The sequence below is a fragment of the Stenotrophomonas sp. TWI169 genome, assembly GCF_039674705.1.
Classification (GTDB): domain Bacteria; phylum Pseudomonadota; class Gammaproteobacteria; order Xanthomonadales; family Xanthomonadaceae; genus Stenotrophomonas; species Stenotrophomonas maltophilia_P.
In genome coordinates this window covers 57,126-113,978 of record NZ_JBDJOB010000004.1, presented here as the reverse complement: position 1 = coordinate 113,978, position 56,853 = coordinate 57,126, and the positions used below count along the sequence as shown (strand labels likewise).

Annotated in this window: 52 protein-coding genes and 1 tRNA gene (2 of these 53 running past the window's edge); 15 read left to right on the top strand and 38 right to left on the bottom strand. The window is 68.2% G+C overall.

Going from position 1 to position 56,853, the window contains the following annotated elements; all coding sequences use genetic code 11:
* Together hrpB and ABE543_RS04690 are read left to right on the top strand one after the other, a co-directional pair.
* Nucleotides 1-2,147 carry the 3' portion of an ATP-dependent helicase HrpB gene (hrpB, locus tag ABE543_RS04695; protein WP_346475364.1) on the top strand. 358 nt of this gene lie to the left of the window's left edge, so only the last 2,147 of its 2,505 coding nucleotides appear in the window; its start codon lies off the left edge, out of view; the stop codon is at nt 2,145-2,147.
* 118 nt (nt 2,148-2,265) lie between these two features.
* Nucleotides 2,266-2,655, top strand: coding sequence for a hypothetical protein (locus ABE543_RS04690; protein WP_053519564.1), 390 nt, complete (start codon nt 2,266-2,268; stop codon nt 2,653-2,655).
* A 59-nt stretch (nt 2,656-2,714) separates the two neighbouring features.
* On the opposite strand, the gene ABE543_RS04685 is transcribed toward ABE543_RS04690, so the two are convergent.
* The 3 genes from ABE543_RS04685 to ABE543_RS04675 form a co-directional block, all read right to left on the bottom strand.
* Nucleotides 2,715-3,254 carry a pseudouridine synthase gene (locus ABE543_RS04685; protein WP_346475363.1) on the bottom strand — a complete coding sequence of 180 codons (540 nt, stop codon included), beginning with the start codon at nt 3,252-3,254 and terminating at the stop codon, nt 2,715-2,717.
* Nucleotides 3,255-3,322: 68 nt separating this feature from the next.
* On the bottom strand, nt 3,323-3,583 hold the full coding sequence (locus ABE543_RS04680; RefSeq protein WP_053518127.1) for a hypothetical protein: 261 nt from the start codon (nt 3,581-3,583) through the stop codon (nt 3,323-3,325).
* An 85-nt stretch (nt 3,584-3,668) separates the two neighbouring features.
* On the bottom strand, nt 3,669-4,526 hold the full coding sequence (locus tag ABE543_RS04675) for a class I SAM-dependent methyltransferase (protein WP_197600232.1): 858 nt from the start codon (nt 4,524-4,526) through the stop codon (nt 3,669-3,671).
* A 170-nt stretch (nt 4,527-4,696) separates the two neighbouring features.
* Here ABE543_RS04675 and ABE543_RS04670 point away from each other — a divergent pair, with 170 nt between their 5' ends.
* The 4 genes from ABE543_RS04670 to ABE543_RS04655 all read left to right on the top strand — a co-directional run bounded on the left by ABE543_RS04670 (nt 4,697) and on the right by ABE543_RS04655 (nt 9,121).
* Nucleotides 4,697-5,653 carry an aldo/keto reductase gene (locus ABE543_RS04670; RefSeq protein ID WP_262219022.1) on the top strand — a complete coding sequence of 319 codons (957 nt, stop codon included), beginning with the start codon at nt 4,697-4,699 and terminating at the stop codon, nt 5,651-5,653.
* Between the two features lie 637 nt (nt 5,654-6,290).
* Nucleotides 6,291-6,364, top strand: a tRNA-Gln gene (locus tag ABE543_RS04665).
* Nucleotides 6,365-6,719: 355 nt separating this feature from the next.
* Nucleotides 6,720-7,844 carry a slipin family protein gene (locus ABE543_RS04660; protein WP_346475362.1) on the top strand — a complete coding sequence of 375 codons (1,125 nt, stop codon included), beginning with the start codon at nt 6,720-6,722 and terminating at the stop codon, nt 7,842-7,844.
* A gap of 56 nt (nt 7,845-7,900) precedes the next feature.
* Nucleotides 7,901-9,121: an RtcB family protein gene (locus ABE543_RS04655; protein ID WP_065181439.1), complete on the top strand. Its 1,221-nt coding sequence runs from the start codon at nt 7,901-7,903 to the stop codon at nt 9,119-9,121.
* A gap of 48 nt (nt 9,122-9,169) precedes the next feature.
* Here the strand turns inward: ABE543_RS04655 and ABE543_RS04650 are convergent, their stop codons facing one another.
* Both ABE543_RS04650 and ABE543_RS04645 read right to left on the bottom strand, forming a co-directional pair.
* A complete protein-coding gene (locus ABE543_RS04650) occupies nt 9,170-10,072 on the bottom strand; it encodes an NAD(P)/FAD-dependent oxidoreductase (protein WP_065174286.1) in 903 nt (300 codons plus the stop codon).
* Entirely contained in the window at nt 10,062-10,517 is a 456-nt protein-coding gene (locus tag ABE543_RS04645) for an Rrf2 family transcriptional regulator (protein WP_053518119.1), read from the bottom strand. The genes ABE543_RS04650 and ABE543_RS04645 overlap by 11 nt, the downstream gene beginning before the upstream one ends.
* Nucleotides 10,518-10,701: 184 nt before the next feature.
* Here ABE543_RS04645 and ABE543_RS04640 point away from each other — a divergent pair, with 184 nt between their 5' ends.
* Nucleotides 10,702-12,822 carry a methyl-accepting chemotaxis protein gene (locus tag ABE543_RS04640; protein ID WP_277381196.1) on the top strand — a complete coding sequence of 707 codons (2,121 nt, stop codon included), beginning with the start codon at nt 10,702-10,704 and terminating at the stop codon, nt 12,820-12,822.
* Nucleotides 12,823-12,913: 91 nt separating this feature from the next.
* On the opposite strand, the gene ABE543_RS04635 is transcribed toward ABE543_RS04640, so the two are convergent.
* Nucleotides 12,914-13,816: a LysR family transcriptional regulator gene (locus tag ABE543_RS04635; RefSeq protein WP_065181435.1), complete on the bottom strand. Its 903-nt coding sequence runs from the start codon at nt 13,814-13,816 to the stop codon at nt 12,914-12,916.
* Nucleotides 13,817-13,920: 104 nt separating this feature from the next.
* Between ABE543_RS04635 and ABE543_RS04630 the strand changes: the two genes are divergently transcribed.
* Both ABE543_RS04630 and dkgB read left to right on the top strand, forming a co-directional pair.
* Nucleotides 13,921-15,135 (top strand): MFS transporter, encoded by a 1,215-nt coding sequence (locus ABE543_RS04630; protein ID WP_053518114.1) that lies wholly within the window; start codon nt 13,921-13,923, stop codon nt 15,133-15,135.
* 128 nt (nt 15,136-15,263) lie between these two features.
* Nucleotides 15,264-16,073: a 2,5-didehydrogluconate reductase DkgB gene (gene dkgB / locus ABE543_RS04625; RefSeq protein WP_164150462.1), complete on the top strand. Its 810-nt coding sequence runs from the start codon at nt 15,264-15,266 to the stop codon at nt 16,071-16,073.
* A 115-nt stretch (nt 16,074-16,188) separates the two neighbouring features.
* Here the strand turns inward: dkgB and ABE543_RS04620 are convergent, their stop codons facing one another.
* The 3 genes from ABE543_RS04620 to mgtE all read right to left on the bottom strand — a co-directional run bounded on the left by ABE543_RS04620 (nt 16,189) and on the right by mgtE (nt 21,162).
* A complete protein-coding gene (locus ABE543_RS04620) occupies nt 16,189-16,890 on the bottom strand; it encodes an alpha/beta hydrolase (protein WP_053518111.1) in 702 nt (233 codons plus the stop codon).
* 76 nt (nt 16,891-16,966) lie between these two features.
* On the bottom strand, nt 16,967-19,693 hold the full coding sequence (locus ABE543_RS04615; protein WP_111187192.1) for a bifunctional acetate--CoA ligase family protein/GNAT family N-acetyltransferase: 2,727 nt from the start codon (nt 19,691-19,693) through the stop codon (nt 16,967-16,969).
* Between the two features lie 98 nt (nt 19,694-19,791).
* Nucleotides 19,792-21,162: a magnesium transporter gene (gene mgtE / locus ABE543_RS04610; protein WP_053518107.1), complete on the bottom strand. Its 1,371-nt coding sequence runs from the start codon at nt 21,160-21,162 to the stop codon at nt 19,792-19,794.
* A 317-nt stretch (nt 21,163-21,479) separates the two neighbouring features.
* Between mgtE and ABE543_RS04605 the strand changes: the two genes are divergently transcribed.
* A complete protein-coding gene (locus tag ABE543_RS04605; RefSeq protein ID WP_065181433.1) occupies nt 21,480-23,267 on the top strand; it encodes a monovalent cation:proton antiporter-2 (CPA2) family protein in 1,788 nt (595 codons plus the stop codon).
* A gap of 87 nt (nt 23,268-23,354) precedes the next feature.
* On the opposite strand, the gene ABE543_RS04600 is transcribed toward ABE543_RS04605, so the two are convergent.
* The 26 genes from ABE543_RS04600 to ABE543_RS04475 form a co-directional block, all read right to left on the bottom strand.
* A complete protein-coding gene (locus ABE543_RS04600; RefSeq protein WP_346475361.1) occupies nt 23,355-26,699 on the bottom strand; it encodes an ankyrin repeat domain-containing protein in 3,345 nt (1,114 codons plus the stop codon).
* Entirely contained in the window at nt 26,692-26,952 is a 261-nt protein-coding gene (locus ABE543_RS04595; RefSeq protein WP_053518100.1) for a YcgL domain-containing protein, read from the bottom strand. Before ABE543_RS04595 ends, ABE543_RS04600 begins: the two co-directional genes overlap by 8 nt.
* A gap of 160 nt (nt 26,953-27,112) precedes the next feature.
* On the bottom strand, nt 27,113-27,553 hold the full coding sequence (locus ABE543_RS04590; RefSeq protein ID WP_053518098.1) for a hypothetical protein: 441 nt from the start codon (nt 27,551-27,553) through the stop codon (nt 27,113-27,115).
* A 55-nt stretch (nt 27,554-27,608) separates the two neighbouring features.
* Nucleotides 27,609-28,847, bottom strand: a complete 1,239-nt coding sequence (locus ABE543_RS04585; protein ID WP_065174278.1) for a beta-ketoacyl-ACP synthase — start codon at nt 28,845-28,847, stop codon at nt 27,609-27,611.
* Complete coding sequence (locus ABE543_RS04580) at nt 28,847-29,578, bottom strand: 3-ketoacyl-ACP reductase FabG2 (RefSeq protein ID WP_346475360.1); 732 nt, start codon at nt 29,576-29,578, stop codon at nt 28,847-28,849. Before ABE543_RS04580 ends, ABE543_RS04585 begins: the two co-directional genes overlap by 1 nt.
* Nucleotides 29,575-30,030, bottom strand: coding sequence for a hotdog family protein (locus tag ABE543_RS04575; protein ID WP_065174277.1), 456 nt, complete (start codon nt 30,028-30,030; stop codon nt 29,575-29,577). The genes ABE543_RS04580 and ABE543_RS04575 overlap by 4 nt, the downstream gene beginning before the upstream one ends.
* Nucleotides 30,027-31,211 (bottom strand): beta-ketoacyl-[acyl-carrier-protein] synthase family protein, encoded by a 1,185-nt coding sequence (locus ABE543_RS04570; RefSeq protein WP_346475359.1) that lies wholly within the window; start codon nt 31,209-31,211, stop codon nt 30,027-30,029. Before ABE543_RS04570 ends, ABE543_RS04575 begins: the two co-directional genes overlap by 4 nt.
* Nucleotides 31,208-31,765, bottom strand: a complete 558-nt coding sequence (locus tag ABE543_RS04565) for a DUF3261 domain-containing protein (protein WP_164150454.1) — start codon at nt 31,763-31,765, stop codon at nt 31,208-31,210. The genes ABE543_RS04570 and ABE543_RS04565 overlap by 4 nt, the downstream gene beginning before the upstream one ends.
* Nucleotides 31,753-33,003 carry an NAD(P)/FAD-dependent oxidoreductase gene (locus tag ABE543_RS04560; protein ID WP_197572489.1) on the bottom strand — a complete coding sequence of 417 codons (1,251 nt, stop codon included), beginning with the start codon at nt 33,001-33,003 and terminating at the stop codon, nt 31,753-31,755. The genes ABE543_RS04565 and ABE543_RS04560 overlap by 13 nt, the downstream gene beginning before the upstream one ends.
* 52 nt (nt 33,004-33,055) lie before the next feature.
* Nucleotides 33,056-35,410, bottom strand: a complete 2,355-nt coding sequence (locus ABE543_RS04555) for an MMPL family transporter (protein ID WP_346475358.1) — start codon at nt 35,408-35,410, stop codon at nt 33,056-33,058.
* The gene (locus ABE543_RS04550; RefSeq protein WP_346475357.1) at nt 35,403-36,032 is read right to left on the bottom strand and encodes an outer membrane lipoprotein carrier protein LolA; all 630 of its coding nucleotides are present in this window, start codon (nt 36,030-36,032) and stop codon (nt 35,403-35,405) included. Before ABE543_RS04550 ends, ABE543_RS04555 begins: the two co-directional genes overlap by 8 nt.
* Nucleotides 36,029-36,451: an acyl-CoA thioesterase gene (locus tag ABE543_RS04545; RefSeq protein WP_053518130.1), complete on the bottom strand. Its 423-nt coding sequence runs from the start codon at nt 36,449-36,451 to the stop codon at nt 36,029-36,031. Before ABE543_RS04545 ends, ABE543_RS04550 begins: the two co-directional genes overlap by 4 nt.
* Nucleotides 36,438-37,988: an aromatic amino acid ammonia-lyase gene (locus ABE543_RS04540; protein WP_065181425.1), complete on the bottom strand. Its 1,551-nt coding sequence runs from the start codon at nt 37,986-37,988 to the stop codon at nt 36,438-36,440. The genes ABE543_RS04545 and ABE543_RS04540 overlap by 14 nt, the downstream gene beginning before the upstream one ends.
* The gene (locus tag ABE543_RS04535; protein WP_180876472.1) at nt 37,978-38,919 is read right to left on the bottom strand and encodes an acyltransferase; all 942 of its coding nucleotides are present in this window, start codon (nt 38,917-38,919) and stop codon (nt 37,978-37,980) included. Before ABE543_RS04535 ends, ABE543_RS04540 begins: the two co-directional genes overlap by 11 nt.
* Nucleotide 38,920: 1 nt before the next feature.
* Nucleotides 38,921-39,691, bottom strand: a complete 771-nt coding sequence (locus ABE543_RS04530; protein WP_053518077.1) for a glycosyltransferase family 2 protein — start codon at nt 39,689-39,691, stop codon at nt 38,921-38,923.
* A complete protein-coding gene (locus tag ABE543_RS04525; RefSeq protein WP_193396718.1) occupies nt 39,681-41,366 on the bottom strand; it encodes an AMP-binding protein in 1,686 nt (561 codons plus the stop codon). The genes ABE543_RS04530 and ABE543_RS04525 overlap by 11 nt, the downstream gene beginning before the upstream one ends.
* Nucleotides 41,359-41,910, bottom strand: coding sequence for a hypothetical protein (locus ABE543_RS04520; RefSeq protein ID WP_053518075.1), 552 nt, complete (start codon nt 41,908-41,910; stop codon nt 41,359-41,361). Before ABE543_RS04520 ends, ABE543_RS04525 begins: the two co-directional genes overlap by 8 nt.
* A gap of 22 nt (nt 41,911-41,932) precedes the next feature.
* Complete coding sequence (locus ABE543_RS04515) at nt 41,933-42,190, bottom strand: acyl carrier protein (RefSeq protein ID WP_053518073.1); 258 nt, start codon at nt 42,188-42,190, stop codon at nt 41,933-41,935.
* Nucleotides 42,191-42,207: 17 nt separating this feature from the next.
* On the bottom strand, nt 42,208-42,465 hold the full coding sequence (locus ABE543_RS04510; RefSeq protein ID WP_053518072.1) for a phosphopantetheine-binding protein: 258 nt from the start codon (nt 42,463-42,465) through the stop codon (nt 42,208-42,210).
* Complete coding sequence (locus ABE543_RS04505) at nt 42,452-43,249, bottom strand: lysophospholipid acyltransferase family protein (RefSeq protein ID WP_346475356.1); 798 nt, start codon at nt 43,247-43,249, stop codon at nt 42,452-42,454. Before ABE543_RS04505 ends, ABE543_RS04510 begins: the two co-directional genes overlap by 14 nt.
* A complete protein-coding gene (locus ABE543_RS04500) occupies nt 43,242-43,985 on the bottom strand; it encodes a beta-ketoacyl synthase chain length factor (protein ID WP_053518071.1) in 744 nt (247 codons plus the stop codon). Before ABE543_RS04500 ends, ABE543_RS04505 begins: the two co-directional genes overlap by 8 nt.
* Before the next feature lie 214 nt (nt 43,986-44,199).
* Entirely contained in the window at nt 44,200-45,213 is a 1,014-nt protein-coding gene (gene cydB / locus ABE543_RS04495) for a cytochrome d ubiquinol oxidase subunit II (RefSeq protein ID WP_065174269.1), read from the bottom strand.
* Between the two features lies 1 nt (nt 45,214).
* The gene (locus tag ABE543_RS04490; protein WP_253119109.1) at nt 45,215-46,612 is read right to left on the bottom strand and encodes a cytochrome ubiquinol oxidase subunit I; all 1,398 of its coding nucleotides are present in this window, start codon (nt 46,610-46,612) and stop codon (nt 45,215-45,217) included.
* A gap of 296 nt (nt 46,613-46,908) precedes the next feature.
* Nucleotides 46,909-47,124: a hypothetical protein gene (locus ABE543_RS04485; protein ID WP_053519921.1), complete on the bottom strand. Its 216-nt coding sequence runs from the start codon at nt 47,122-47,124 to the stop codon at nt 46,909-46,911.
* Nucleotides 47,121-47,762: a sigma-70 family RNA polymerase sigma factor gene (locus tag ABE543_RS04480; protein ID WP_053519922.1), complete on the bottom strand. Its 642-nt coding sequence runs from the start codon at nt 47,760-47,762 to the stop codon at nt 47,121-47,123. Before ABE543_RS04480 ends, ABE543_RS04485 begins: the two co-directional genes overlap by 4 nt.
* A 37-nt stretch (nt 47,763-47,799) precedes the next feature.
* Entirely contained in the window at nt 47,800-48,129 is a 330-nt protein-coding gene (locus ABE543_RS04475) for a hypothetical protein (protein ID WP_053519923.1), read from the bottom strand.
* A 167-nt stretch (nt 48,130-48,296) separates the two neighbouring features.
* On the opposite strand from ABE543_RS04475, the gene ABE543_RS04470 reads away from it, so the two are divergent.
* From ABE543_RS04470 to hemF, 4 genes are read left to right on the top strand one after another with little or no spacing between them, the layout of a single operon-like run.
* The gene (locus ABE543_RS04470) at nt 48,297-50,663 is read left to right on the top strand and encodes a S9 family peptidase (RefSeq protein ID WP_065181421.1); all 2,367 of its coding nucleotides are present in this window, start codon (nt 48,297-48,299) and stop codon (nt 50,661-50,663) included.
* Nucleotides 50,660-51,079 carry an NUDIX domain-containing protein gene (locus ABE543_RS04465; RefSeq protein WP_111187186.1) on the top strand — a complete coding sequence of 140 codons (420 nt, stop codon included), beginning with the start codon at nt 50,660-50,662 and terminating at the stop codon, nt 51,077-51,079. The genes ABE543_RS04470 and ABE543_RS04465 overlap by 4 nt, the downstream gene beginning before the upstream one ends.
* 27 nt (nt 51,080-51,106) lie before the next feature.
* The gene (locus ABE543_RS04460; RefSeq protein ID WP_346475355.1) at nt 51,107-51,667 is read left to right on the top strand and encodes a hypothetical protein; all 561 of its coding nucleotides are present in this window, start codon (nt 51,107-51,109) and stop codon (nt 51,665-51,667) included.
* 49 nt (nt 51,668-51,716) lie between these two features.
* Nucleotides 51,717-52,613 (top strand): oxygen-dependent coproporphyrinogen oxidase, encoded by an 897-nt coding sequence (gene hemF / locus ABE543_RS04455; protein WP_053519927.1) that lies wholly within the window; start codon nt 51,717-51,719, stop codon nt 52,611-52,613.
* Between the two features lie 48 nt (nt 52,614-52,661).
* Here hemF and ABE543_RS04450 read toward each other — a convergent pair whose 3' ends face one another.
* A complete protein-coding gene (locus ABE543_RS04450; RefSeq protein ID WP_053519928.1) occupies nt 52,662-53,144 on the bottom strand; it encodes a YetF domain-containing protein in 483 nt (160 codons plus the stop codon).
* A 326-nt stretch (nt 53,145-53,470) separates the two neighbouring features.
* Nucleotides 53,471-56,245 (bottom strand): DNA polymerase I, encoded by a 2,775-nt coding sequence (polA, locus tag ABE543_RS04445; protein WP_346475354.1) that lies wholly within the window; start codon nt 56,243-56,245, stop codon nt 53,471-53,473.
* A 99-nt stretch (nt 56,246-56,344) separates the two neighbouring features.
* Between polA and ABE543_RS04440 the strand changes: the two genes are divergently transcribed.
* Nucleotides 56,345-56,629: a DUF2782 domain-containing protein gene (locus tag ABE543_RS04440; protein ID WP_053519930.1), complete on the top strand. Its 285-nt coding sequence runs from the start codon at nt 56,345-56,347 to the stop codon at nt 56,627-56,629.
* Nucleotides 56,630-56,750: 121 nt separating this feature from the next.
* Here ABE543_RS04440 and ABE543_RS04435 read toward each other — a convergent pair whose 3' ends face one another.
* Nucleotides 56,751-56,853, bottom strand: the 3' end of a protein-coding gene (locus tag ABE543_RS04435; protein WP_053519931.1) for a universal stress protein. Its footprint extends 344 nt past the window's final position; 103 of the gene's 447 nt are visible here — the last part of the coding sequence; its start codon lies off the right edge, out of view; it ends in the stop codon at nt 56,751-56,753.

Genomic DNA, 56,853 nt, shown 5'->3' with positions numbered 1-56,853 from the left:
TGGGCGCGATCCTGTTCGACGAGTTCCATGAGCGCCACCTCAGCGGCGACCTGGGATTGGCACTGGCGCTGGACGTACAGGCACAGCTGCGCCACGACCTGCGGCTGGTGGTCATGTCGGCGACCCTGGATGGCGAGCGGCTGGCACGCTTCCTCGACGCACCCCGCTTGAGCAGCGAGGGCCGCAGCTACCCCGTGACCGTCAGCCACTTCCCGGCGCGTCGCGAAGAATCGCTGGAACTGCAGGTCCGCCGCGCAGTGCAGCAGGCGCTGGTCGAGCACCCGGGCGACGTGCTGGTGTTCCTGCCTGGCCAGCGGGAGATCGCCCGCGTGCAGGCCGGTCTGCAGGAATCGATCGGCGGCAACACCGAGGTCCTGGCACTGCATGGCGAACTGCCGGTGGAACAGCAGGCGCGCGTGCTGCAACCCGCAGATGAGGGCCGCCGCCGCGTGGTGCTGGCCACCAACGTGGCCGAATCCTCGGTGACCCTGCCCGGCGTGCGCGTGGTGATCGACAGCGGCCTGGCACGCGAGCCCCGCTATGACCCGAACAGCGGCTTCACCCGCCTGGACGTGCTGGCCATTGCGCAGGCCTCGGCCGACCAGCGTGCCGGTCGTGCCGGCCGCGTGGCCGAGGGCGTGGCCTGGCGCCTGTGGCCGCAGTCGCAGCGGCTGGAGCCTCAGCGGCGTGCCGAGATCGACCAGGTCGAACTGGCAGGACTGGCGCTGGAACTGGCGGCGTGGGGCAGCAGCGACCTGCGCTTTCTCGATCCGCCCCCAAGCGGACCGATGGGTGCGGCGCGCGAGCTGCTGCACCGCCTGGGCGCGTTGTCGGAGTCGGGCGCGATCACCGCCTTGGGCCGACGCGTGCTGGCGCTGGGTACCCATCCACGCATGGCCGCGATGCTGCTCGCCGCCCCTGACCCGCACGCACAGGCGCTGGCGGCCGATCTGGCGGCGCTGCTGGAAGCACGCGACCCCCTGCGCCAGGGCGGCGATGCACTGGCGGCACGCTGGCGCGCGCTGGCCGCGTTCCGTGCTGGCCGCGCGCCGGCCGATGCCAGTCGTGGTGGACTGGCTGCCATTGATGCCGCCGCGCGCCAGTGGCGGCGTCGGCTGCGCTGCGATGCCGCGCCCCCTGCCAGCATCGAAGCGCACGCGCTGGGCGATCTGCTGGCGCACGCTTTTCCCGATCGCATCGGCTTCCAGCATCCGGGCGATCCGCTGCGCTACCTGCTCGCCAACGGGCGCAGCGCGCGCCTGCATGAACTGAGCGATCTGCGTGGCGAACCGTGGCTGGTCGCCAGCGAACTGCGTTTCGAGGCCCGCGATGCGCTTCTGCTGCGCGCCGCGCCGGTCGATGAGGACCATCTGCGCAGGATCTACCCGCAGCGCTTCGTCACCACCGACACGGTGCGCTGGGACGGCGAACGGCGTGCGCTGGTCGCACTGCGCGAAACCCGCTTCGATCGCATCGTGCTGGACAGTCGCTCGGCGGGCCGGGTCGACCCGGAACACGCGGCCGGCGCCTTGACCGAGGCTGTTGCCGAGCTCGGCCTGCAGGCACTGCCGTGGACCGAGGCCCTGCGCCAATGGCAGGCACGGATGGAGTCGCTGCGTCGCTGGATGCCCGAGCTGGAGCTGCCCGACTGCAGCGATGCCACGCTGCTCGCCACCCGCGCGCAGTGGCTGCAGCCTGCGTTTGCCGGCAAGAGCCGCCTCGATGCGCTGGACGAAGCCAGCTTCGCAGAAGCGCTGAAGTCGCCCCTGGCATGGTCACAGCGGCAGCTCGTGGAGCGGCATGCGCCAACCCGCATCACTGTGCCCTCCGGGCTGGAGCGGCCCATCACCTATGCACTGGACAGCGAGTCCGGCGAACCGCTGCCACCGGTGCTGGCCGTGAAGCTGCAGGAGTTGTTCGGACTGGCAGACACTCCCCGCATCGCCGATGGGCGCGTGCCACTGACCCTGCACCTGCTGTCACCCGGCGGTCGTCCGCTGCAGGTCACCCAGGACCTGCGCAACTTCTGGGAAAACACCTATGCCGAGGTGAAGAAAGAGATGAAGGGCCGCTATCCCCGCCATCCCTGGCCGGACGACCCGTGGACGGCCACCGCCACCCACCGGGCCAAACCACGGGGAACATAGCAATCCTGCCTGATCCTGAATGGAGCGCGTAGAGTCACGCCGTGTGACTGCCCGACTGACATACCGTTTACGGGCAACGCGCCACACTGGACTTCGACCCGAGGCAAAGGACCCCCGCATGAGCAGACTGACCGTGATTACCGACCGCGCCCTGGAGCGCGCCCTGGACCTGGCCCACACCGCGGGCGACGGCCTGAAGAGTGCCGGCGGCAGCCTGCGCCATCTGGGTCCGCAGGCCAGCGACTGGATCAAGACGGGAGCCGCACTGGGCGCAGTGAAGACCGGTGGCAAGGTTGCCACCAAGTTCGCCCGCCGCAATCCGGCAGTGACCATCGCCGCCGCGGCAGTGGGTGTGGGTCTGCTCGGCTATGCCCTGTATCGCAAGCAGCAGAAGAAGAAGGCGGCCAATGGTCACGTCGTCGATGGCCAGGCGCAGCGCATCAGTGCCCGCGACCGCCGCAACGACACCGTGGTCGACGAGCACAGCGATATCGGCAGCGACGCCTGAGGCAGGCGGCTGCATCCGGGCCGGAGATCTCCTGTGGGTGATCTCCGGCCCGTTTCGTTTCAGCCGATCTGCCGCCACTGTCCGGGGCGCAGATCATCCAGCCGGTAAGGACCCATTGCCACCCGCACCAGGCGCAGGGTGGGCAGGTTCACGGCGGCGGTCATCCGCCGTACCTGGCGGTTGCGCCCTTCGCGGATCGTAATCGCCAGCCAGGTATCGGCAACGGTCTTGCGGAAGCGCACGGGCGGATCGCGCGTCCACAGCTCCGGCGCGGGATCGAGCCGTTCGACCTTCGCCGGCAGGGTCGGCCCGTCATTGAGGATCACGCCGCTGCGCAGGCGCTGCAGCTGGTCCTCGCCAGGCGTGCCTTCCACCTGCACCCAGTAGGTCTTGTCGGCCTTGTGCTTCGGGTCGGTCAACCTGTGCGCCAAGGGGCCGTTGTCGGTCAGCAGCAGCAGGCCTTCGCTGTCATGATCCAGCCGGCCGGCTGCATAGACACGCGGCGGCAGGCCGAACCCCGCCAGGGTCGGGCGCGGCGGGACGCTGCGATCGGTGAACTGGCACAGCACATTGAACGGCTTGTTGAAGACAATCAGCATCGCAGGCACGGCAGGCGGTGGATGCGGCATTGTCCCATCCCGGCGCTGCCATCGCGATCACGGGCGCCTCAGCCGAAGACCTTCCACTTCAGCAGGAACGAAACAAGCACCAGCGCAATGCCACAGGCCGATGCGGTCGCCGCCCGCCGCCGCTGGGACGCCAATGGCGGGCTCGCACGGCGCGCGCGTTCATCCTGCAGGATGCCGATCAACAGCACCGCGAACCCCACCGCGCCCAGCAGGTCATAGGTATTGCCGCCATGGAAGGCGAAGTCGAACAGGCGTACCAGCACCAGTACTGCGATCACGATGTACAGGATCTTCTTCAACCGCTCACTCCTTTGACTGTCGCGCCGGGCCAGGCCCGGCGGATACACGTGTGTCCATTGCCGCTTGCGGCTGCGAGGCTTCGACTCAGGGCTTGATGAAGCGCAGGGTCATGCGATCGCTTTCGCCGATGGCCTGGTACTTCGCGGCGTCGGCCTTGTCATGCTGGTTGGTCGGCGGCAGGGTCCACACGCCGTTGGGATGATCCTTGGTGTCGCGCGGGTTGGCATTGATCTCGCTGCGCGCATCCAACCTGAAGCCGGCGGCCTCGGCCAAGGCGATCACCTGCTGCTGGCCGACATAACCAGTGTCATCATCGTCGGCCACATCGGCCTTGGCGCGGTGCTCCACCACGCCCAGCACGCCGCCCGGCTTGAGCACGTTGAAGAAGCCCTGGAACATGCCCTGCGCCTGGCCGGCCTTGCGCCAGTTGTGCACGTTGCGGAAGGTCAGCACCACATCGGCCGAGTTGGCCGGTCCGAACACCGGCTTGGCCGGATCGTAGGCGACCACGACTGCTTTGCCGAACTGTGCCGGCGCACCGGCGAACTTCTTTTCCAGGCCATCGCGGCTGCGCTGCTGGTAGTCGCGGCCACGACCTTCTGCCACCGCCATCGGGTCGACCACGGCTGCCACGTACCGGCCCTTGTCATGCAGCAGCGGCGCGAGGATTTCCGAATACCAACCGTTGCCCGGAGTGATTTCGATGACGGTCTTCTCCGGTGCCACCGAGAAGAAGGCCAGCGACTGTGCCGGATGACGGTAGCCATCACGCTTGACGTTGGCCGGATCACGGGTCGACGCCTTCACCGCAGCGTCGATGGCGGGCGATACCTGGATCTGCGCCGGCGCCACCAAGGTCGGCGCAGCGTACGCGGGCACGGCAGCAAGCAGGGCGGAAGCAAGCAACAGGCGGCAACCACGCAGGGACGAAGCAGGCATCATCGGGGCGACTCCAGCGGAATGATGCGGCGAGACTAGCAGTCACCGCGTGCCAGGTGTTCACAAATCGTTAGCCGCGCGCCCGTCGCGGAACACTGTTTTGTGGTCAGCGCCGCAGCGCGGTAACACAACGCGTTCTATTCTGGAGCACTTCCCCCAAGGAGACCGTGCCCATGACGGCAACCCGTGAACTGGGCCGTTCCGGCCTGCATGTACGTCCGCTCGCCTTCGGAGGCAACGTGTTCGGCTGGAGCGCCGACGAGAAGGCCAGCTTCGCCCTGCTCGATGCCTTCGTCGACGCCGGCTTCAACCTGGTCGACACCGCCGACGTGTACTCGGCCTGGGTGCCCGGCAATGCAGGCGGCGAATCGGAGACGCTGATCGGCAGGTGGTTCGCCCGCAGCGGCAAGCGCGAGAAGGTGGTGCTGGCGACCAAGGTCGGCAAATGGGCCGAACGCCCAGGGCTGACCCCGGACAACATCAATGCGGCGGTGGAAGACTCGCTGCGTCGCCTGCAGACCGATGTGATCGATCTGTACCAGGCCCACGAGGATGATGAGTCGACACCGCTGGAAGCCACGCTGGCCGCGTTCGGTCGCCTGATCGAAGCCGGCAAGGTGCGCGCCATCGGTGCCTCCAACTACAGCGCCACCCGCCTGGCCGATGCGCTGAAGGTATCCACCGATTACAAGCTGCCGCGTTACGAAACCCTGCAGCCGGAGTACAACCTCTACGACCGCGCCGGCTACGAGACCGCGCTGGAACCGCTGGTGCAGCGCGAGCAGATCGGCGTGATCGGCTATTACGCACTGGCCAGCGGCTTCCTGAGCGGCAAGTACCGCACGGCAGCCGATGCGGGCAAAAGCCCGGCGCGGGGCGAGAACGTGGTGAAGCGTTATCTCAACCCGCGCGGCCTGCGCATCCTGGAAGCGCTGGATGACGTGGCCAGCAAGCACACTGCCAGCCCGGCACAGATCGCACTGGCATGGCAGATCGCACGGCCGTCGATCACCGCGCCGATCGTCAGCGCCACCAGCGCCGAACAGCTGCACGACCTGCTGGCCGCGGCGAATGTATCGCTGAGCGTGCAGGATGTCGCGCAGCTGGACGCGGCAAGCGCGGAAGGCTGAGATTGGCCGGGGGCGGTCGCCGGCATCGGGCGGAAGAAAATAATTCAACAAAATGGTTGCGCACGACTAAATCGTGGTTTATCGTGCGCACCTCGTTTCAACACCCGCCTGGATGTTTCCCTTGAACGCGCATTTCTCCGCCATCGCCACACTGCTGCCATGCCTGCGCATGGATGTGCTGGCGCGCGCGTCCGGCAAGGAAGCACTGCCCACAACGGCCTGATACCCGCCCTGCGGAGATCGGCCACCCCGATCTCCGAGGCTTGACGACGCCCTCGGAACGCATGTCCCGGGGGCGTTTTCGTTTGCGTCGGCACAAGGACCCGCGATGCCAGAACTGCACCCCGCGCGGCATTCCGCCGCACACTGATCGGCCATTACCTGCACGCCGGAGTTTATCTTCGCGCGGGCGGCCGTGCCCGGACATTATCTGCATCGCCTCACAACATTATCGCCCGCCGATAATGTCGATGGCCTGCACCCTCGATTTTCCAACGGTCCCGCTTCAATGGCGGGCTGGTGCGCGCGGCGCTGCCGTAGCGTATGCCGGAGGTCGCGGACATGCCCTCGCCTGGATCGCCTGCTGGTCGCAGGCGCCGGTTCGCCGGCACGCGGTTCGATTCCGCGCGGTTCCCAACTGGATAGCTCAGCCTGGTCAGAGCAACGGATCCTGAGTCCGTCTGTCGTGGGTTCAATTCCCACTCCAAACCACATGACCTGTCACGTCATGACTTGAAGCAACACCCGGGACGCACGTCCCAGCGGCCATCGTCGCCATCCACGGACATCGCCTTCGGGCGGAGAAGTGGAAGCAACGGACCGCACGCCGGGCCCCGGTCCGCCGTCACTGCCCGCCCTGGTCCACCCCGGTGCTGCCTGCCGGCGGCGCCCATGGCGGTACTGCCGGCGCACCGAAGGCTCCGCGCGCGGACCGTCCACCGGTGGCCGCCCTCTTCCGCGGCCTGCACGGGTGTGCAGGCCGCCTCGCCACGACCTGATCGGCCCGGGTCACGGCGACGGATTTCCATCGGGTCGAACCACCAGAGCCATACAAGGAGAGACTCCCATGTTCTGGACCATCAAGGTCGTGATCGGCGACGGCGAGCGCGGCCTGGTGTATCGCAACCGTCGTTTCCAGCAGGTGCTGCTGCCGGGCGTGCACCGCCTGTCGCGGTTCGGCGGCTCGCCGCAGGTGACCGTGCACAACGCATCGAAGGGCAGCGCCTACAACGGCAGCGACCAGGACAGCCTGATCGACGCGCTGGGAGCACAGCTGCACGAACACTTCGTGCTGGCCGATATCGGCGCTGCACAGGTGGGTCTGCTGCTGCGCAATGGCCGTATCGACGATGTCCTGCCGCCTGGCAGCCGCCATCTTTACTGGCGGGGTTCGGTCGACACCGAGGTGCGCGTGATGGCCCTGGGTGACGAACCGCGCGTGCCGGCCGACGTGCAGCAGCACCTGGGCCAGCTGGGCGTACTGCCGCGCGTGGCGGTGATCAGCACCGTGCCGAGCGAATCGGTCGGCCTGCTGTTCGTCGACGGTACGCTGCGACAGACCCTGGATGCCGGACTGCACGCGTTCTGGAATTTCAACGGCAACGTGTCGGTGGAGCGCGTCGAACTGCGCGCGCGTTCGCTCGACGTGTCCGGCCAGGAGCTGCTCAGCCGCGACAAGGTGACCCTGCGGGTGAACCTGGCCGCGACCGTGCAGGTGGTCGACCCGGTGCGTGCACACCGCACGCTCAGCAACGCCGACGAGTTCATCTACCGGCAGCTGCAGTTCGGCCTGCGCCAGGCGATCGCCACGCGCAGCCTGGATGAGCTGCTGGGCGAGAAGGTGGCGCTGGACGGTGAGATCGCCGCGCACGTGCGGGCCGCGATCGAGGGCCACGGTGTGCAGCTGCTGGGTGTCGGCATCAAGGACGTGATCCTGCCGGGCGAGATGAAGGAGATCCTCAACGGCGTGGTGCTGGCCGAGAAGCAGGCACAGGCCAGCGTGATCCGCCGCCGCGAGGAGGCCAACGCCACCCGCTCGCAGCTCAATACCGCCAGGCTGATCGAGGACAACCCGGTGCTGATGCGGTTGAAGGAGCTGGAGGCGCTGGAGAAGGTCACCGAGAAGATCGACAAGCTCACCGTGTTCGGCGGCCTGGATGGCGTGCTGAAGCAGCTGGTGACGATGAAGTAGGGGGCTGGGGCGGCGCAGGGACGCGCCGCCGGCCCATCATGGAGATGGATTGCAACATGGATACACAACACACCTATCAATGGCTGCATGCCGAGGGCACCACGCCGATCAAGGGCTGGGTGAACGGCGTGCCGCTGGAAGCGCAGGCCCATGAGCAGCTGCGCAACATCGCCGCCATTCCATTCGTCGGGCCCTGGGTGGCCGTGATGCCGGACGTGCACCTGGGAAAGGGCGCGACCGTCGGCTCGGTGATCCCGACCCGCGGGGCGATCATTCCGGCGGCGGTGGGCGTGGACATCGGCTGCGGCATGGCCGCGGTGCGCACGACGCTGCAGGCCAACGACCTGCCCGATGACCTGCGGCAGCTGCGCAACAGCATCGAGCGCAGCATCCCGGTCGGCAACGGTCGCGGTGGCGAGCATCAGCGCATGCCCGACAGCATCCACACGCGGCTGGTGCAGTCCGGCCTGGCCGCTGGCCTGGAGAAGATCAAGGACAGGCATCGCCGGATCCGCACCGACAAGCTCGATCGCCAGCTGGGCACGCTGGGAGGTGGCAACCACTTCATCGAGCTGTGCCTGGATGAAACGGATGCCGTGTGGGTAATGCTGCACAGCGGCTCGCGTGGCACCGGGAACCTGATCGGCACGTACTTCATCGAGCAGGCGCGTCGCGAGCTGGAGCGCCGCGTGCTCGGTTTCCATCTGCCTGACAAGGACCTGGCCTTCTTCATGGAAGGCGAGCCGCTGTTCGACGACTACGTGGAAGCGGTGTCCTGGGCGCAGGACTACGCGCGGCACAATCGCGAGGCGATGATGGCGCGCGTGCTGGCCGAGATGCGGCATCGGCTGCCGCCGTTCCGGCTGGCGGCGATGGCCGTCAACTGCCACCACAACTACGTGCAGAAGGAAACGCACGCCGGGCAGGAACTGCTGGTCACCCGCAAGGGTGCGGTCAGTGCACGCCAGGGCGAGCTGGGCATCATCCCCGGCAGCATGGGCACGCGCAGCTACATCGTGCGTGGCAAGGGCAATGCAGACAGTTTCCACAGCTGCAGCCACGGCGCAGGCCGGGTGATGAGCCGCGGCACGGCACGCGAGCGGATCACCCTGGCCCAGCACCGCGAGGCGACCGCGCATGTGGAATGCCGCAAGGACAGCGGCGTGCTGGATGAATCGCCGGCGGCGTACAAGTCGATCGACGATGTGATGGCCGCCCAGCTCGACCTGGTGGACGTGGTCCACACACTGCGCCAGGTGCTGTGCGTCAAAGGCTGATGGGGCGGGCCGGATGTCGTTCAAGAGAGCGGAATCCGGCCCTTTCCGTCACCCGATGCTGTCTTCGCTGACCAGCGCGTGATGCACGCCGATCCCGGCACGCACCCCTTCGGCGGCGGCCAGGGTGATATTGCCGACCGTGGTCGCGTCGCCTGCGGCGTACACGTTCGGCACCGAGGTCTGCTTCATCGCGTCCACCTCGATCAGCACGCCCAGCGGGCTTTCGACCAGCGCGCAGCCCAGCTGCTGCACCAGCGGCGTGGCCATCGCCTGGGTGGCTGGAACGAACAGCGCGCGCTGGGCGATGCGACGGCCATCGGCCAGTTCCACTTCCAGCCAGGTCGGCTGGTCGCCCTGCACGGCAATCACCGGCGAGATCTCGATCTGCACGCCACGCTGCTGCATGGCCACGCGTTCCTCCTCACTGATCTCCCCCGCCTGGCTGAAGAAGGTGACATTGCCCCAGTCGGCGAACAGCGGTGCCTTGCCGGCCGACATCGGATGGCCGCCGAGCACGCCGATCGCTCCGCCGCCGACTTCGTAGCCATGGCAGTAGGGACAATGCAGCACGGTGCTGCCCCAGCGCTCGGCCAGGCCGGGCAGGTCCGGCAGCTGGTCACTGATGCCACTGGCCAGCAGCAGCTTGCGTGCGGCCAGCACCTGGCCATCCGCGGTGCGGACCTCGACACCGTCGGGGCTGGCGGTGGCGTGCGCGGCCTCGGCATGGATCCAGCGCACGCTGGGATAGTCCAGCAGCTGCTGGCGCGCCGTCTTCAACAGCTCGGCACCACTGATGCCGTCCAGGCCGAGGACGCCATGCGAATGGCTGGCCGCACGGTTGCGGGGCAGGCCGGCGTCGATGACGGTAACCGCGCGGCGTGCGCGGGCCAGGATCAGGCCCGCGGCGATGCCGGCGTAACTGCCGCCGACGATGATCACTTCAGGATTCATGGTGTCCTTCCAGGGAGCGGTGATGGGCGAGGTGGCGCGCGAACTCCGCGCCGAGCTGGTCGAGCGTGGTGGACTGCAGGCGGTGTTCCAGCAATCGCTGCGCTTCGCGGGCACCATCGAGCAGCGCCGAATCGACCAGTTGCTGGATCGGGCAGCCACGACCTGCGCCGCGTGTGCCGATCTGCACCAGCGGCGGTGCGCCGACCGCCAGGTAGATGTCGTGCAGGGTGATGCGGGTGGCATCGCGCGCCAGCTGGCTGCCACCGCCGTGCCCGCGTGTGCTGCGCACCAGCCCGGCCTTGTGCATCTGCGCCAGCAGCCGGCGGATCACCACCGGATGGGTCGGCAGGCACATGGCCAGCTGTTCGGAGGTGCGCGGCCCCTGCTGGCCCACCAGATGGGCCATCACGTGCAGCGCGTCGGAAAGCGGGTTCGAGGATTTCATGTAACAAAAATAGTTACATTTATATCCCCTGTCGAGCGTCCTGTTTCGTTCCATATGGACACATCTGTCCTGTGAAACATTTCCTTCACCTCGTTGAACGAAACGATAATGTGATCCTTATCGCACTTCAGAGCACGCGAGATCAGGTCGATACCGCATCGCCCCCCTTCCGAGATCTCGCCCCATGAATGCCTCTCCCCATGCGCCGCGACTGCAGACGAAGCTGCTCGGCGCCGTATCCCTTGGCCTCGCCGTCATCCTGCTGTGTGCCTTGGCCGGCCTGGCGTCGGCCTGGCTGAAGCTGTCTGCCGAGGTGCCTGCCGAAGTCGCCCATGGCCGCGATGCCGAACGCCTGCAGCGCGAGTTCCGTGGCCAGGTGCAGGAATGGAAGAACGTGCTGCTGCGGGGCCACGATCCGGTCCTGCGCCAGCGTCATCTGGATGCATTCGACAGCGAAGGCAGAATCGTCGATGGACTGGCACGCGGGCTGGCCAGCAGCCCCGATTCGCGTACGCGCGAGCTCGCCCTCGCCTTCGCTGGCCTGCACGCGCAGCTGCAGAAGGACTATCACGCTGCCCTGCAGGCGTTTGCTGCTGCCGGCTACGATGCCACTGCCGGCGATACCCTGGTGCGGGGCAAGGACCGCGCGGTGGCCGCATCGCTGGACGCGCTGAGCACGCAGGCCACCCGGGTGGCCGAGGCCGCGGTGGCCACGCGCGCGCAGCAGGCAAGGCAGATGCTGCTGCTGTGCGCGGTGCTGACCGTGGTCGCCGCTGCGCTGCTGCTGATGGGCCTGGCCTGGTGGCTGCGCCGCGCGGTGGTGCAACCGGTGCTGGCGGTGGAGGCGGCTGCGCGCGCCGTGGCCGCTGGCGACCTGCAGCACGTCGTGCAGGTTCGCAGCCGCGATGAAGTGGGCCGGCTGGCGCAGGCCATGCAGGCCGTGCAGGCCACGGTGGGCGGCGTGCTCGAGGCGCAGGCGGCAATGGCGAAGGCGCATGACGCCGGCTCGATCAGCTATCGCATGGATGCCAGCGCCTTCCCTGGCGCATTCGGAACCATGGTGGCCGACAGCAACGCGCTGGTCGACGCGCACATCCGGGTGAAGATGCGCGCGATCACGATCATGGGCCGCTATGCGGTGGGCGATCTCAGCGAGGACATGGAGCGCCTGCCAGGCGAGAAGGCCGTCATCACCGAAGCGCTGGATACTGCCAAGGCCAACCTTGGCACCATCAACGGCGAGATCCGCCGCCTTGCCGCCGCCGCTGCGGCCGGCGATTTCAGCCAGCGCGGTGACAGCGCGCGCTTCGAGCATGACTTCCGCGCGATGGTGGAGGGCCTGAACCAGCTCATGCAGACCACCGAGCAGAATCTCGGCGAGGTCTCAACGATGCTGCGCGCGATTGCCGATGGCCGGCTTGGCGCGCGCATGCACGGCAGCTTCCAGGGCGTGTTCGCCCGCATCGCTGGCGATGCCAACACGACTGCGGCGCAGCTGGCCACCATCGTCACCGACATCAAGCACACTTCGGGCAGCATCCATGCCGCGGCCGCCGAGATCGCCGCCGGCAACAACGACCTGTCGCGCCGCACCGAGCAGCAGGCTGCCAACCTGGAGGAGACGGCAGCATCGATGGAGGAACTGACCTCCACCGTGCGCCAGAACGCCGAGCACGCACGCCAGGCCAACCAGCTTGCGATCGGCGCGCACGAGGTTGCCTCGCAGGGGGGCGAGGTGGTCACGCAGGTGGTGGCGACGATGGGGGCGATCGAAGCTTCTTCGCGGCAGATCGCCGACATCATCAGCGTGATCGATGGCATCGCCTTCCAGACCAATATCCTGGCGTTGAACGCAGCGGTGGAGGCTGCGCGTGCCGGTGAGCAGGGCCGGGGCTTCGCCGTGGTGGCCAGTGAGGTGCGTACGCTGGCGCAGCGTTCAGCCAATGCGGCCAAGGAGATCAAGACGCTGATCGATACCTCGGTGGACCAGGTGGCCGATGGCGCACAACGCGTGCGCCAGGCGGGCATGACCATGGCCGAGATCGTCGCCTCGGTGCAGCGCGTGACCGACATCATGGCCGAGATCTCCGCCGCGTCGCAGGAACAGAGTGCAGGCATCGAACAGGTCAACCAGACCGTGGTGCAGATGGACGGCGCGACCCAGCAGAATGCCGCGCTGGTGGAAGAGGCCAGCGCCGCCGCGCGCAGCCTGGAGCAGCAGGCGGACCGGTTGATGGACGCGGTGGATGTGTTCGATCTGTCGCCCCCCGCGGCGAGCGGCGATGCGCTGGCGCGCGCGGCCTGAAGGACTGCATGGACCCTGTGCAGCCGAGCATGGGTCCGGCTCTGCGGAACGCGCAGGTAACGCCGGGCCATGCCCGGCGAGCGTGGCATGCCTAGCGCAGGTAATCCGACTGCACCATCGCGTCACCGAGATGGTCCAGGAACGAGCTGATTCGCGCCGAGACCGCCGTGTTGCGGTAGTACACGGCGTGGATCGGCTGGTAGACATCCAGCGTCTGTGCAGCCAGTACCGGCACCAGCGTGCCGGCAGCACGGTCGCGTTCGGTGACGAAGTCCGACAGGCAGGTGATGCCCACCCCTTCCACCGCCAACCGGCGCAGGGTCTCGCCGCTGGATACGGCGATGTCCGGCCGTACCAGCAGCTGGCCGTCGGCGTCGCCCGGCACGGGCCAGCGGTTCAGCGATTCGGGTTCATTGAATCCCAGCAGCGTGTGCTGACCCAGCGCCGCCACGCTGGCCGGTTCACCGTGCTCGGCCAGGTAGCCCGGGCTGGCCAGCAGCTGCAGCCGGCAGCGGCCCAGCGAGCGCGCGTGCAGCGTTGAGTCGGCCAGTGGGCCGATGCGGATGGCCACGTCGGTGCGTCGTTCCAGCAGGTCGATGTAGCGTTCGGAACTGTTCAACTCCAGCTGCACCTCCGGGTATCGCGCGCGGTAGTCCGCCACCAGGGGGACGATCACGTGCAGCACGAACGGCATGGCCGCATCCACCCGCAGGCGTCCAGCCGGGCGCTCGCGGCGCGCCGCCATCTGCTCTTCTGCCGACTCCACCGCGTCGATGATCGCCCGTGCATGGCGCAGGTAGGCCTCGCCTTCGGCGGTCAGGTGCAGCCGGCGCGTGGTACGGGTCAGCAGGGTGGTGCCCAGCTTGTCCTCCAGCCGCCCCAGCGCCCGGCTCACCCCGGAAGGGGTCTGACCCAGCTGCTCGGCGGCGGCACTGATCGAACCGCTGTCGATCACGGCCAGAAAGGCCTGCATTTCATCGAGGGTGGTCTTCATGGCGCCATTATTGACCACCAGGCAAGAGTGATTGGCGTGAAGACCGGTTTTTCGGCAAAGGTGGGCCGCGCACACTGCGCGCCTTCCTTCCTCCGGAGCCCGCCATGATCCGCGGCATTCCTCTCGCCCTGCTGGCGCTGACCCTGGGCGCCTTCGCCATCGGCACCACCGAATTCGTCATCGTCGGCCTGATTCCGACCATCGCCGCCGACCTGCAGGTCAGCCTGCCTTCGGCCGGCCTGCTGGTCTCGCTGTACGCCCTGGGCGTAGCCATCGGCGCGCCGGTGCTGACCGCGCTGACCGGCCGCGTGCCGCGCAAGACCCTGCTGGTGGCACTGATGGCGCTGTTCACGCTGGGCAACGTCATCGCCTGGATGGCACCGGGCTACGCCTCGCTGATTGTCGCCCGCATCCTGACCGGCCTCGCCCATGGCGTGTTCTTCTCGATCGGCTCGATCATCGCCACGGCGGTGGTGCCGAAAGAAAAGGCCGCCAGCGCGATCGCGATCATGTTCACCGGGCTGACCGTCGCACTGGTGACCGGCGTGCCGCTGGGCACCTTCATCGGCCAGCACCTGGGCTGGCGCGCGACCTTCCTGGCCGTGGCCGGCCTGGGTGTGATCGCCCTGGTCGGCGCGGCGCTGTTCGTGCCGCGCACTGTGCCGCAGAGCGCGCCCGCCCGCTTCCGCCAGCAGCTGGCCGTGCTGGCCCAGCCGCGCCTGCTGCTGGTCTACGCGATGACGGCACTGGGCTACGGCGGCACGTTCCTGGCCTTCACCTACCTGGCGCCCATCCTGCAGGACGTCACCGGCTTCTCGGCCAACGCGGTCAGCCTGGTACTGCTGGTGTATGGCGTGTCGGTGGCGATCGGCAATCTGTGGGGCGGCCGCATGGCCGACCGCATGGGTCCGGTTCCGGCGCTCAGGCGCATCTTCGCCCTGCTGGCCATGGTCCTGTTGGCGCTCACCTTCACCGCCTACAACACGGTGTTGATGTTGCTGACGGTGCTGGCCCTGGGTGCGGTGGCCTTCGGCAACGTGCCCGGACTGCAGGTCTATGTGGTCAAGCAGGCGCAGCGCTATGCGCCGCAGGCCACCGACGTGGCATCCGGACTGAACATCGCTGCATTCAACATCGGCATCGCCCTGGGCGCATCGCTGGGCGGCCTGGTGGTGGAGAACGTCGGCCTGATGCATACGCCGTGGCTGGGCGCGCTGGTGGTGGTGGGTGCCTATGCATTGACCGTGCTCAGCGGCCGCCTGGACCGTCGGGACGGCATCGACGACCGCGCCGAGGGCACCGCGATCACCGCACACTGATACGACGCCGCTCACTACCGACGCATCTCCACGCCTGCGCAATGCACCGTTGCCGGCATGCATGCAGGCCCTGCCCTACCCTTGTGCGGATCTACCGCGCCCTTCCCCCCATTAGCTGGAGTTCCCCCATGACTGTCCCCGCTTTCGGTCTCGGCACCTTCCGCCTGAAAGGCCAGACTGTGATCGACTCGGTACGCAACGCACTGGACGTCGGTTACCGCGCCATCGATACCGCGCAGATCTACGACAACGAGGCCGAGGTCGGCGAGGCCATCGCCGAATCCGGCGTGCCGCGTGACGAGATCTACCTGACCACCAAGGTCTGGATCACCGAGTTCAAGCGCGATGCGCTGCTGGCCAGCCTGCACGACAGCCTGAAGAAGCTGCGCACCGACCATGTCGACCTGGCGCTGATCCACTGGCCCTCACCGAACGACAAGGTCGACGTGCCGATGGAGGAGTACCTGCCGGCGCTGGCCGAAGCCAGGGCGCAGGGCCTCACCAGGGAGATCGGCATCTCCAACTTCACCATCGCGCAGACGCGCAAGGCAATCGGCATCCTCGGCGCCGACGCCATCGCCACCAATCAGGTCGAGATCCATCCCTACCTGCAGAATCGCCTGCTGGTGAAGTTCCTGCAGGAAAACGGCATCCCTGTCACCGCCTACATGAGCCTGGCCTATGGCGAAGTCATCAAGGACCCGGTGATCCAGGCCATCGCCGGCCGCCACCAGGCCACGCCGGCACAGATCGCACTGGCATGGGCACTGCAGCAGGGCTTTGCGGTGATTCCGTCCTCGACCCGGCGCGAGAACCTGGCCTCCAATCTGGAAGCGGCGGCCATCCGTTTGACCGAGGAGGACATGGCACAGATTGCCAGGCTCGACCGCGGGCATCGGCTGGCCAATCCGGAAGGCATCGCGCCGGCCTGGGACTGAGCCGAAGCCGCCGGGCACGGCCCGGCGCTACCGGACGATGGCGATGGGGCCGCCGGGCGCGCTCCGGCGCTACCGGATCGCCACAGGTAGCGCCGGGCCATGCCCGGCGGGCCCTTCAGTCCTGCAGCAGCCACCCGCGCATCGCCGCACTGACCTCATCCGGCTTCTCCATCGGCGCCAGGTGCCCGCAGTCGGGCACCACCACCAGCTGCGAGTGCGGTACCAGCGCGTGCATCTCCTCGCTCACCGCCAATGGCGTGATGCGGTCGTTGGCACCGCACACGATCAGCAGCGGATCGCGATATCCGGCCAGCACATCGTGGCCGTCACGACGTTCCAGCGCGCTCTGTCGCAGGAACACCTCCGCGCCAAGACGCGCCGTCATGTCGCGCACGCGCTGCACCAGTACATAGTCGTCCAGCCGCGAGGCATCGATGTAGCTGCGCATCAGGGCGTCACCGAATCCATGAAACTTCCCGGGCAGGCGCACGCTGGCGCGCTGGCTGCGACGCTGCTCGGCGCGCTCCGGCGAATCGGCGTGGATCGAGGTGTCGATCAGCGCCAGCCGCAGCACCCGCTCCGGTGCGACGCGCAGGATCTGCTGGGCAACGAAGCCTCCCAGCGAGAACCCGGCCAGCGCGAAGCGCGCAGGTGCCTGCGCCAGCACATCCTCGGCCACCGCCTGCAGGGTCGCGCCGCGGGTCTGGTCGCCCACGCTGCACTCGGCGATATCGGCCAGGTCGGCCAGCTGCGCGCGCCACAGCTCGGCATCGTTGAGCAGGCCGGGGAGCAGCAGCAAGGGGATGCGGTCAGTCATGGCCCGTATTGTCGCAACCGCACGGACGGTATGCCACGATCACTTCGGCGTTACGACGCCGCCGATGAGGTGATGCTCACGCCACCGGCGGCACCTCGGGAACGTCCACCTGCTGCACCGGCAGGGTCACCATCATCACCGTCGGGTCGTCCGGGTCCAGCCGGGTCTTGAAGCCCAGGCTCTGGCACATCGCCAGCATGGTGCTGTTCTCGCGCAGCACCTGTCCCTCGACCACGTGCAGCCCCAGCCACTTCGCATACTCGATCATGATCGCCATCAGGCGCCAGCCGATGCCATGGCCCTTCAGGTCGGAGCGGATCAGGATGCCGTACTCGCCGCGGTGATAATCCGCATCCGCGTGCAGGCGCACGGCGCCGAGCATCTCGCCGCTGCGCGGTTCGATGGCCACCAGCGCGATCGAGCGCGCATAGTCGAGCTGGGTCAGACGGGCGATGAACTCGTGGCTGAAGTGCTTCACCGACTGGAAGAAGCGCAGGCGCAGATCCTCGTCGCTGACCCGGGCAAAGAACGCGCGGAACAGCGCGTCGTCCTCGGGGCGCACCGGGCGCACGAAGGCGTGACCGCCATCGGACAGCTCGATGGTGCGCTCCCACTCCTTCGGATACGGGAACACCGAGAAGCGCGGATGGCCGCGACCCTTGTGCAGGATGCGCGAAGGCGCGATGGCGACGCGTGCATCGAGAGCGAGAATGCCCTTGCCATCGACCAGCAGCGGATTGATATCCAGCGTGCGCACTTCCGGAATGTCGGCGGCCAGCTGCGCCAGTTTCACCAGCGCCAGGGCCAGTGCGCGCTCATCGGCAGCGGGAACATCGCCATAGGCCTTGAGGATCCGCGACGCACGGGTACGCCCGATCAGCTCGTGGGCCAGGCGCAGATCCAGCGGCGGCAAGGCCAGTGCCTTGTCGTTGATCACCTCCACCGCCGTGCCGCCGCGACCGACCACGATCACCGGGCCGAAGGTCGCGTCATCGGCGATGCCCACGATCAGTTCACGCGCTTTCGGGCGGACGATGGTCGGCTGCACCAGCAGACCGTCGATGCGTGCATCCGGGCGCAGCTGGCGTGCACGCGACAGGATCGCCTTGGCCGCAGCCTGCACCGCCGGCAGCGTCGACAGGTTCAGGCGCACGCCGTCCACTTCGGACTTGTGCGGGATGTCCGGTGACAGGATCTTCAAGGCGACGGTCGCACCCCGCTCCAGCAGCGGCTGCGCCAGATCCATGGCCTCGTGCGCGTCGCGCGCATGCATCACCGGCGCGGAGGGAATGCCATAGGCCTTCAGCAGCTCGTGCGTGGCCAACGGGTCCAGCCACTGCTGGCCGTTGGCCAGCGCGGCCTCGACCAGCGTGCGCGCCGCGGCCGCATCCACGCTGAAGTCCTGCGGCAGGCTCGGCGGGGTTTCCATCAGTGCGTTCTGCGCTTCCCGATAGCGCACCAGGTGCTGGAAGCCACGTACCGCTTCGGCTTCGGTGGGATAGGTCGGCACGCGCGCCGCATTGAGCGTGGCGGTGGCCTGGTCGTCGTTGCCCAGCCACACGGCGAACACCGGCTTGTCGCGATGGTGGCGCGGGCGCAGGCCGAGCGTGCGGGTCAGCGCCTGCGCGGCGTCGGCCGAGGAGGTGAACGCCGTCGGTACGTTGACCACCATCACCGCATCGTTCTCGTTGTCGGCCAGCAGGGCCTCGATGGCCGCGGCATAGCGATCACCATCGGCATCCACCACGATATCCACTGGATTGCTGCGCGACCAGCCCTGCGGCAGCACCGCATCGAGCTTTTCGACCGTGCTGTCGGACAGGTTCGCCAGGGTTCCGCGCAGCGCGGCCAGCTGGTCCACGGCCAGCCGGCCGACGCCGCCCCCATTGCTGAGGATGGCCAGCCGACGGCCCGGGAAGGTACCCAGCCGGCCCAGGGTCTCTGCGGCGGTGAACAGCTCGTCCAGGGCACCCACGCGCAGCAGGCCGGCGCGGTTGAACGCGGCGCCGTAGACATCGTCGGCTCGTGCAAGCGCCTGCACATGGGTATCGCGGCTGCCAGGCTGCACGCGCTCGCTGCGGCCGGACTTCACCACCACCACGGGCTTGGCGCGCGCGGCCGCACGCGCCGCCGACATGAATTTGCGCGCGTCCTTGATCTGTTCGACGTAGAGCAGGATGGCGCGCGTGCGGTAATCGGTGGCGAAATAGTCCAGCAGATCGCCGAAGTCGACGTCCAGCGTATCGCCCAGGGAGACCACGGCGGAGAAACCCACCGAACGCGCCACGCCCCATTCCACCAGCGCCGCGGCAATCGCCGAGGATTCGGATATCAACGCAAGATCGCCAGCCTGCGGGAAGTGTGCGGCGATGCTGGCGTTGAGCCGTGCGTGCGGCGCGATCACACCCAGGCAATGCGGGCCCAGGATGCGCAGACCGTGCCGGCGGGCCACGGCCTCCACCTGCGCCGACAGTGAACCCGGGCCATCCCCCAGATGCGCGGTGAGGATGATCGCCGCCTGCACGCCCCGCTCGGCCGCGGTACGCACCACCTGCGGCACGATGGCGGCTGGCGCGGTGATCACCACGAGATCCGGCACCCAGTCCAGATCCTTCAGCCGCTTCACCGTGCGGATGCCATCGATTTCGGCATGGCGCGGGTTGATCCACGCCACCTTGCCGGGGAAGCCCGTACCGCGCAGGTTGCGCATCACCGCGCGGCCGGCCGAGCGCTCGCGCGGACTGCCGCCGATCACTGCGACCGACTGCGGGCGGAACACTGACTGCAGGTGGTAGGTGCTCATGCGCCTACGGTACACGCACCCGCGCAACAGGCGCATGATCCAGCGCAACAAAGCAGGCGGGGGATGCGGCGCCCCGCCGCATGCGGGGCGACAGGGCCCTACAGCAGCGTGCCGCGCAGGATCATCGCGGCGATGCTGAAATAGATCACCAGCCCGGTCACGTCGACCAGCGTGGCCACGAACGGGGCGGATGCGCTGGCCGGGTCGAATCCCAGCCGCTTGAGCACGAACGGCAGCATCGAACCCGACAATGACCCGAAGGTGACGATGCCCACCAGCGCCGCACCGATCGTGATCGCCAGCAGCACCCAGTGCTCGCCGTAGTCGTGCAGGCCACCCAGCTGCCAGATGACGATGCGGACGATCGCCAGGGCACCGAGAATGGCACCCAGCACCATGCCGGTCGGAATCTCGCGCAGGGCCACCTTCCACCAGTCGCGCAGGCGCAGCTCGCGCAGCGCCAGGCTGCGGATCAGCAGCGAGGTGGCCTGCGAGCCGGAATTGCCGCCGGAACTCATGATCAACGGGATGAACAACGTCAGCACCACCGCGCGTGCCAGTTCGTCCTCGTAGTGCTGCATGGCGCTGGCCGTCAGCATCTCGCCCAGGAACAGCACGCTCAGCCAGCCGGCGCGCTTGCGCAGCATCTCCAGGAAGCCGATCTGCATGTACGGCTTGTCCAGCGCTTCCATGCCGCCGAACTTGTGCGCGTCTTCGGTGGATTCCTCGATCAGCGCATCAAGCACGTCGTCCACGGTGACGATGCCCAGCATCCGCTGGCTGGCATCGACCACCGGAATGGCCAGCAGGTCGTGGCGACGGATCAGCCGCGCCACCTCTTCCTGGTCCATCAACGCGTCCACGGTTACTGGCGGATTGACCTGGGCCACCTCGAGGATCGACTCCTCGGGCAGGCCGGTGATCAGGCGGCGCATGGTCACCACCTGCTGCAGACGCTGGCTGGCCGGGTCCAGGACGTAGATCGCGTACACCGTCTCGCGCGTGCGCTCGACCTGGCGGATGTGCTGCAGCGTCTGCGCCACCGTCCAGCTGGCCGGCACGGCGACGTACTCGGTGGTCATCAGCGCACCGGCCGTGTTTGGCGGGTAGCCGAGCAGCGTCTGGATGGCCTGGCGGGCATCGGCGCCAAGCAACGGGATCAGCCGCGCGCGCTCGTCCTCATCCAGTTCGTGAACGATGTCGGTGGCGCGGTCGTCGGCCATCAGCCCGAGCAGCGCAGCGGCCCGCGCCGGCGGCAGCGCGGCCACCAGCTCGCCGCTGCGATGCAGTTCGGGGGCTTCCAGCATCTTCACTGCACGCGGCAGCGGCAGCGCCGCCAGCGTGTCGGCAGCGCGCTGCAGCTCCAGCGTGTTGAGGAACTCCACCGCGTCGGCGGTGTTGTAGTCCGCCAGCGGTGCCGCCAGTGCAGCGGCATCGGCCACTGGACGCAGCAATTGCTTCTGGTTCATCGGTTTGCCTTGTGGGGTGCGACCTCGCGCAACGCCAACGCAGGCGAACCGTCCCGATGTCAGGCGGTGGCCATCGCTGGCGTCGAACGAGGTCGACTTCTACTGTCGCTGGACATGGGTTGGGAACTCCGGGATGCGTGTGCCGGCGGCAGGCCGCCAGCGGCGGGCAGTCTGGACCTGCCGGCCGCGCAGGTCAACCCGCAGCGGCCATTGCCGCGCGTGCACGATGCGGCGCGCATAATGTCGCAGCGGCGTCCGCCGCCCCTCTCCTCCCCGCACCCACGTACGGCAGGCCTCTGCGATGACCAGGTATTCCCATGCATAGCGGCGGTCTGGAACTGGCCCTGGTCCTGCTGCTGGCGGCCGTCATCGCGGTGCCGGTGTTCAAGCGCTTCGGCTTCGGAGCGGTACTGGGCTACCTGGCCGCGGGGGTGGTGCTGGGGCCGGATGGGCTGGGCTTCGTGCAGGACGCCGACCGCATCCTCGGTGCGGCCGAGATCGGCGTGGTGATGCTGCTGTTCGTGATCGGGCTGGAACTGTCGCCGGCCCGCCTGAAGGTGATGCGGCGCTCGGTGTTCGGCGCCGGTGCCGCGCAGGTGGCGCTGTCCGGCCTGGTACTGGGCGGCCTGCTGCTGCTCGATCACTTCCAGTGGAAGAGCGCGCTGGTGGTGGGCGTGGCGCTGGCGCTGTCCTCCACTGCCGTGGGCCTGCAGCTGCTGTCCGAGCACAAGGCGATCAACAGCGACCACGGCCGGCTCGGCTTTGCCATCCTGCTGTTCCAGGACCTGATCGCGATCCCGCTGCTGGCGGCCATCCCGCTGCTGGGCGGCGTCAAGAACCAGACGCTGCGTTGGGAGGATGCCGCAGTGGCGCTGGGCGCGCTGGCCGTGGTGATCCTGTGCGGGCGGCCGGTCCTGCGCCGGCTGTTCGGTGTCATCGCCCGTACCCGCAGCCCGGAGGTATTCACCGCCACCGCCCTGCTGGTCGTGCTGGGCACGGCGTGGTTCATGCAGGAGGCCGGCCTGAGCCCCAGCCTGGGTGCGTTCCTGGCCGGCGTGCTGCTGTCCGATTCCGAGTTCCGGCACGAGCTGGAAGCGCAGATCGAGCCGTTCAAGGGCCTGCTGCTGGGCCTGTTCTTCATCGCCGTCGGCATGGGCATCGATCTCGACCGCATCGCCGCCGAGCCGTGGCTGATCGCCGCCGGTGTGGCCATCCTGCTGGTGGTCAAGTTCAGTCTGCTGTATGCCATCGGCCGCATCGCCCGGCTGGGTTCGCGGCAATCGCTGCTGCTGGGCAGCGTGCTGTGGCTGGGCGGCGAGTTCGCCTTCGTGGTCTTCAACGAGGCGCAGCGCGCGCATCTGCTGGGCAACGCCAACCACGACCGGCTGGTGGCCATTGTCGGCCTGTCGATGGCGATCACGCCGCTGCTGATGATCGCCCTGATGCGGCTGCTCGGGCAGGAGAAGGTAGCCCCGCGCGCCGCGGCCGACGCCGACAAGGTCGCGCCGGACAACCGGCCGAAAGTCCTGATTGCCGGCATGGGCCGCGTCGGCCAGGTGATCGCGCGCCTGCTGACCGCACAGAAGGTGCCGTTCGTCGCACTGGAAGCGAACCCGGACACGGTGGCCGACCTGCGTCGCTTCGGCAACCAGCTCTACTATGGCGATCCGACGCGCCCGGAGATGCTGCGCGCCGCCGGTGGTGAACATATCGATGTGTTCGTGATCACCGTGGACGACCCGGAGACCAATCTGCGTGCGGTACGGATGGTGCGGCGCCTGTATCCGGAGGCGAAGGTGCTGGCACGTGCGCGCAACCGCCAGCACGCATGGCGACTGATGGACATGTCGGCCGAGCCGTTCCGCGAAGTGTTCGCTACCAGCCTGGAAATGAGCGGTCGCGTGCTGACCGCGCTGGGGGTGGCACCCGATGTTGCCCAACGCCATGTGCAGCGCTTCCGCGAACACGACGAACAGCTGCTGCGCGACCAGTACCTGGTGTACGACGACGAGGCGGCCGTGATCCAGACCTCGCGCGATGCCCGCAACGACCTGATGCATCTGTTCGAGGCCGACGCGGAAAGCGACGGCGACACGCAGCGGTGACGGCGAAAGGGCTGCCGAGCATCGTCGGCATTCCGCATGATCGGGGTCAGAGCCCTTTCCAACGGAAAGGGTTCTGACCCCCGATTCTCAGCCGTTGTCGCGCAGGAACCGGGCCATCGAGGACACGCCCGGTACGCGCGGCTCGAACTCGCCGGCAACGTCGATGAAGCCACGCATCACGGCGATCTCGCGCGGACTGCGGTTCAGGCTGTCCCGCACGTCTGGGTCGGCGCCGGCACGCAGCAGGCGCTGTACCAGCAGCGGCAGGCCGTGCAGCGCCGCCAGGTGCAGCGGGCCGAAACCACGCGGATCGCGCACGTCCAGGCTGACATCCTCTTCCAGCAGACGCTCCACCGCGGCCATCACCACCTGCTCGTCGCAGGCCGTACCCGGCTCGGCGCGCGCTCCCAGCAGCAGCAGCAGCGGTGTGACCGAACCGGCGGCGGCCTGGTCCGGTTCGGCACCGGCCAGCAGCAGCGTGTCCAGCAACGCCAGCAACCGCGGGCGGTCACGTGCGCTGAAGCCGTACAGGGCCGCGCAGTGCAGCGGGCCCAGTTGCTGCGCGTCTCCGGCGTGTACATCGGCACCTGCGGTCAGCAGGCGCGCAGCGATGTCCGGCAGGCCCAGCGCGGAGGCCAGCATCAGCACGGTCACTCCCCCCGGCAGCCGGTGTTCGAGCTTGGCACCGGCATCGAGCAGGGCCGACACGATCTCGACCTGGCGCATACTGACCGCGGCCGACAACGGCGTTGCGCCGCTGGCCGCTGCGTGCTGCGGATCGGCGCCCCGTGCCAGCAGCAGGTCGGTCACCGCCAGATGGCCGCCGCCGGCGGCACGCAGCAGCGCCGTGCAGCCCTGCGCATCCACGGCATCAACGGCGAACCCCAGATCGATCAGGCGACGCACCGCATCGACATCGCCGGCCATCGCCGCAGAGGGCAGGTCGGCATCGCGCAGGGTACGGCGTGGCAGTGGCCACACCCGCCAGTCCAGCCAGTCGGCCAGATCACGACGACCACTCGACAGCGCCACACCCAGGGGGGTCTGGCCATCGGCGGCGCGTGCCTCCGGCGAGGCGCCGTGCTGTACCAGCAGCTTCAGCGCACCTTCCCGGGCCAGCGCGGTCGCCAGGTGCAGGGCGGTCATGCCATGGCTGTCGCGCGCCTCACGGTCGACACCAGTCTTTAGCAGGGCCTGCTGCAGGCGCAGCCAGCCCAGGCGCACCGCCAACGACAGCGGCGGATCGCCTGCCGGCGATGCGGCGAACGGATCAGCACCCCGCTCCAGCAGTTCCAGCGCCAGCTGTTCCAGTCCGCGGGCCGCCTGATCGTGCTGCGCGCAGGCGGCCAGGAAACGGGCCAGGCCGCCGCGGCCGGCCGGCGACAGGCCATGCTGCAGCATGACCTGCAGCGCCGGCACCGCATCGACGCCGCGCGACAGCAGCGCGAACATCGGCGTGTCGGCGCAGGCATCTCGCACATAGGGATCGGCACCATGGGCCAGCAGCCAATCCACGGCACGCGGCTCCAGCGCCAGCTCCGGATCCAGCAGCAGGCTGCCCAGCTCCTGCGGCTGGCACAGCCTGGCCAGGGCGGCCATGCCGTCGGTGTTGCCGCAGCCCAGTGCTTCACGCAGCAGGGTCAGCGGCGGCCGATCAGGCAGCAGGCCACTGGCGCTGGCGGCCTCACCGCGCTCGGCCAGGCCATCGCTGACCGCCGCAGGCAGCGGATAGGACGGATCAAGCAGCGCGACGATGGCCCAGCGACCGGCTTCGGCCGCGTAGTCGACCGCACGCCGACCGACCGGATCGGCCGCATCGGCGGTGATGCCCAGTTCGACCAGGCGCTTGACCAGCAGGGGCGAAACCGTATCGGCCATGGCCGCCAGCTGCACCGCGTTGCGGCCCTCGCCATCGACAGCCACCAGGTCGGGCTTGTGCGGCAGGAGGTGTTCGATGACGGCGGCGCGACCGGCACGCGCGGCCTCCAGCCACGGCGTGCGACCGAGCGCGTCGCGTGCTTCCAGGTTTGCACCGGCAGCGAGCAGCACGCCGATGATTTCAACGTGGCCGGCCAGGGCCGCTTCGTGCAGTGCGCTGCGACGCTGGCGGTCGCGCGCATCCGCACGCGCCTTGTGCTTGAGCAGCAGCTGCACGCCGGCCGGATCATCGTCTTCGGTGGCGGCTGCGGCGAGCAGGACCGGCGTGCCGTCCGCCGGCTCGGTGCGGGCACCGCGTTCGAGCAGGAAGCGGGCCAGGCGCCAGTTGCCTACCTGGCAGGCCACGGCCAGCGGGGACCAGCCCTCGTGGTTGAGTGCATCCACTTCGGCCGCGGCATCGCGCAGCAGCGCGGCAACGCCGGGGTCGGAGCTTCGAGCCGCGTGGTGCAGCGGCGTGTTGCCCTCGCTGTCGGTAGCGCGAGAATCGGCGCCATTGGCCAGCAGGGTCATCACGGCTTCGGGGCGACCATGCCAGCTGTCGCGGGTGGCCGCCAGCAGCGGCGTCATGCCCCGGTGCGGCGCGTTCACATCGACCCCGCGGGCAATCAGTTCACGCAGCAGGCGCAGGTCCGGCAACACCGCCGCCAGTACCGCCAGGCTGCGCTGATCACGCCAGTTCGGGTCCGGCAACGCGTGCGGGTCCGCGCCGGCCTGCAGCAGCTGCAGCGCCCGGTCGATGCGACCGTGGCGCGCCGCTTCATGCAGCGCAGGCGTCAGTTCCTGCGGGGCCATCGCCTCCAGCGGCGTGGTCTCGCTGGCAGCGGGGAACAGCGGCGCGTGTGCCGCACTGGCATCGGCCAGCGGGCTCGGGTTCACGCGCAGCGACACCAGTGGCGCCGGTGCGACCCGCTGCAGCAGCAGATGCAGCAACGGCGACCCCAGCAGCACGGTCAACGTGGCGGGCCAGCGCGCGCTTTCCGGCAGCAGCCCTGGCCATGCCGGCAACACCACCAGTGCGGCCAGCGCGATCACCAGCGCGGCCACGACAAGGCCACGCCAGGCGGTGAGGTCACGGCCGGCCAACGCCTGCCAGTGCTGCGCCAGGCTGCCATCCAGCCGCTCGACATCATTCCACAGCGGCCACGTACGCCAGGCCGCCAGCAAACCGGCACTGACCAGCACGCTCAGCCCGAGCACCGCCGCGAGGCTGCCGCTGTCGCGCAGTGCCGCCAGCGGCCAGGCCAGCAGCAGGGCCAGCAGTACCGGCGCGGCGGTCCACAGCGCCAGCAGGGCCGGCAGGTCCTGCTGCGCGATCAACTTCGGCGGCAGTACCGCACGGCTGCGCCGCCACCACGAAATGCCCAGGGCATACGCCGGCTGCGCCAGCGCAGCAAGCACCGCCCCCGGCAGGCCGCCGACGGCGGCACCCAGCGCCAGCAGGGCACCCAGGACGAAGGCGATCGACAGGGCGCGCGGACGGGAAAGCTCAGTCATTGTGGCGCGGCATCATGCTGGTCACCGACGGCGGCACCTGCAGGTAGAACCCGCGTTCGCTCATTTCGCTGCGCACCTTGGCCGGATCGGCCTGGGCGAGGCGGCGCTGCGGCTCCAGGGCCACGTCCAGGACGAAGGTGAGCGTGCCCAGCGACGCCACCAGCGGCGCAGGCAGCGCGCTGAAGTCATCGCGTCGGGGAACGTAGACGAAGGTGTCCGGCTTGAGTTGGCTTTTATAGACGTAGGCGTGCATGTCCACGGGACGATAACCCGGGAAGAGCCCTGATTGTGTCGGAAAGCCGACACCGGGGAAAGCCGTCGGCCGACGATGCCGGCAGGATCGACGGCGTTTCCCCCGCGGGGTTCAGCAATGTGGCGGCGGCGTTCAGCCTCGGCCGCCGCCACACGGATGCTTACTTGACCTTGGCGTAGGTGCCCTTCAGGGCGACGCCGGCCACGAACGTGCCCGCCCAGCACTCGTAGTTGCTCGCGCTCCTGAACTCGTTCTTCTTGTAGTAGCTGACGATGTCGACCACCGCATTGGCGCCACGCGAGCGGGCGCCGTCCTGCAGTGCGCGCAGCGCCGACAGCGCCACCCAGCGGCAGGCTTCGGCATCGCTCTTGTTGGCGGCGTTGGTCTTCCGGTTGGTGACGTCTTCACCCAGACGCTGCTGCACGCTGACCGGCTGCCCGGCCAGATAGAAGCGCACGCTGCCATCGATGCCGGCATCGCGGGCGGCCTGCGAGCTGACAAGTTCCTGCAGGGACTGCTCGACTCGGGTGTCACGGGCGGAAGCCGTGGCAGTCACAGCCAGCAGAAGGGTGGCACTGGCGATCATCAGGGTGCGGCGCATCGAAACATCTCCTTGTCCGGGGTGCGTTGGGGGTGGTGCGGATGGGGTGCGGGGGTCATTCGCTCCAACGGCGGAATACCAGCGAGGTATTGATGCCGCCGAAGGCAAAGTTGTTGCTCATCACGTACTCGGCCTGCAGATCGCGGCCGTGCCCGGTGATGAAGTCCAGCTGGCCGCAGCGCGGATCGACCTCGGCCAGGTTGAGGGTCGGCGCGAACCAGCCGGCACGCATCATCTCGATGCTCAGCCAGGCTTCGAACGCTCCGCACGCGCCGAGCATGTGCCCGACGTAGCTCTTCAGCGAGCTGATCGGCACGCGGCTGCCGAACACCTGCGCGGTGGCCTGTGTCTCGGCGATGTCGCCGTGATCGGTGGCGGTGCCGTGGGCGTTGACGTAGTCGATCCGCGCCGCGTCGAGCCCGGCGTCCTCCAGGGCCAGGCGCATGGCCTGGGCCATGGTGTCGGCGCTGGGCTGGGTGACGTGCTGGCCGTCGCTGTTGGTTCCGTAGCCGACCACCTCGGCAAGGATGGACGCACCGCGTGCGAGGGCGTGCTCCATGTCCTCCAGGATCAGCGTGCAGGCGCCCTCGCCCAGTACCAGGCCGTCGCGGCCTGCATCGAAGGGCCGCGGCGTCGACTGCGGCGCATCGTTGCGCACGCTGGTGGCGAACAGGGTGTCGAACACCGCTGCAGCGGTGGCGTCGAGCTGCTCGGCACCGCCGGCCACCATCACCGTCTGCTTGCCGCTGCGGATGGCTTCATACGCCGCTCCGACGCCCTGGCTGCCTGACGTGCAGGCGCTGGAGGTGGTGTAGACACGCCCGGACAGGCCGAAGAACACGCCGATGTTGACCGGCGCGGTATGGCTCATCATTTTCAGGTACGTGGTGGCACTGATGCCATCGGTGGTGAACTCGTTGAGCATGCGGCCGAACTCGCCGGTCGCTTCGTGGCTGCCGGAGGACGAACCGTAGGCCACGCCGGTGCGGCCGCTGCGCAGCACCGGATGCTCATGCAGGCCGGCCTCGCGCAGGGCCATCTCGGTGGCGCGCACCGACATGATCGCGACCTTGCCCATCGAGCGGGTGGTCTTGCGGTTGTAGTTCGGCGGCAGCGTGAAGTCCTGCGCGGGCGCGGCCAGCTTGGTGTTCAGGCCCGCGTAGACATCCCATTCCGGCATGGTGCGCACTGCGTTGCGGCAGCTGCGCAGGTGCGCGTGGATGGTGGGCCAGTCGTGGCCAAGCGGACTGATGGCAGCGGCACCGGTCACCACCACGCGACGATCAGCGGCCATCAGAGCATGCCCCCGTTGACCGAGATCACCTGCCGGGTGATGTAGCCGGCCGGCTCGGACAGCAGGAACGCGACCGTTGCGGCCACCTCATCGGGATGCCCGATGCGGCCGGCCGGAATCAGCTTCAGGGCGTGTTCGACCACTTCATCGTTGAGCATTTCGGTCTCGATCAGGCCCGGGGCCACGCAGTTGACGGTGATCTGCCGGCTCGCCAGCTCCAGCGCCAGCGCCTTGGTGGCACCGATGATGCCGGCCTTGGCCGCGCTGTAGTTGACCTGGCCGCGGTTGCCGGCCAGCCCGGACACCGACGACAGGGTGACGATGCGACCGGGCCGGCGCCGCCGCACCATCGGCATGATGAGCGGATGCAGCACGTTGTAGAAGCCGTCCAGGTTGGTGTGGATGACCTGGTCCCAGTCTTCGGACGACAACGCAGGAAATGCGCCGTCGCGGGCGATGCCGGCATTGCACACCACGCCGTAGTACGCGCCGTGCGCCTCGACATCGGCCTCCAATGCGCCGCGTGCTGCATCCCGGTCGGCCACATCGAACGCCAGCACGCGGGCCTGCCGGCCCAGTGCCTGGATTTCGTCCACCACTGCCTGCGCCTCGTCCACGCGGCTGCGGCAGTGCACGGCTACATCGAACCCATCGCGCGCGACGCGCAGCGCGATGGCCCGGCCGATGCCCCGGCTGGCGCCGGTGACCAGCACGCTCCGATTCCCTGTCATGCCTGTCCACTCTCCAGATAGGCCATCGCGTCGGCAGGTTCGTACACCGACACGTTGGCGGTCGCCCATTCTTCGTCGCCTGCCAGGATCCGGCAGGCGAACATCCCCAGTCCATTGTCGCCCAACAGCTCGCAGCGCGCCTGTACGCGAAGGCGGCTGCCCACCGGAAAACCGCTGCGCTGGCTGCCATAACGGCGACTGCCCAGCAGGAATCCGAGCTGCGGCCGGTTGCCGGCAGCGCGTGCACGGCAGCCGGCCCAGGCCGCGATGGCCTGCGCCATGTATTCGATGCCGATCCAGGCCGGCACCTGCCCATCCTCGACGAACAGCCCGCTCGCCGGCACGACCAGCTCGGCCTCGATGCCGTCCTCGTCCCAGTGCACGATGCGCTCCAGCAGGCACATGTCCTGCCGGTGGGGCACCACGTCTTCAATGGCATACACCGTATTCATCCACGCTCCAGTGCCAGCACGGCGTTGCTGCCGCCGAAGGCGAACGAGTTGCTCAGCACGCGCCGGGGCGGCTGCGCCAGGAAGGTGGCCGGCGCCACCAGCGGCAGCGGCGGCAGAGCGGGATCAGCGATGCCATCCCACCAGTGCGGTGGCAGCTGCTGCCGGCAGTTCTCGGCAAGCACGATCCAGCACAGCGCCGCCTCGATCGCCCCCGACGCACCCAGGGTGTGGCCGGTGAGTGGCTTGGTGGAACTGCAGGGAACGTCATTGCCCAGTACCTGCGCCACCGCCAGGCTTTCCATCGCATCGTTGTGGCCGGTGGCAGTGCCGTGCAGGTTCACGTAGTCGACATCGGCGGGCGACCAGCCGGCACGATGCAGCGCCTGCTGCAGGGCGTCGATGGCGCCAAGGGCCTGCGGATCCGGCGCCGACATGTGATGTGCATCGGCGGACTCGCCCCATCCGGCCAGGCATACCGGGCCAGGTTCGCGGGTCAGCAGGAAGAGCGCAGCGCCCTCGCCGATGTTGATGCCGGCACGATGCTGCGAGAAGGGATTGCAGCGCACTGCCGAGACCGATTCGAGCGCATTGAAGCCTGCCACGGTGAAGCGGCACAGCGAGTCGGCACCCCCGGCGATGACCGCATCGACGGTGCCGGCACGCAGCATTCGCGCGGCCGACATCAGCGCCTTGGCACTGGACGAACAGGCAGTGGACAGGGTCCACGCCGGGCCCTGCGCGCCGCTGCGCTGACGCACGAACTGCGCGGTGGTGCCCATTTCCTGCTGTGCGTAATCGAAACCTTCAGGCCAGCAGCCCTGCTCCGCATGGGTCCGCAGTGCCTGCTCCGATTCGCCGATGCCGGAGGTGCTGGTGCCCAGCACCACCGCCACCCGATCAGCGCCATGGCGTGCAATGGCCGCGCTCACCGCAGGCGCGATCTGCGCCAGCGCGACCTCCAGCAATGCATTGTTGCGCCCGCGCAGGGATACCGGCAGGTCTTCCAGCGTCGGCAGTGGCGTGCGCACTTCACCCAGCGCCAGGGTACGCCCCGGCAGCAGGCGGTCGTTGTCGCTCAGGCCGCCCGGAGCATCGGCGAACATCGCCGATGCCACGGCGCCGCGGCCTTCGCCCAGCGCGCAGACCAGGCCGAGGTCGTTCAGGTAGATCGGTGTATTCATCGCGCCTGCCCGGCCATGTCGATCGATTCGATGCGCAGGGCGTAACCCTCGGCACGGTTCTCCAGCTGGACGCTGCCATCGTCCAGGCGCCGCAGCTGCAGCCAGACCGTACCGCTGCGGGACAGGCTGCGCTGGCGGCCGTCATCGCTGACCTCCCAGCCCGCCGGCAATGCCGCAGCGATCGCCGCGGTCGGCCACAACGCGAACTGCAGGTCATCCAGTACGCGTTCGGCACGCACCTGCGGCGGCAACCACGGCGCACGCTGCTGGGTCAGTTGCCGGCCATCCCACTGCAGGCGCACGCCGGTCTGGCCCATGGCCTGCACCGCCAGCCGCACCTGCTGTGCGTCGGCTTCGAGCAGCGCATCGAGATCGCGCTCATGGCTGCCGAACCGGAAATGCAGCTGCTGCTGCAGTGCCAGCGGCGCTGGCAGGCTGGCCGGCGACAGCCGCAGCGGTGGCAGCTGCACCTGCGGGCGTGGCATGCGCCCGGTACAGGCAACCAGCAGCAGGCACAGCAGCACTGCAGCGGAAAGGGCCATCAGGCGCCGCACAGTTCCTCCAGCACGCGCATGCGACGGCCGCTGGGGTCGGCCACGTAGGGGTTGTTGGTGTCCCAGGCGTATCCGGCCAGGATGGAACTGATCATGTCGCGCACGTCCGGCTGCGGGTCGGGGTGGTAGATGATCTTCTGGAAGCCGCCCTGGTACCAGCTTTCGACGAAACGACGGAAGGTTCTCACGCCGGCACGCAGCGGAACGGAGAACTCGGCCTCCCAGTCCACGGCCTGCCCGGCATAACGGCGCGCCAGGCACTCACTGGCCAGCTGCGCCGATTTGAAGGCAATGGTCACGCCCGAGGAGAACACCGGGTCGAGGAACTCGCCAGCGTTGCCAAGCAGCGCATAGCCCGGGCCCCACAGCGAACGGACATTGGCCGAATAGCCCGTGATGCGGCGTACCGGCAGCACCGCCCATTCGGCATTGGCCAGCAGGCGGGTCAGGTTCGGATCCTCGCCGACGATGGCCTGCAGCTTCTGCAGGTCGTCGCCTTCGTAGCGATCAAAGAACGAGGGCTCGGCCACCACGCCCAGCGAGCAGCAGCCGTTGGAGAACGGGATCGTCCAGTACCAGACGTCGATGTGCTCGGGGTGGGTCGTGATGAGGATCTTGTTGCGGTCGAAGTCCGCTTCGGCCGGAATGTTGTCACGCACGTGGCAGAAGATCGCGCCACGCACCGGGAAGTTGGAGGGTGACTCCAGATCCAGCAGGCGCGGCAGCAACCGCGCGAAGCCGGAGGCGTCGAGGATGAAATCGGCCTCGATGCGGTACTCACTGCCATCGGGACGGCGCACGTTGACGGCAGGCTGCTCGCCCGGCTCGACCGACAGCACCTCGTCGCCGAAACGCAGCGTGGTACCCATCCGCTCGGCGCCCCGCGCCAGCACGTTGTCGAAGTCGGCGCGCTGCACCTGGTAGGTGGTGCCCCAGCCGGGCGAGAACTTCTTCCTGAAGTCGAATGCGGTACGCGCCTGGCCATGCACGAAGGCCGCGCCATTCTTGTGCTGGAAGCCGGCTTCGACCACATCCTGCAACAGGCCTGCCGCTTCGATGTACTCCATGCTCTGCGGCAGCAGGCTTTCACCGATCGAGAAACGCGGGAACTGCTGGCGTTCGATCATCAACACCTGGCGACCCTGCCGGCGCAGCATCGCAGCAGCAACGGAACCGGCCGGTCCGGCGCCGATGATCAGGATCTCGGTGCGTTCCACAGCATCCACAGCAGTACTCATCGGGGCGTCCTTGTTGCTCGATAGAGGGAGAGAAGAAGAGCCGAAGGCGGACTCAGGCCGCCGGCAGATCATGCGGCGGCGGCCGGAACAGCGGCGAGATCAGCCAGACCAGCCCGATACCGAACAGCAGGGTCAGGCCGAACGCGCGCAGTGCCGGAGTCTGCGACAGGCCCAGCAGGCCGAACGACAGCCAGGTACTGGCCGCACCCACGCACACCGCCAGCCATGCACTGGCGTCGCCACGATGCTCGATCAGGAAGATGCCATAGTCGATGCCCATGCCCAGCAGCAGCATCAGCGCCAGCACGTTGAACAGCTGCAGCGGCTGGCCGAACAGGCCCAGCAGGCCCAGGGTCAGCGCACCGGCGATCAGGGTCGGGGCGAACACGCGCCAGGCCTGGCGGCGATAGCGCAGCCACAGCGCGCCGAACACCAGTGCGATGCCGACCAGCAGCAGCCCGCCCATCAGCTTGCGGTAGTGGCCCAGCAGCGTGGAGAAATCGGAGGTGCGGTCGACCCAGCGTACGCCGGGCAGGCCTTGGGCGGCACGTTCCAGCGTGGCCAGAGCATCGTCACGCGACAGGTCATCGACCATCACCACGCTGATCATCTGCCCACCGACCTTACCCACCCACAGGTGGCGGAACGGCTGCGAGGCCGGCGAGGCCAGGAAGGCGTCGGCGGTGAGCGGCGCTGCGGCAAACTGCGGTCGCTGCAGCGGCTCGCCCACGGCTTCGGACACAGCCGACAACACGCCGGGCTCCACCTTCGCGGTCAGCGCAGCATCGGCCTGCTGCCGGGCCGGTGATGGCAGCCAGTCACTGATTGCGCGGTAGCCACCAATGCGCTTGTCATCGGCCAGTACGCGCAAGCGTTCGGTCAACGCCTCTTCGCGCTGCAACAGCTGGGCGGCATCGCTGCCCTGCACCAGGTAGAACTGTGCCGGGCTGGGCATGCCCAGCAGCTGGCTCAGGCGGATCTGCTGGGCCATCAGCGCCGGTGGAGACGACTGCAGGCTGCGCAGGTCGTCGTTGCTCTGCAGGCGCGCGATGCCCACCGCGGACAACGCCAGCGCGGCCACCACGAAGATCGCCACCGGGCGCCGGCCGTGCAGGCGCGGGAAACGTTCCAGCGTATTGCCCAGCCAGTGCGAGAAGCGGGTCTGGCGGATCTCGCCACCGTCGAGCCACGGGAACCAGAAGATCACCGTGAGGAACGCTGCTCCCAGGCCCACCACCGAGAACAGCGCCATCTGGCGAAGGCCCGGGAATGGGGCCAGGCCCAACGCGAGGTAGGCCAGCGCACTGGTCAACAGCGCCAGCCACAGGCCGGGCAGCAGATGCCGCAGCAGCTTCCAGCGACGGTCGGCCGGTTCGGCCTGGCGCGACGCAAACCAGTGGATGCCGTAGTCCTCCGCTACACCCACCAGCGATGCACCGAACACCAGGGTCAGCACATGCACTTTGCCGAACACCAGCACGGTCACCGCCAGCGCCACGCCGCAACCGATCAGCAGCGACGCGGCCACCAGCAGGATCGGCCGCAGCGAACGGAACGCCAGCCACACCAGCAGCAGTACCGCGGCCAGCGAGCCCCAACCGATGGTGTTGATCTCGCGATTGGCCTGCACCGCAGCGGCTTCGGCGTGCAGCGGCACGCCGGCATGCAGGATTTCCAGCTCGGGCGCTGCGGCCCTGGCCGCCTTCCCGGCCCGCTCCAGCAGGCCATCAAGATGGCGCTCGCCATCGAGCTGGAACGCCGAACCCGGCGTATCGAACTGCAGCGCCGCCCAATGCTTGCCCTCGGCTTCAAGCAGGCCATCATCACCCAGCCGCAAGCCCGAACCCTGCGCCTGCTGCTGCCACCACTGCGGCCACAATGACAGTGGATCCTGCCGCCATTCGGTGAGCCGCGGCGTACCCATCGGGCCGTACAGCGCGGCGAGTGCCTGTTCGGCCAGCGCACCGGTTTCCGTGCTCTGCAGCTGGTCACGCTGTGCCGGGGTCAGCAGGCGGTCGCGATACGGCGCGTAGAACGCACGCGCCTCGTCGAACCAGCCTTCAATGGACCCACTGGGCACCAGCAAAGCGCTCTCGGCATCTCCAGCCATGGCCGCAGCGAACGCGGCCTGCGCCCGCTTGGCGGCGGCGCCGTCCTGGCTGCCGAGCAGCACCACCACCTGCCGCGAACTGCCATCGGCGATGCGCCGGGTGACATCGCTCAACAGGCGGTCATGCGCATCCTGCGGCAACAGCGCGAGGATGTCGGTATCGATCCGCGGCTCCTGGCTCCACAGGCGCCACTGCTGCACGCCCAGTACCAGCAGCAACACCAGCCAGGCGATGCCCAGCCAATGCCACCAACGCCGCAACCGGTCCGGTGCGTTCAACGCCACGGCGTCACTCAAAGCGGCGCGCCTCGTCGGGGTTCAGCGTGGCGGGGGCTTCACTCAACGCGCTGAACTGGATCTGCGTGCGGTCCTTGTTCGCCTCGACGATCTCGACCTGGCGCACATAGCGGTCACCCTGCAGCGTCAGCGACTCGAAGGCCTTGGCCAGCATCGCCGACTTCGGTGTCAAACGCAGGCGCCAGCCCTGCCCTTCACGGCTGGCCGCCACGTTGAACTGACCGGAGAGTGCCTGCACGTCGCCACTCATCAGCGCGAACATGATCGCATTCACCGAGCGCATCGCCGGCTGCTGCCGTGCATCGAGTTCAACGCGGGTGCTGCCATCGCGCTGGCGGCTGAGGATGCGGTCGGCGGTGACCACCACCTCGGAGGGGAACGGCGTGAGCGTGGTCCAGATCACACCGTGCTGGCGCGCGACCACGAACCGGCCGTGCGAGCGCAGCGGATTCCTGAAGCCACTGACCTGCTTTTCCTGGCTGAACTGGCCACGCAGCACGTCCGGACGCGCCACCGCCTGGGTGATCGCGTCGACGGCAGGATCGGCCGCCTGTACACGCGGTGCGGCCACCAGCAGCAGCGCGCACAGCAGCACGCCTGGAAGACGGACGAGCATGTTCATGGCGCGGGCACTCCCAGACGTTCCCACAGTACCGGCGGGCATTGGTACAGCATCTCCTTGCTGGCGGCATCCACCGCGACCTGGATGGTCATGGCCCGGGTGGCCACCTGGCCGCTCTCCGCATCCAGGATCTCGTAGTCGATCTTCAGCCGGTTCTCCCATTCGACGATGCGTGCACGCACCAGCAGCCGCTGGTTGAACAGCAGCGGCCGCACGTATTTCACGCGCGCATCGACCACCGGCCACAGGTAGCCCGATGCGAGCATCTGCGGGTAGTCGTAGTCGTGGCGCTGCAGCAGCGCACACCGGGCAATCTCCAGATACTTGAAGTAGTTGCCATGCCAGACCACGTTCATCGGATCGCAGTCGTGGAAGGCGGGGCGCAGCTCGATTTCACAGACCAGGTCATTCACCGGAATACAGTTCCCAACGTTGCGCGCGGATCTCCACCAGCAGTTCCCGCAGTTCGCGATCCAGCGCGCGGTCTTCCTCGACCAGCGCGATGCGCTGCCCCAGGTCCACATACATGTCGGCCAGACTGCCATGCAGCTGCGCGTTCAGGCCAACCCGCTCGCGCAGTGCCAGGCCCTGGCGGGCGGCGATCAGCATCGCCGCCACCACCTGTTCAGTCAGTTCGATCACACGCAGGCAGTCGCGCGCGGCGATGGTGCCCATGCTGACCTTGTCCTGGTTGTGGCATTCGGTCGAGCGCGAGAACACACTGGCCGGAAGGGTCTGCTTCAACGCTTCGGCGGTCCACGCCGAGACGCTGATCTGCAGTGCCTTCAGCCCGTGGTTGATTGCTGCCCGCGGGCCGGTAGCCGCCGACAGATTGGCGGGCAGGCCGTGGTTGTATCGCGCATCCACCACCAGCGCCAGCTGCCGGTCGAGCAGGTCGGCAAGGTTGGCCACGGTGTTCTTCAGCGTGTCCATTGCCAGTGCGATATGGCCGCCGTAGAAGTGGCCGCCGTGCAGGATGCGCTCGCCGTCGGCATCGATCAGCGGGTTGTCGTTGGCGCTGTTCAGCTCGGTTTCGATCAGCTGCCGCAGGAAGGGCAGGCTGTCTTCCAGCACGCCGATCACGTGCGGGGCGCACCGCAGCGAGTAACGATCCTGCAGGCGCTGTTCGTTGCGCGGCGGCCGTTCGCTGTGCAGGTCGCGGCGCAGCCGTGCGGCGATGCGGGCCTGGCCCGGATGCGGCTTGGCCGCGAACAGGGTCTCGTCGAAATGGTGCGCGTTGCCGTCGCTGGCCAGCACGTTGAATGCGGTCAGGCGGGTGGCCAGGCGCGCCAGGTAGTCGGCACGCTGCCAGGCCAGGCAGGCCAGGCCGGTCATCACCGCAGTGCCGTTCATGATCGCAAGGCCTTCCTTCGGCCGCAGCTTCAGCGGGACCATGCCGATGCTCGCCAGTACTCCGGCAGCCGGTTGCACGCGGCCATCGTGCAGGACCTCGCGCTCGCCGCACAGCACCGCCGCCACGTATGACAGCGGCGTCAGGTCACCGCTGGCGCCGACCGATCCCTCCGCCGGGATCATCGGCAGCACGTCATGCCGCAACAGTGTGGCCAGGCCTTCCAGCAGGGCTACGCTGACACCGGACATGCCACGCACCAGCGACGCCAGACGGGCAGCCAGCACTGCGCGGGTCTCGGCCGGGTCCAGGTAACGGCCCAGTCCGCAGCCATGGTAGGTGTACAGGTGGTGCGGCAACTCGGCCACCAGCGCCGGCGGGATGTTCACCGTGCACGAATCGCCGTAGCCGGTCGTCACGCCGTAGATCACCCCGTCCTCGCGCAGCAGGCGGTCGAGAAAATCGGCACCGCGCTGGATATGGGCACGGAAGGCCGGGGCCTCGCTCAGTGCGGCCTCGCACTGGCGATGGGCCAGCGCCACCACGTCTTCGATGGTCAACGGTGCGTCGCCAAAGCGGCACACGGGTACGGCGTCAGTCGTCATGCGGAGCCTGATCCCAGAAGGGGAAGAAATTGAACCAGTCCAGCGGGGACTGGATGACCTGCAGTTCGAGCCACTGCGCGAAACGCTGCGCCTGCCCTGTCAGTGCCGCGTCCCGCGAGCCACGCGGCAGCACGATGCGATCGGCGAACTGCTCGAAGGCGACCCGGTACCCCTGGCCTTCATGCAGGCAGGCCATGGTGTACACCGGGCAGCCCAGTGCCGCCGCCAGCACGTAGGCACCGATGGGGAACGGGGCACGGTGGCCGAGAAAATCCGCGGTGACGCTGCGTCCACCCTGCACTGGCGTGCGGTCGCCGACGATGGCCACGAAGCCACCGGCAGCCACGCGCTCGGACAGCATCATCGCCGTGGCCGGCCCCATCGCGGTGACCTGCACCAGTTCCACCGTTGCCAGCGGGTCCAACCGCTGCAGCAGGCGATTGAAGCGCTGCGCGTGCGCGGTGTGCACCAGCACGGTGATGCGGAACCCCGGCACCTGTTCGGCCAGCACCTGGCACAACTCCAGGCAGCCGATGTGGGCGGTCAGGATCAGCCCGCCTTCGCGGCGTGCGATCCTGTCCAGCACCAGATCGCGCCGCAGCTGGATGCGCTCGGGCGGATAGCGTCCGCCCAGGCCGAGGATCTTGTCCAGCAGGGTGTCGGCGAACGCGAAGAAATGGCGCAGGCTGTCGCGCCGCGTCGGCTCGCGGCCCAGCGCGCCACTGTGTGCCTGCAAGCGCTGTAGATACTGCAGTGATGCCTGCCGGGCCACGCGGTTACCCAGCCAGTGGCAGAGCACCACCGGCCACACGCACAGGCGGAACGGCCAGCGCCCGAACCACCGATGCACCCAGCACAGGAACAACACGCCGGCCACCGATGTGGATTCACCGATGTCGGCCCAGTGCGGCGCACCTTGGGGGGCGGCCATCTCAGCCCTGCCCCTGCAGGCGGCGCCAGAGCAGGCGCGGTGCGCGCCGGAGCATGCCAAAGAACAGGCGCGCATGCATGCGGCTGATGCGTACGTTGTCGCGCCACACATCGAAATGCGAGACACCGTCTGCCGGATAGGTCACCCGCGTCGCCAGATGTTCCACCGGCACCTGCCGCCAGTACAGCCGCACCATCACTTCGGTATCGAAATCCATGCGCCGGCCGATGGTCTCTTCGCCCATCAGGCGCAGCACCGGAGGCAGTGGATAGACACGGAAACCGCACATGGTGTCGCGCAGATGCAGCGACAGCGTGTTGATCCAGACCCAGACATGCGTTGCGTAGCGACCGTACAGGCGGGCCTTGGGCACACTGGCGTCGTAGGCGGGAATGCCGCAGATCACCGCGTCCTGCCGCGCACGCGCGGCCGCGATGAAGCGCGGCAGGTCGCCGGTGTCATGCTGGCCGTCGGCATCGATCTGCAGCACGTGGCTGCAGCCCCGCCTTGCGGCCTCGGCGAAGCCCGCCAGCATCGCCCCACCCTTGCCCTGGTTGACCGGCAGACGCAGCAGATCGACCCCTTCACGCTGTGCCAGCGCCTGCAGCACCGAAGCACATGATGCATGCGAGCCATCGTCCACAAGCAGGCAGGGCAGGCCAGCGCGCTGCACGCCATCGACCACCGCGGCGACAGCATGTTCGTGGTCGTAGACGGGAATCACCACCAGTGGCGCGAACGCGGCACCGGCATCGGCCGGATCACTGCGCATCGGCGAAGACCATCCTGCCACTGGCGTGTACGCCATGCACGGAGGCATAGCGGAAGACCAGCACGTTGCGTGCGGTATCCCAGTCCAGATGCAGCGTCAGCTCGTCGCCCGGACGCGCCACATGCTGGAACTTCACCGCATCCATGCGCACGAACCCCTCCGGCATCGCAAAGGCCTGCCGGGCAAAGCGCACCGCCCAGTCCACCTGGGCCACGCCCGGCAGGATCGCGGCCTGCGGGAAATGTCCCTGGAACGGGCGCAGCGCCGGGTCCAGGGTCATGCGCAGGGTAGCGCTGGCCGCCTCGCGCCGATCCCATACCGGCACCGGCATCGACGGCTGGAACAGGGCCACCAGCGCGGCCTGGGTCACCTTGCCCTGCGCATTCACCGGCAGCGTGGGTACCAGCCGCCAGCGGCGCGGACGGGTCACGGCGTCATGGCTCCGTGCAAGGCGCGCGGCCAGCCGCTGGCCCAGCGCGCGGCGCGCGGCATCATCGGCATCAAGCAGTGCCGCATCGGCCGGCACCACCACGGCCGCCAGCTGCTCGCGCTGGCCGGGCAGCACCAGCACGCGCACGTCATCGACGTCCGCGTCGTCGCGCAACGCACGTTCCAGCGCATCGAGCGAAACGCGGCGCTCTTCGATCTTGACGATGCGGTCGGCGCGGCCGAGCAGGCGGAAGCACCCCTCGGCCAGCGCTTCCACCCGATCCTGCGTGCACCACCAGTCGCGGCTCTGCAGATGGGGTGAAGCCACCGCCAGGCAGCCTCCCTCGATTCTCCACTGCACCCCCGGAAGCGGCTGCCAGGGCGGAAGATCGGTATCCCAGCGACGCCAGGCGATGCCGCCGGTCTCGCTGCTGCCGTAGACCTCGGTCGGTGCGACTGCCATCCATTGCCGCACCTGCCGCGCTGCCTCTTCCGGCAGCGGGCCGCCAGAGGAGAACACAGCGCGCAGGTGGCCCTGCAGGCTGGCCCAATCCAGCTGCGCAGGCAGGCGCTTGAGGTGCGCCGGGGTCGCCACCAGCACCGTCTGCGTGCCCGCCAGCGCAGCGACCAGATCCTCATGGAAGAACCGCCGCGGATGGATCAGGCGACCGGCGGCCAGCGGCCACAGCACGCGGAACAGCAGGCCGTAGATGTGCTGGTGCGACACCGTGCCATGCACCTGCGCGCCTTCCAGCTGTGCGCCGAACGCGGCCTGCAACGCATCGACCTCGCGCGCCAGCTGGTCCAGGCGCTTGTCGATCGCAGTGGGTTCGCCGGTGCTGCCCGACGTGAACACGCACAGCTCGCAGGCATGCTCGTCCAACGCATCCAGCTCGACCTGCGCACCGGCGGCCGCCATCATCAGTGGCCGGTAATCACGGGAAACGTCACCGGCAAAACCGCTCACCTGCGGCTGCAGGGCCTGCAGCGTGGCGGGCAGGTTGTCGGCGGCCAGGAACACCCGCTTGCCGGCGTGCCAGGCACCGAACAGCGCCTCGGCGAACGACACGGCATCATCGAAGTACAGCGCCCAGTCACGGCCGTCAGTGGCGGCAAACGCCGTACGCCAGGCCAGTACGCGCTGACGGAATTGCTGATGGTCGACCACTTCGCCATCGCGGATGCCGACAGCACGCTGCGGCCGCGCATCCCGCAGCAGCCGGTCCAGGGCAATCCACTCAGCCATGGGCGTGCGCCGCCTTCACCCGTCGCCGCACCAGCCATTCGCCTGCGAACAATACGCCCATCATCACGTACGCCAACAATCCGTTGTAGAGCATCCAGACCCGATCCGATGCGTACAGCGCGGTGAGCAGGGCCAGACTGCCGTTGAGAACGAAGAAGCCGCACCACACCTGGGTGACGCGGCGGGTATAGGCCACCGCGAACGGTGGCAGGTCCGGCTCCTGCAGCCGCGCCAGGCGCTCCACCAGCGGCGGCCCGAACCGCAGGCTGATGGCGAACACGCACAGCATCACCACGTTCACCAGCGCTGGGTACAGCTTCAGCGGCAGCGCCTGGTTGAGCACGGTGGCCAGCACCGCCAGCAGTCCGGTACCGGCTGCAGCAGCCCACCACAGCGGCTGGCGCGTGCTCAGGGCACGCAGCAATGCCAGGGTGAACAGCAGCAGTGCCAGCCAGCGCGGCTCGAAGCGGCCCATCGCCAGGTAGACGAGCAGCGGGTAGGCCAGCGAAATCGCCGCCACCACGACCGTACGCGCGCGTGCCAAGGCGGAGCCGCCCGCGCTGCGGTCAGGCTGCTGCCTGGTCCGGCAGCAGCCGGTGCACGACATCCACGATGTCCTGCACGGTGCGCACGGCCTTGAACGCTTCCGGCTGCAGGTTGCGGCCGAGCAGCGGCTTGAGCTGCACGATCAGGTCGACCGCATCGATGCTGTCGATGTCCAGGTCGTCATAGAGACGGGCCTCGGGGGTGATCCGGGCCGGTTCGATCTCGAAGCTGTCGGTCAGGATGTTGACGATGCGTTCGAACAGTTCATTCTTGGTCATGGCAGCTCCTGGCGCCGTTACGACTGGCGGGCGGCGACGAACTCGCCGAGCGCGCGCACGCTGGAGAAATGGCGCCGGGTCTCTTCCGAGTCGGACGACAGGCTCACACCGTACTTCTTCTGCAGCGCCAGGCCCAGTTCCAGAGCGTCGATCGAATCCAGGCCCAGGCCCTCGACGAACAGCGGCGCGGTCGGATCGATGTCCTCCGGCGTGATGTCCTCCAGTGAAAGCGAGGAAATGATCAATTCCTTGATCTCGTGCTCAAGTGCTTGCACGGGTCGAATCTCCAGACAGGTCGAAATAACGAGAAAGGTGCTCGGTGACGCGGCGTGCTGCCAAGGCATCCCCCCTTGGCGCGTCGTCTTCGGCCAGGAATGGCGCGATCGGGATATCTTCGCCGATCTGCAGCCGAACGTGAAAGCGACGTGAGGGCACACGATACCATTTCTGCCCTTTGCTCAGGGTTGGCGGGGTACAGGTGATCCGCACCGGCGTGATGTCCAGCCGGCCGCGGACGGCGATATTGGCGGCCCCACGCTGAAGCCTCGGCGACTGGCCGGGCACGCTGCGGGTCCCTTCCGGGAAGATGACGAGGCTGCCGCCGGCCCGTACCGCGGCCACGCAGTCATCGACCAGGCCGGCCCCGTCGTCATTGGAAATGTAGCCGGCGGCCCGGACCGGGCCCCGCATGAACGGGTTGCGGGCCACCGCCCGTTTGACCACGCAGTCGGCATTGGGCAGCAGCGAGACCAGGCAGACCACGTCGATCAGGGTGGGGTGGTTGGCCAGGACCAGCAGGCCGTCGCTCTGCAGGCGCTCGCGCCCTTCGATCTCATAGGTCATCACCCCGAGCCCGCGCATCAGCCGCAGGTGGCTGGCGAACGCCACCTGCACCACGCGGCGGGCGCGACGGCGGCGGGCCACCGGATCACGCATCAGCAGCAGGACCGGCATCACCACGGCGCCCAGCAGCAGTCCGCCGATGCCGAACGCAGCAAAACTCAGGCCGGTGCCCACCACCCGCCAGGCAAGATCGAGGCGGCGCAGCGCCTCAGCCACGGCGGCTCCAGCGCCAGCGCTGGCCATTGGCAACGTGTTCCAGCGCCGGCGCGCCCGCGAGCAGGAAGCGGTGCAGGTCCAACGCGTGCGGCAACAGGCCGGGCGCGGCGGTAACCGGGGCCGGCGCGCCATCCCACTGCAGCGACAGCGTCGGCAGCGCCTGTGTCGGCGCCACCACACGCCAGCACCAAGCGAAGAACGGGTCGGGTTCGTCGGCGAACGTCGCGTAAACTTCGGGCAACGGCGACTCGTAGACCACCACCCGCACTTCGCGGGCGCCATCGGCCAGCAGACCGGCGGCCTCCAGGCAGGCGGCCTCCACCGTCGCCTGGCCGGCAGCCAGCGCCAGATAGTTGCCGCGATGGCCACGAGCGATCGAGTACAGCGCAGCGATCGCGTTATGGACCGACAGGCCGAATCCGGTGGGCGACAGGGGCTGCTCGTTCACCAGCGCCCCGAGCAGGTCCATCGAGCGCGCTACATCACCATGGCGGCTGGCAAACACCAGCGGTACCTGGCTGTCGGCCCCTTGGCCATCCTCGCACCAGCAGGCCGTCTGGATCGCCATCCGCCCCAGCCGCTCGATGCGGCGGCGCTGCATCGCGGGCACCTCGGACAGCGCCGGCGTGCCCTCGCCCTGTGGCAGGAAGGGTGCGTCAGCCCAGCTCAGCCACTGGCTGCGCTCGCTCAGGCCAGGTGCCCAGGCAGCCCAGTCGACGATGGAGAATTCGATCATCTAGCGATGGTGCTTCATCAGGAGAACGATGGCACGAGCCATTATGGCGACGCGCGGCGGCCCCCCGTCCCTGCAGCCGTGCGTCCGTCCAGGACGTCGCCGGCTGCCCCCCTGGCGGCCGGAAAGGAGCGCACGCTAGCACGTCCTGCGCAGGGTGTGCAGGTTTCACATTGCACAACACGGGGCCGGCACCTGTGGCCCCGCACGCCATTGCTCAGTGGTAACCGGCTCCGGCCTGCACTTTGCCGCGGAATACCCGGTACGACCACGCCGTATAGCCGAGGATGACCGGCAGCAGAATGACCAGCCCGACCAGGGTGAAGCCGAGCGAGGACGCCGGTGCGGCTGCCTGCCACAACGTCATCGAGGGCGGCAGCAGGTACGGCCACATGCCCAGCACCAGGCCCAGGAAGCCGAGAATGAACAGCGCCAGGCTGAGCAGGAACGGCGGCAGGTCGCGGCGTGGATGCGTGGCGCTGCGCCACAACGCAGCGGCCACCGCCAGGGTCAGCAACGGCACCGGTGACAGCCACCAGAAGTTGCCGTCACTGAACCAGCGCGCCATCAACCGCGAGTCCAGGAACGGCAGCCAGCTGCTGACCAGGCCCATCGCTGCGATCACCGCCACCACCAGCGGCCGTGTCAGCTGCCGCGCCAGCGCCTGCACGCGCCCTTCCGTCTTCAGGATCAGCCAGGTGCTGCCCAGCAATGCGTAACCGGCGACCAGCGCCGCGCCGGTGAGCATCGCAAACGGGCTGAACCAGGCAAACGCACCGCCGTGGTAGACCCCGTCCACCAGGGGCAGCCCCTGCACCAGCGCGCCCAGGATCACGCCCTGGGCGAACGTGGCCAGCAGCGAGCCGAGCGCGAACGCCACGCTCCACAGCCTCCGCGAGCGATGCGCCTTGAAACGGAATTCGAAGGCCACGCCGCGGAACACCAGTGCCACCACCAGCAGCAGCACCGGCAGATACAGCGCCGACAACAGCACTGCATAGGCCTTGGGGAACGCCGCCAGCAGGCCGGCGCCGCCCAGCACCAGCCACGTCTCGTTGCCGTCCCAGATGGGCGCAGCCGTGTTCATCATCAGGTCGAGCTGCTCCTCGTCCTCGGCGAACGGCGCAAGGATGCCGATGCCCAGCACGAACCCGTCCAGCACCACGTACATCAGTACGCCGAAGCCGATCACCGCGAACCACGCCACCGGCAGCCAGGTCACCAGGTCCATGTCAGCGCTCCTCCAGCGGTTCGTCGGCGGCGGACAGCGGCCGTGCCGGGGTGTGGCTGCCGTGGTCCAGCGAGGGCCCCTGGTCGTGGGGCTGCGGTCCATGGCGCAGGATCTTCACCAGGTACCAGATGCCCCAGCCGAAGACGAAGGCGTAGCCGACGACGTAGACCCCCAGCGACAGCGCGGTCATCCATGCGCTCTGCGGGCCGACCGCATCGGCAGTACGCAGCACGCCGTAGACCACCCACGGCTGCCGCCCCATCTCGGTGACGAACCAGCCGGAGAGCAGCGCGATGAAGCCGCTCGGCAACATCCAGTTCCAGCCGCGCAGCAGCCACGGCGAATCCAGCAGCTTCCTCCGCCACAGCTGGAACGCCGACACCCATGCCAGCAGCAGCATCAGCGTGCCCAGTCCAACCATGATGCGGAAGGCGAAGAACACCGGCGTCACCGGTGGCCGTTCACTGGCCGGTACCGAAGTCAGCGGATCGAAGGTGCCGTCCAGCGAATGGGTCAGGATCACGCTGCCCAGCTTCGGAATGGCGACTTCGAAGTCGTTGCGCTCGTCCTTTTCGTTGGGCAGCGCGAATACCACCAGCGGCACGCCCTCGCCTTCGCCGGATTCATGCCAGTGCGCTTCCACCGCCGCGATCTTCATCGGCTGGTGCTTGAGGGTGTTCAGGCCATGCATGTCGCCGACGAAGATCTGCACCGGCACGGTCAGCGCGGCAAACGCCACGGCCGCGATCAGCATGCGTCGGCCCGCCTCCACGTGCGTTCCCCTGCGCAGGTACCACGCACCCACGCCGCCGATCACGAAGCAGGTGGTGATGAACGAGCCCAGCGCCATGTGCGCCAGCCGGTACGGGAACGACGGGTTGAACACCACCTGCCACCAGTCCACCGGATGCACGATGCCATTGACCATCTCGTAGCCGGCCGGGGTGTGCAGCCAGCTGTTGGACGACAGGATCCAGAACGTGGAGAACAGCGTGCCCAGCGCCACCATGCAGGTGGACAGGAAATGCAGGCGCGGCGAAACCCGGCCCCAGCCGAACATCATCACGCCCAGGAAGCTGGCTTCCAGGAAGAACGCGGTCAGCACCTCGTAGGTCAGCAGCGGGCCGATGACGGTACCGGCCACCTCGCTCAGGCGCGGCCAGTGGGTGCCGAACTGGAAGGCCATGACGATGCCGCTGACCACGCCCATGCCGAACGATACGGCGAAGATCTTCTGCCAGAAGAAGTACAGCTCCCGCCAGACCGGGAGACGGGTACGCAGCCAGCGCCATTCGACGAAGGCCAGCCAGCTGGCCGTGCCAATGGTGAAGGCCGGGAACAGCACATGGAAACTGATGACGAATCCGAACTGGATCCGGGACAACAACAACGCGTCCAAGGGACGCCTCCTGCCTGCGACCGGTGGGATACCGGACCACTTTAGGAATATTTCGTTACGCCGGGATGCGACCGGGTGACGCGCTGCTTCACTCTGTCGCAGGGGAAGCCGCCGGGCATGGCCGCGCCCCATGACCTGCCGGCGCCGATCCGCCGGGCATGGCCCGGCGCTACTCATTGATCCGCCGATCCGCCGGGCATGGCCCGGCGCTACCCATTGATCCGCCGATCCGCCGGGAATGGCCCTGCGCTACCCATTGATCCCCAGGTAGCGCCGGGCCATGCCCGGCGAGAGCCTCAAGGCCAGAAGTACCAGGCACCGGCCGCCAGCAGCGCGCCCACCAGCAGCACCTGCACCACCACATAGCCCACGCCACTGTCGCGCGACTCACTGGCAATACGCGTCTGCAACGCCTCGCTCACGTCCGGGGTCTGTTCCTGCCGTGCCTGTTCACGCAACGCCTGCGCCAGCGCGCGCTCGTCGGCATCGCGGGGATCGGTCGGTGGATTCACAGCAGTTCTCCGGCGGTGGCATGCCGCGTCAGTTCCTGCTTCAGGAGCAGACGCGCGCGGTGCAGGTGGCTTTTGATGGTACCGCGCGCAAGACCGGTCACCTGCTCGATCTCTGCCAGGTCGAAATCCTCCAGGTAGTGCAGGCCGACGATCAGGCGCTGCGGCGGGCTCAACCGCTCCAGCGCCGCACCCAGCTGGCGGCCGGCCTGCAGCGCTTGGCTGAGTTCGGCCGGGCCCGGTCCCTCGTCACCGATGCCCAGATCCTCCGGTACCTCCACCGCCACCATCCACTGCGCTTCCAGGCGCCGGCGACGCAGGTGCTGCAATGCGGTGGTGTAGGCCACCCGTGAGATCCAGGTCCGCAGCGAGGATTCGAAGCGGAACCGGTGCAGTTGCCGGAACACCGCCAGGAAGGTCTCCTGCAGCAGGTCAGCGACCTGATCGCGGTCACCCACCATGCGACCGATCACATGCGCGCACGTGCGCTGATGGGCCTGCACCAGCTGCGCGAACGCCGGTTGCGAGCCATCGATGATGGCCCGCACCAGCGCCGCATCATCTTCGATGACCGCGGCCGCCGCGGCGTCCTGCCGGCGGCGGCCGCGCAGGGCGGACAGGGCTTCGCCCAGCAGGCTCATGCGCACCGCTCCCCCGGGGCGTGTGGCATGCCGGCGCTCAGCTCTTGCGCACGGCGGGGCGGGTGAAGTGCCAGGCCAGCAGCTGGCCCAGGCCGGCACTGCCCACCAGGGCGGCAGCGGCGCCAAAGGTGAGGTCGCGGGCGCCCAGGACTTCCAGCAGGCCCATGGCCAGGGCCAGGCACACCAGGCTGATGCCCCAGCGCAGCGCGCCCTGGCGGCGGCGCTCTTCCTCCAGCACGGCCAGGGAGCGGATCACCTCCTCGGGCACGTGCGGTGCGACCAGCTTGCTGCGCGCGCGCGCATCGGCGATGGCGTGGATGGCGTAGGCGATGCAGATGAAGAGGGTGATCGGGATGAGTTCCTGCATGGTCGTGCTCCTGTGCGGTGAATGATGCGGGTTCAGGAGAATGGATGCGCGATGGCGGGCACCGGTTGCACCGCTTTGCCGATCCCGCTGCCATGACCTGTGGCCCCCTCCTGCGGCGCGAACGGCTGCTACCCTTGCCCGGTTTCCTTTTCTGGTGCCGTCCGCCCATGTCCCGAGTGCTGCCCCTGTCCCTCCTGCTGTCGGCCGTGCTGGCCGCACCGGCCGCCCATGCCGCGCCGACGCCGATCACCATCGAACAGGCCATGGCGGATCCGGACTGGATCGGTCCGCCGGTCGAGAAGGCCTGGTGGTCGTGGAACAGCCAGCAGGTCGAGTACCAGCTCAAGCGCAACGGCAGCCCGGTGCGCGACACCTTCCGCCAGCCCGTGGCCGGTGGTGTTGCGGCCCAGGTGGCAGACGACCAGCGCGGCACCCTGGACGTGGCCGATCCGGTCTACGACCGCACCCGCACCCGCAGCGCCTTCGTCCGCAACGGCGACGTGTTCGTGCGCGACCTGCGCAGCGGCGCGCTCACCCAGCTCACGCGCAGCAACGAGCGCGCCAGCGGGGTGAACTTCGCTGCCGACAACGGCGTGATCTGGCGGGTGGGCCAGAACTGGTTCCACTGGACCGCTGCCGGCGGCGTGCAGCAGGTTGCCAGCCTGAAGGCCGACAAGGACCCCAACAGCGCGCCCAAGGACGACCTGCTGCGCGACCAGCAGCTGCGTACCCTGGAAACCCTGCGTCGCGACCGCGAGCAGCGCGAGGCATTGAAGGACCAGGACCAGCGCTGGCGCCAGGCCGACCCGACCCGCGCGCCGGGCCCGGTATACCTGGGCGCCGACGTGGAGATCGCCGACAGCGTGCTGTCGCCGGACCTGGGCCACCTGATCGTGGTGACCACGCCGAAGGACTTCGACGAGGGCCGCACCAGCAAGATGCCGCTGTACGTGACCGAATCCGGTTACGAGGAAACCGAGGACACCCGCACCCGCGTCGGTCGCAATGGCAACGAGCCGCACACCCTGTGGTACGTGGACGTGCGCAGCGGCAAGGCGCAGAAGCTGTCGCTGTCCGGCCTGCCGGGCATCGCCACCGACCCGCTGGCCGACCTGCGCCGCAAGGCCGGCAAGGAGGCGCTGAAGGGCGAACGCAGCGTGCAGGTGATGAGCGACTTCATGGGCGGCGGCATGCGCTGGAGCGCCGATGGCCAGCAGGCGGCGGTGATGCTGCGCGCCAACGACAACAAGGACCGCTGGATCGTCAGCATCGGCAGCGACGGCCGCGTGCAGAACCGCCACCGGCTGACCGACAACGCGTGGATCAACTGGGGCTTCAACGATTTCGGCTGGATGGCCGATGGCCGCACGCTGTGGCTGCTGTCCGAGGAATCGGGCTTCTCGCACCTGTACACCCAGGCCGGCACTGCCCGGCCGCAGGCGCTGACCAGCGGCAAGTGGGAGACCTCCGCGCCCGTGCTGTCGGCCGACGGCAAGGGCTTCTACTTCCTGTGCAACCAGCAGGCCCCGCACGATTACGAAGTCTGCGCGGTCGACACCGGCAGCCGTCAGGTCCGCGAGCTGACCAGCCTCAACGGCGTGGAAGACTTCTCGCTGTCGCCGGATGGCCAGCAGCTGCTGGTGCGCTACTCCGGTGCCTACCTGCCACCGCAGCTGGCGGTGCTGCCCAGCGCGGGCGGCCAGGCCCGCGTGCTGACCGATACCCGCAGCGCCGACTTCAAGGCGCGCCAGTGGATCCAGCCGAAGCTGGTGGCGGTACCGTCCAGGCATGGCGCCGGCGTGGTCTGGGCCAAGTACTACGAACCCGAGCACAAGGAACCGGGCAGGAAGTACCCGATCGTGATGTTCGTCCACGGTGCCGGCTACCTGCAGAACGTGCACCAGCGCTATCCGGCCTACTTCCGCGAGCAGATGTTCCACAACCTGCTGGTGCAGAAGGGCTACATCGTGCTGGACATGGACTACCGCGGCAGCGAGGGCTACGGCCGCGACTGGCGCACGGCCGTCTACCGCAACATGGGCCACCCGGAACTGGAAGACTACAAGGACGGCCTGGACTGGCTGGTGGACACCCAGCAGGGCGACCGTGACCACGCCGGCATCTACGGTGGCTCCTACGGCGGCTTCATGACCTTCATGGCGCTGTTCCGCGCACCGGGCACCTTCAAGGCCGGTGCCGCGCTGCGCCCGGTGGTGGACTGGCACAACTACAACCACGCCTATACCAGCAACATCCTCAACACGCCGGACATCGATCCGGAGGCGTACCGGGTGTCCTCGCCGATCGAGTACGCGCAGAACCTGCAGGACAACCTGCTGATCGCGCACGGCATGATGGATGACAACGTGTTCTTCCAGGACTCGGTGAACCTGACCCAGCGCCTGATCGAGCTGCACAAGGACAACTGGTCGATCGCCCCGTACCCGCTGGAGCGCCACGGCTACGTCCGCGCCGACTCCTGGCTGGATCAGTACAAGCGCATCCTCAAGCTGTTCGAGCAGAACCTGAAGTGAGCAGTGCCGCGGCCACGATCCACATCGTGGCCGCGGTCATCGTCGACGACCACGGCCGGGCGCTGGTGGTACGCAAGCACGGCGCCGACCGCTTCATCCAGCCCGGAGGCAAGCCCGAACCGGGCGAAACGCCACTGCAGACGCTGGCCCGCGAACTGGACGAGGAGCTGGGTGTGCGCCTGCTCGCCGGCCCGACCGTGGCGCTGGGCCATTTCCAGGACTGGGCGGTGAACGAGCCTGGTCATCGCGTACAGGCCGAGGCCTGGTGGGTGCAGGTACAGGGCACGCCGCAGGCACGCGCGGAAATCGCCGAGCTGGCGTGGGTGCCGCTGCGCCCGCCCCATGGCCTGCGCTTGGCACCCTTGAGCGAACACCATATCCTGCCGGCCGTTGCCACCCGGGTGGCGACCCGCTGAAGACGCCACTGCAGCCAAGGACATCGGATGTCGCTTCAACCGCCCCGGCACCGCCCTGCCACGCCGCTCAACCCGGAGGATTTCGTGCGGCCGCTCGGCCTGGCGTCGCTGCTGATCTGCGCAGCGTTCGTGGTGGCCATGGCGATTCAGGCGCTGGTGGTCTGGCAGCTGTCCGGCGGCCCGTTCTGGCGGTGGATGCTGCTGTCGGCCACTGAACAGCAGTTCCCGCCAAGCGTGCTGTGGATACTGCGCAAGCCGGTGGACGCTACCCTGTGGCTGATGCTGTCAGCGATCCCCGCCGTGCTTTCCAGCTGGGGATTTGCCCGGCGACGTCGCTGGGGGCTGTGGAGCTACGTGGCATTGCTGTGGCTCTCGGCCCTGGCAAACTTCGCCGTCGCCGGGTGGCTGGACAGCGTCCTCGCCGACGTCATCGGGCGTATCGTCGATCCAGACACACTGCGCGAAGCGCGAACCCAACACATCCTCATGTCGCTGACCTTGTTCGGCGGCGCATTCGCCCTGCTCATCGCGCAGGGCTGGCTGGCCTGGCGCCTGCTGCGGCCGGATATCCGCTCCTGCTTCCACTGACCTGCCCTCACCCGCGGCGTGCGGCAGGCCCTGCGGTAAAGTACGCGTCATGAACGAATTCGAGCGCGTGCGCGCCTACCTGACCGACCTGCAGGACCGCATCTGTGCGGCGATCGAAGCGGCCGACGGCCAGGCCCGCTTCCAGGAAGACCTGTGGCAGCGCGCTGAAGGCGGGGGTGGCCGTACCCGCGTGCTGCGCGACGGCGCGGTGTTCGAACAGGCCGGAATCGGCTTCTCGGATGTCTCCGGCAGCCGCCTGCCGCCGTCGGCCTCGGCCAACCGCCCGGAGCTGGCCGGTGCATCCTGGCGCGCCACCGGCGTATCGCTGGTGTTCCACCCGCTCAACCCCTATGTGCCCACCACCCATGCCAACGTGCGCTTCTTCCAGGCGCAGCGCGACGGCGAAGTGGTGGCCAGCTGGTTCGGGGGGGGTTTCGATCTGACCCCCTTCTATCCCTTCGACGAGGACGTGCGCCATTGGCATCAGGTCGCCCACGACCTGTGCGCGCCGTTCGGTGAAGAGCGCTACAGCGCGCACAAGCGCTGGTGCGACGAGTACTTCTTCCTGCGCCACCGCAACGAAACGCGCGGCATCGGCGGCCTGTTCTTCGACGATCTGCACGGCGATTTCGAACGCGACTTCGATTACCTGCGGGCGGTCGGCGACGGCTTCCTCGATGCCTATCTGCCGATCGTGCAGCAGCGCAAGGACATCGCCCATGGCGAGCGCGAGCGCGAATTCCAGCTGTACCGGCGGGGCCGCTATGTGGAATTCAACCTGGTCTACGACCGCGGCACGCTGTTCGGCCTGCAGAGCGGCGGCCGCAGCGAAAGCATCCTGATGAGCCTGCCGCCGCGGGTGCGCTGGGAATACGGCTTCACCCCCGAGGCGGGCAGTCCGGAAGCCCGGCTGGCCGATTACCTGGTCCCGCGCGACTGGCTCTAAGGCATCTCGCGGGGCGGCGTGGCCGTCCCCGCACGCATGCCGCCGGCCCTACGCGTCCGTGTGCCGGGCGATGATCGTGATGTGGCCGGTGGTTTCCAGCAGCGCCACCTGCACATCATCGATGCGCAGGCAGCCCTGCTGGCGCATGGCGGCATCGAAATCGGCCCGGCTGATCAGTTCGCGGCGCAGAACATCCCGCAACAGGGTGCCGTCACGGGCGATCACCACCGGTTCCCCCTCGATCAGGCGCTCCAGGCGGCGGTTGCGGGTGGTCACCCAGCCCACGCCGTAGTTGAGCAGGATCAGGGTCGCGGCGAGCAGCAGGCCACCGCCCAGGGACGTGTCCTGGCCCAGCAGCGCGTTCTGCACCGCGTTGCCCAGCAGCACGATCAGCAGCACGTCGAACGGGGTGATCTGCCCCAGCGCGCGCTTGCCGCTGAGGCGCACCAGGCCCAGCACGACGGTGTAGACCACCACCGCGCGCAGGATGAACTCCCACCACGGCATCGCCAGTGCGAACAGATCGTGCATTGCGGGCTCCCCTGCTGGGCGGTGGCCCAGCCTAGCAGCCGGCAGCCTGCCGGCGGCGCAAATAAAAAGCCCCGCTGACCAGGGGGAGGTCAACGGGGCCGGGGAACGGGCACTTGGGGAGGAGTCCCCGTTCCGAGATCTGCTCCAGGGGATGGGAGAGATCCACAACAGGCATTGCGCCTGTCGAGAGCTATAGAACCACTCCGAACACTAACGGTTCGTGAAGGGAGCCAATTTAATGAACCGCGATGGGGCGAGTATTCATGGCCGAGTCAGAAACTGTGGCCAGATGAACAAATTCACGTCGTTTCAGGACCGAAAGCGACTCAGTGTGCCTCGTCCCAGTTCTTGCCTACGCCGGTGTCGACCACCAAAGGAACGCGCAACTGTGCCGATTGCGACATACGCTGCACCACATTTTCCCGCAGCTCCTCGACAAACGCAGTCTCGGTTTCGAACACCAGTTCATCGTGCACCTGCAGGATCATCCGCGCCGGCGCCCCGCTGTCGCGCAGCCAGCGGTCAACATCCACCATCGCACGCTTGATGATGTCGGCAGCCGTGCCCTGCATCGGCGCGTTGATCGCCGCGCGTTCAGCACCGGCACGCAGGCCCTGGTTGCGTGCATGGATATCGTTCAGATACAGGCGGCGGCCGAACAGCGTTTCCACATAGCCCTGGTCACGGGCCTGCTGGCGCATCCGCTCCATGAAGTCACGCACGCCCGGGTAACGGCTGAAGTACAACGCCACATAATCCTGCGCCTGGCCCCGGTCGATGCCGAGGTTGCGGGCCAGGCCGAAGGCACTCATGCCGTACATCAGGCCGAAATTGATCGCCTTGGCCGCGCGGCGCTCGTTCGGCGTCACCTCGTCCAGGGTGCGGCCGAACACTTCTGCGGCGGTGGCGCGGTGCACGTCGGCGCCCTGCTCGAAGGCGCGCACCAGGCCCGGGTCTTCGGACAGGTGGGCCATGATCCGCAGTTCGATCTGCGAATAGTCGGCTGCCAGCAGCTGGCAGCCTTCCGGTGCGACGAAGGCGCGGCGGATGCGGCGGCCATCTTCGGTGCGGATCGGGATGTTCTGCAGGTTCGGGTCCGAGGAGGACAGGCGGCCGGTGGCAGCGCCGGACTGGTGGTAGCTGGTGTGCACCCTGCCGGTATCCGGGTTGACCATCTCCGGCAGCTTGTCGGTATAGGTGCTGCGCAGCTTGGCCAGGCCACGGTAATCGAGGATCACCCGCGGCAGCTCATGCTGGTCGGCGATCGCCTCCAGCGCCTCTTCATTGGTGCTGGGCTGGCCCTTCGGCGTCTTCACCACCGCCGGCAGCTTCAGCTCGTCGAACAGCACGGCCTGCAGCTGCTTCGGCGAATCCAGGTTGAAACTGCGCCCGGCCAGCTCGGTGGCCTTCTGCTGCGCGGCCAGCATGCGCGAAGACAGGTCCTGGCTCTGCCGGCGCAGCTCGTCGGCATCGATGCGCACACCGTTGGCCTCGATGCTGGCCAGTACCGGCACCAGTGGCATCTCGATGTCGCGGTACACGCTGTCCAGGGCCGGTTCGGCCAGCAGCTGCGGTTGCAGCGCGCGGTGCAGGCGCAGGGTGATGTCGGCGTCCTCGGCCGCATAGCGGCTGGCCTCGTCGATGCCCACCTGCGAGAACGGAATCTGCTTGGCGCCCTTGCCGGCCACGTCCTCGAACTTGATGGTGGTGTAGCCCAGGTAACGCAGGGCCAGCGAATCCATGTCGTGGCGGGTGGCGGTGGAATTGAGCACGAAGCTCTCAAGCATGGTGTCGTCGTGGTAACCCTGCACCTCGACACCATGGCGCCGCAGCACATGCAGGTCGTACTTGCCGTGCTGGCCCAGCTTCTTCCTTGCCGGGTCCTGCAGTACCGGGCGCAACGCGTCCAGCACCTGCTGCAGCGGCAGCTGCGCCGGTGCGCCGGGGTAGTCATGGCCCACCGGGATGTAGGCCGCCTTGCCCGGCTCGACCGCCAGGCTGACACCGACCAGGCGCGCGCGCATCGCATCCAGCGCATCGGTTTCGGTATCGAAGCTGATCAGGTCAGCCTGCTGCAGCCGCTCCACCCAGGCCTGCAGCTGTCCGCTGGTAAGCACGGTCTCGTATTCACCTGGCGCGGCCAGCGCCGGATCCAGCGTGCCCTCGGCCGGTGCCTCCGCACTGCCACGGGCGAAGCCGGCCGCCGTGCCACGCAGGCTCGGTGCCGCCTCGCTGGCCACGGCCGGTGCCGGCAGCGGCGCCCCCAGTTCCTTCAGGGCCTGGGTGAAACCGTAGCGCGTGTACAGCTCGGTCAGCGCCGGAACGTCCTGTTCGCGCAGCGCCAGCGTGGTCGGGGTGGCCTCCAGCGCGACGTCGGTGCGGATCGTCACCAGCTCGCGGTTCAGCGGCAGGCGCTCCAGCGCCGCACGCAGGTTCTCGCCGATCTTGCCCTTCATGGACGGCGCGGCGGCCATCACGCCCTCCAGGTGCTGGTACTCGGCCAGCCACTTGGCGGCGGTCTTCGGCCCGCACTTTTCCACGCCCGGCACGTTGTCGACGCTGTCGCCCATCAACGCCAGCAGGTCGACGATCTGGTCGGCGCGCACACCGAACTTCTCCATCACCGCCGCGTCCGAATCCATGCGGCTGCCGGTCATGGTGTTGACCAGTTCGATGCCCGGCCGCACCAGCTGGGCGAAGTCCTTGTCGCCGGTGGAGATCGTCACCTTCAGGTCCTGCGCCTGGCCCTGCAGGGCCAGCGTGCCGATCACATCGTCGGCTTCCACGCCCGGAACGCGCAGGATGCTGATGCCCAGCGCTTCGACGATGCGGCACATCGGCTCGACCTGGCTGCGCAGCTCGTCGGGCATCGGGGGACGGTTGGCCTTGTACTGGTCGTACAGGTCATCACGGAAGGTCTTGCCGGGCGCATCGACGACGAACGCGACGTAGGCCGGCCGCTCCTTCAGCGTCGAGCGCAGCATGTTGACCACGCCGAACAGCGCGCCGGTGGGCTCGCCCTGTGCATTGGACAGGGGCGGCAGCGCGTGGAACGCGCGGTACAGGTAACTGGACCCGTCGATCAGGACTAATCTGCTCATGCAGCGATTCTACGCGCCTGTCCCTGCACAGCGGCGACACGGCGCATGCCCGACGATGGGGCATAATCGAATCTCTTTCCAGGCAAAGGACCACCGCCCATGAAGACTCTGATGCTGGCCTCCCTGCTCCTGCTTGCCGGCTGCGCCAGCATGGGTGGCGCCGGGGCGCCCCCGGTCGACGTCAAGGGCGCCGAGGTCTCCAGCCGCACCATGAGCAACGGCGACACCATCGAGGAGTACCGCGTGGCCGGGCAGCTGCGCATGGTCAAGGTGACGCCGTCGCGGGGTGCCCCGTTCTACATGTACGACAAGAACGGCGATGGCCGCATGGACACCGACAAGGACGGCGTCTCGCCGGTGTACTGGAAGCTCTACAGCTGGTGATGTGACAGGGGTCGGATCCCTTTCCGCAGGATCCGACCCCAGCGAGCCCGGCTGCACAAAAGATGACGCCGGCGCGCATCCTGCGGCCGGCGTCGTTGTCCCCTCCCCGGGAACACGTGCCTCAGCGGATGACCAGCACCGGAAGCGTGCTGCGTGCCAGCACCTCGGCGGTCTGGCTGCCCAGCAGCACGCGGGTCACGCCACGACGGCCATGCGAGGTCATC

Excerpts from the sequence above, each read along its gene's own strand:
- ABE543_RS04580 (WP_346475360.1), bottom strand. The coding sequence starts at position 29,578 with ATGACAGGGAATCGGAGCGTGCTGGTCACCGGCGCCAGCCGGGGCATC.
- dkgB (WP_164150462.1), top strand. The coding sequence starts at position 15,264 with ATGACTGTCCCCGCTTTCGGTCTCGGCACCTTCCGCCTGAAAGGCCAG.
- ABE543_RS04460 (WP_346475355.1), top strand. The coding sequence starts at position 51,107 with ATGTCGCTTCAACCGCCCCGGCACCGCCCTGCCACGCCGCTCAACCCG.
- polA (WP_346475354.1), bottom strand. The coding sequence starts at position 56,245 with ATGAGCAGATTAGTCCTGATCGACGGGTCCAGTTACCTGTACCGCGCG.
- ABE543_RS04560 (WP_197572489.1), bottom strand. The coding sequence starts at position 33,003 with ATGAGTACTGCTGTGGATGCTGTGGAACGCACCGAGATCCTGATCATC.
- ABE543_RS04595 (WP_053518100.1), bottom strand. The coding sequence starts at position 26,952 with ATGCACGCCTACGTCTATAAAAGCCAACTCAAGCCGGACACCTTCGTC.
- ABE543_RS04550 (WP_346475357.1), bottom strand. The coding sequence starts at position 36,032 with ATGAACATGCTCGTCCGTCTTCCAGGCGTGCTGCTGTGCGCGCTGCTG.
- ABE543_RS04530 (WP_053518077.1), bottom strand. The coding sequence starts at position 39,691 with ATGCGCAGTGATCCGGCCGATGCCGGTGCCGCGTTCGCGCCACTGGTG.
- ABE543_RS04675 (WP_197600232.1), bottom strand. The coding sequence starts at position 4,526 with ATGATGCCTGCTTCGTCCCTGCGTGGTTGCCGCCTGTTGCTTGCTTCC.
- ABE543_RS04575 (WP_065174277.1), bottom strand. The coding sequence starts at position 30,030 with ATGAATACGGTGTATGCCATTGAAGACGTGGTGCCCCACCGGCAGGAC.
- ABE543_RS04500 (WP_053518071.1), bottom strand. The coding sequence starts at position 43,985 with ATGATCGAATTCTCCATCGTCGACTGGGCTGCCTGGGCACCTGGCCTG.
- ABE543_RS04670 (WP_262219022.1), top strand. The coding sequence starts at position 4,697 with ATGACGGCAACCCGTGAACTGGGCCGTTCCGGCCTGCATGTACGTCCG.
- ABE543_RS04655 (WP_065181439.1), top strand. The coding sequence starts at position 7,901 with ATGGATACACAACACACCTATCAATGGCTGCATGCCGAGGGCACCACG.
- ABE543_RS04650 (WP_065174286.1), bottom strand. The coding sequence starts at position 10,072 with ATGAATCCTGAAGTGATCATCGTCGGCGGCAGTTACGCCGGCATCGCC.
- ABE543_RS04600 (WP_346475361.1), bottom strand. The coding sequence starts at position 26,699 with ATGACTGAGCTTTCCCGTCCGCGCGCCCTGTCGATCGCCTTCGTCCTG.
- mgtE (WP_053518107.1), bottom strand. The coding sequence starts at position 21,162 with ATGAACCAGAAGCAATTGCTGCGTCCAGTGGCCGATGCCGCTGCACTG.
- ABE543_RS04515 (WP_053518073.1), bottom strand. The coding sequence starts at position 42,190 with ATGACCAAGAATGAACTGTTCGAACGCATCGTCAACATCCTGACCGAC.
- ABE543_RS04605 (WP_065181433.1), top strand. The coding sequence starts at position 21,480 with ATGCATAGCGGCGGTCTGGAACTGGCCCTGGTCCTGCTGCTGGCGGCC.
- ABE543_RS04475 (WP_053519923.1), bottom strand. The coding sequence starts at position 48,129 with ATGCAGGAACTCATCCCGATCACCCTCTTCATCTGCATCGCCTACGCC.
- ABE543_RS04640 (WP_277381196.1), top strand. The coding sequence starts at position 10,702 with ATGAATGCCTCTCCCCATGCGCCGCGACTGCAGACGAAGCTGCTCGGC.
- ABE543_RS04525 (WP_193396718.1), bottom strand. The coding sequence starts at position 41,366 with ATGGCTGAGTGGATTGCCCTGGACCGGCTGCTGCGGGATGCGCGGCCG.
- ABE543_RS04450 (WP_053519928.1), bottom strand. The coding sequence starts at position 53,144 with ATGCACGATCTGTTCGCACTGGCGATGCCGTGGTGGGAGTTCATCCTG.
- ABE543_RS04480 (WP_053519922.1), bottom strand. The coding sequence starts at position 47,762 with ATGAGCCTGCTGGGCGAAGCCCTGTCCGCCCTGCGCGGCCGCCGCCGG.
- ABE543_RS04535 (WP_180876472.1), bottom strand. The coding sequence starts at position 38,919 with ATGGCCGCCCCCCAAGGTGCGCCGCACTGGGCCGACATCGGTGAATCC.
- ABE543_RS04585 (WP_065174278.1), bottom strand. The coding sequence starts at position 28,847 with ATGGCCGCTGATCGTCGCGTGGTGGTGACCGGTGCCGCTGCCATCAGT.
- ABE543_RS04570 (WP_346475359.1), bottom strand. The coding sequence starts at position 31,211 with ATGAATACACCGATCTACCTGAACGACCTCGGCCTGGTCTGCGCGCTG.
- ABE543_RS04645 (WP_053518119.1), bottom strand. The coding sequence starts at position 10,517 with ATGAAATCCTCGAACCCGCTTTCCGACGCGCTGCACGTGATGGCCCAT.
- ABE543_RS04470 (WP_065181421.1), top strand. The coding sequence starts at position 48,297 with ATGTCCCGAGTGCTGCCCCTGTCCCTCCTGCTGTCGGCCGTGCTGGCC.
- ABE543_RS04690 (WP_053519564.1), top strand. The coding sequence starts at position 2,266 with ATGAGCAGACTGACCGTGATTACCGACCGCGCCCTGGAGCGCGCCCTG.
- ABE543_RS04540 (WP_065181425.1), bottom strand. The coding sequence starts at position 37,988 with ATGACGACTGACGCCGTACCCGTGTGCCGCTTTGGCGACGCACCGTTG.
- ABE543_RS04660 (WP_346475362.1), top strand. The coding sequence starts at position 6,720 with ATGTTCTGGACCATCAAGGTCGTGATCGGCGACGGCGAGCGCGGCCTG.
- hemF (WP_053519927.1), top strand. The coding sequence starts at position 51,717 with ATGAACGAATTCGAGCGCGTGCGCGCCTACCTGACCGACCTGCAGGAC.
- ABE543_RS04620 (WP_053518111.1), bottom strand. The coding sequence starts at position 16,890 with ATGACTGACCGCATCCCCTTGCTGCTGCTCCCCGGCCTGCTCAACGAT.
- ABE543_RS04440 (WP_053519930.1), top strand. The coding sequence starts at position 56,345 with ATGAAGACTCTGATGCTGGCCTCCCTGCTCCTGCTTGCCGGCTGCGCC.
- cydB (WP_065174269.1), bottom strand. The coding sequence starts at position 45,213 with ATGGACCTGGTGACCTGGCTGCCGGTGGCGTGGTTCGCGGTGATCGGC.
- ABE543_RS04590 (WP_053518098.1), bottom strand. The coding sequence starts at position 27,553 with ATGCGCCGCACCCTGATGATCGCCAGTGCCACCCTTCTGCTGGCTGTG.
- ABE543_RS04630 (WP_053518114.1), top strand. The coding sequence starts at position 13,921 with ATGATCCGCGGCATTCCTCTCGCCCTGCTGGCGCTGACCCTGGGCGCC.
- ABE543_RS04615 (WP_111187192.1), bottom strand. The coding sequence starts at position 19,693 with ATGAGCACCTACCACCTGCAGTCAGTGTTCCGCCCGCAGTCGGTCGCA.
- ABE543_RS04685 (WP_346475363.1), bottom strand. The coding sequence starts at position 3,254 with ATGCTGATTGTCTTCAACAAGCCGTTCAATGTGCTGTGCCAGTTCACC.
- ABE543_RS04635 (WP_065181435.1), bottom strand. The coding sequence starts at position 13,816 with ATGAAGACCACCCTCGATGAAATGCAGGCCTTTCTGGCCGTGATCGAC.